At 54.6% G+C, this 57,671-nt stretch carries 50 protein-coding genes, 1 other RNA gene and 1 other annotated feature (1 of these 52 cut by a window edge); of the genes, 17 read left to right on the forward strand and 34 right to left on the reverse strand.

Annotated features, from left to right (window positions below; translation table 11 throughout):
• Window positions 1-1,630, reverse strand: the 5' portion of a protein-coding gene (gene ushA, locus IMQ33_RS22960) for a bifunctional UDP-sugar hydrolase/5'-nucleotidase UshA (protein WP_024528414.1). It extends 23 nt beyond the left edge of the window; 1,630 of the gene's 1,653 nt are visible here — the first part of the coding sequence; the start codon lies at window positions 1,628-1,630; its stop codon lies off the left edge, out of view.
• 251 nt (window positions 1,631-1,881) lie between these two features.
• Between ushA and IMQ33_RS22965 the strand changes: the two genes are divergently transcribed.
• Entirely contained in the window at window positions 1,882-3,102 is a 1,221-nt protein-coding gene (locus IMQ33_RS22965; protein ID WP_186579548.1) for an MFS transporter, read from the forward strand.
• A 225-nt stretch (window positions 3,103-3,327) separates the two neighbouring features.
• Window positions 3,328-5,019, forward strand: a complete 1,692-nt coding sequence (ybaL, locus tag IMQ33_RS22970) for a YbaL family putative K(+) efflux transporter (protein ID WP_098928392.1) — start codon at window positions 3,328-3,330, stop codon at window positions 5,017-5,019.
• A gap of 50 nt (window positions 5,020-5,069) precedes the next feature.
• Here the strand turns inward: ybaL and IMQ33_RS22975 are convergent, their stop codons facing one another.
• The 12 genes from IMQ33_RS22975 to IMQ33_RS23030 form a co-directional block, all read right to left on the reverse strand.
• Window positions 5,070-6,374 carry an inosine/guanosine kinase gene (locus tag IMQ33_RS22975; protein ID WP_024528411.1) on the reverse strand — a complete coding sequence of 435 codons (1,305 nt, stop codon included), beginning with the start codon at window positions 6,372-6,374 and terminating at the stop codon, window positions 5,070-5,072.
• Window positions 6,375-6,485: 111 nt separating this feature from the next.
• Window positions 6,486-7,448 carry a ferrochelatase gene (hemH, locus tag IMQ33_RS22980; RefSeq protein ID WP_065686292.1) on the reverse strand — a complete coding sequence of 321 codons (963 nt, stop codon included), beginning with the start codon at window positions 7,446-7,448 and terminating at the stop codon, window positions 6,486-6,488.
• A gap of 127 nt (window positions 7,449-7,575) precedes the next feature.
• Entirely contained in the window at window positions 7,576-8,724 is a 1,149-nt protein-coding gene (locus tag IMQ33_RS22985) for a glycerate kinase (RefSeq protein WP_098928394.1), read from the reverse strand.
• Between the two features lie 135 nt (window positions 8,725-8,859).
• Complete coding sequence (locus tag IMQ33_RS22990) at window positions 8,860-9,993, reverse strand: sugar diacid recognition domain-containing protein (RefSeq protein WP_024528408.1); 1,134 nt, start codon at window positions 9,991-9,993, stop codon at window positions 8,860-8,862.
• A 112-nt stretch (window positions 9,994-10,105) separates the two neighbouring features.
• Window positions 10,106-10,750, reverse strand: a complete 645-nt coding sequence (gene adk / locus IMQ33_RS22995) for an adenylate kinase (protein WP_024528407.1) — start codon at window positions 10,748-10,750, stop codon at window positions 10,106-10,108.
• A gap of 247 nt (window positions 10,751-10,997) precedes the next feature.
• Window positions 10,998-12,863, reverse strand: a complete 1,866-nt coding sequence (gene htpG, locus IMQ33_RS23000; RefSeq protein ID WP_173410227.1) for a molecular chaperone HtpG — start codon at window positions 12,861-12,863, stop codon at window positions 10,998-11,000.
• A gap of 143 nt (window positions 12,864-13,006) precedes the next feature.
• On the reverse strand, window positions 13,007-13,612 hold the full coding sequence (recR, locus tag IMQ33_RS23005) for a recombination mediator RecR (RefSeq protein ID WP_024484410.1): 606 nt from the start codon (window positions 13,610-13,612) through the stop codon (window positions 13,007-13,009).
• Entirely contained in the window at window positions 13,612-13,941 is a 330-nt protein-coding gene (locus tag IMQ33_RS23010; RefSeq protein ID WP_021180123.1) for a YbaB/EbfC family nucleoid-associated protein, read from the reverse strand. Before IMQ33_RS23010 ends, recR begins: the two co-directional genes overlap by 1 nt.
• A gap of 40 nt (window positions 13,942-13,981) precedes the next feature.
• Window positions 13,982-15,934, reverse strand: a complete 1,953-nt coding sequence (dnaX, locus tag IMQ33_RS23015) for a DNA polymerase III subunit gamma/tau (protein ID WP_196062914.1) — start codon at window positions 15,932-15,934, stop codon at window positions 13,982-13,984.
• Window positions 14,585-14,649, reverse strand: a sequence feature (DnaX frameshifting element). It overlaps the preceding gene by 65 nt.
• Window positions 15,935-16,354: 420 nt before the next feature.
• Window positions 16,355-17,293 (reverse strand): Rpn family recombination-promoting nuclease/putative transposase, encoded by a 939-nt coding sequence (locus tag IMQ33_RS23020; protein ID WP_370573146.1) that lies wholly within the window; start codon window positions 17,291-17,293, stop codon window positions 16,355-16,357.
• A gap of 190 nt (window positions 17,294-17,483) precedes the next feature.
• Window positions 17,484-18,035 carry an adenine phosphoribosyltransferase gene (gene apt, locus IMQ33_RS23025; RefSeq protein WP_021180126.1) on the reverse strand — a complete coding sequence of 184 codons (552 nt, stop codon included), beginning with the start codon at window positions 18,033-18,035 and terminating at the stop codon, window positions 17,484-17,486.
• 147 nt (window positions 18,036-18,182) lie between these two features.
• Window positions 18,183-18,563 (reverse strand): DUF454 family protein, encoded by a 381-nt coding sequence (locus IMQ33_RS23030; RefSeq protein ID WP_021805456.1) that lies wholly within the window; start codon window positions 18,561-18,563, stop codon window positions 18,183-18,185.
• Between the two features lie 147 nt (window positions 18,564-18,710).
• On the opposite strand from IMQ33_RS23030, the gene priC reads away from it, so the two are divergent.
• Together priC and rsmS are read left to right on the forward strand one after the other, a co-directional pair.
• Entirely contained in the window at window positions 18,711-19,247 is a 537-nt protein-coding gene (gene priC, locus IMQ33_RS23035) for a primosomal replication protein PriC (RefSeq protein ID WP_024484404.1), read from the forward strand.
• Window positions 19,248-19,379: 132 nt separating this feature from the next.
• Complete coding sequence (gene rsmS, locus IMQ33_RS23040; RefSeq protein ID WP_021180129.1) at window positions 19,380-19,559, forward strand: pleiotropic regulatory protein RsmS; 180 nt, start codon at window positions 19,380-19,382, stop codon at window positions 19,557-19,559.
• Window positions 19,560-19,589: 30 nt separating this feature from the next.
• Here the strand turns inward: rsmS and mscK are convergent, their stop codons facing one another.
• The 3 genes from mscK to acrR all read right to left on the reverse strand — a co-directional run bounded on the left by mscK (window position 19,590) and on the right by acrR (window position 24,226).
• Window positions 19,590-22,982 (reverse strand): mechanosensitive channel MscK, encoded by a 3,393-nt coding sequence (gene mscK, locus IMQ33_RS23045; RefSeq protein WP_196062915.1) that lies wholly within the window; start codon window positions 22,980-22,982, stop codon window positions 19,590-19,592.
• 221 nt (window positions 22,983-23,203) lie between these two features.
• Window positions 23,204-23,557 carry a DsrE/DsrF/TusD sulfur relay family protein gene (locus IMQ33_RS23050; RefSeq protein ID WP_024484402.1) on the reverse strand — a complete coding sequence of 118 codons (354 nt, stop codon included), beginning with the start codon at window positions 23,555-23,557 and terminating at the stop codon, window positions 23,204-23,206.
• Window positions 23,558-23,578: 21 nt separating this feature from the next.
• On the reverse strand, window positions 23,579-24,226 hold the full coding sequence (acrR, locus tag IMQ33_RS23055) for a multidrug efflux transporter transcriptional repressor AcrR (RefSeq protein WP_065686286.1): 648 nt from the start codon (window positions 24,224-24,226) through the stop codon (window positions 23,579-23,581).
• A 142-nt stretch (window positions 24,227-24,368) separates the two neighbouring features.
• Between acrR and sdeX the strand changes: the two genes are divergently transcribed.
• The 4 genes from sdeX to ykgO all read left to right on the forward strand — a co-directional run bounded on the left by sdeX (window position 24,369) and on the right by ykgO (window position 29,283).
• Window positions 24,369-25,550 (forward strand): multidrug efflux RND transporter periplasmic adaptor subunit SdeX, encoded by a 1,182-nt coding sequence (sdeX, locus tag IMQ33_RS23060; protein WP_065686285.1) that lies wholly within the window; start codon window positions 24,369-24,371, stop codon window positions 25,548-25,550.
• 17 nt (window positions 25,551-25,567) lie between these two features.
• Window positions 25,568-28,714 carry a multidrug efflux RND transporter permease subunit AcrB gene (gene acrB / locus IMQ33_RS23065; RefSeq protein ID WP_065686284.1) on the forward strand — a complete coding sequence of 1,049 codons (3,147 nt, stop codon included), beginning with the start codon at window positions 25,568-25,570 and terminating at the stop codon, window positions 28,712-28,714.
• 158 nt (window positions 28,715-28,872) lie between these two features.
• A complete protein-coding gene (locus IMQ33_RS23070) occupies window positions 28,873-29,130 on the forward strand; it encodes a type B 50S ribosomal protein L31 (protein ID WP_024528397.1) in 258 nt (85 codons plus the stop codon).
• 12 nt (window positions 29,131-29,142) lie between these two features.
• Window positions 29,143-29,283, forward strand: a complete 141-nt coding sequence (ykgO, locus tag IMQ33_RS23075; RefSeq protein ID WP_021805462.1) for a type B 50S ribosomal protein L36 — start codon at window positions 29,143-29,145, stop codon at window positions 29,281-29,283.
• A 107-nt stretch (window positions 29,284-29,390) separates the two neighbouring features.
• Here the strand turns inward: ykgO and IMQ33_RS23080 are convergent, their stop codons facing one another.
• Genes IMQ33_RS23080 through IMQ33_RS23090 form a run of 3 tightly spaced genes read right to left on the reverse strand, consistent with a single transcriptional unit; the run spans window position 29,391 to window position 31,843 of the window.
• Window positions 29,391-30,269: a metal ABC transporter substrate-binding protein gene (locus tag IMQ33_RS23080; protein ID WP_186579552.1), complete on the reverse strand. Its 879-nt coding sequence runs from the start codon at window positions 30,267-30,269 to the stop codon at window positions 29,391-29,393.
• 24 nt (window positions 30,270-30,293) lie between these two features.
• Window positions 30,294-31,151 carry a metal ABC transporter permease gene (locus IMQ33_RS23085; protein ID WP_065686281.1) on the reverse strand — a complete coding sequence of 286 codons (858 nt, stop codon included), beginning with the start codon at window positions 31,149-31,151 and terminating at the stop codon, window positions 30,294-30,296.
• Window positions 31,151-31,843: a metal ABC transporter ATP-binding protein gene (locus IMQ33_RS23090; protein WP_196062916.1), complete on the reverse strand. Its 693-nt coding sequence runs from the start codon at window positions 31,841-31,843 to the stop codon at window positions 31,151-31,153. Before IMQ33_RS23090 ends, IMQ33_RS23085 begins: the two co-directional genes overlap by 1 nt.
• Window positions 31,844-32,222: 379 nt before the next feature.
• On the opposite strand from IMQ33_RS23090, the gene IMQ33_RS23095 reads away from it, so the two are divergent.
• The 3 genes from IMQ33_RS23095 to IMQ33_RS23105 all read left to right on the forward strand — a co-directional run bounded on the left by IMQ33_RS23095 (window position 32,223) and on the right by IMQ33_RS23105 (window position 33,356).
• A complete protein-coding gene (locus IMQ33_RS23095; protein WP_065686474.1) occupies window positions 32,223-32,576 on the forward strand; it encodes a hypothetical protein in 354 nt (117 codons plus the stop codon).
• Between the two features lie 157 nt (window positions 32,577-32,733).
• Window positions 32,734-33,102, forward strand: a complete 369-nt coding sequence (tomB, locus tag IMQ33_RS23100; RefSeq protein WP_021180141.1) for an Hha toxicity modulator TomB — start codon at window positions 32,734-32,736, stop codon at window positions 33,100-33,102.
• A 50-nt stretch (window positions 33,103-33,152) separates the two neighbouring features.
• Window positions 33,153-33,356: an HHA domain-containing protein gene (locus IMQ33_RS23105; RefSeq protein ID WP_021180142.1), complete on the forward strand. Its 204-nt coding sequence runs from the start codon at window positions 33,153-33,155 to the stop codon at window positions 33,354-33,356.
• 82 nt (window positions 33,357-33,438) lie between these two features.
• On the opposite strand, the gene IMQ33_RS23110 is transcribed toward IMQ33_RS23105, so the two are convergent.
• Entirely contained in the window at window positions 33,439-34,365 is a 927-nt protein-coding gene (locus tag IMQ33_RS23110) for a LysR family transcriptional regulator (RefSeq protein WP_024484393.1), read from the reverse strand.
• A 136-nt stretch (window positions 34,366-34,501) separates the two neighbouring features.
• Here IMQ33_RS23110 and IMQ33_RS23115 point away from each other — a divergent pair, with 136 nt between their 5' ends.
• The gene (locus IMQ33_RS23115) at window positions 34,502-36,289 is read left to right on the forward strand and encodes an adenine deaminase (RefSeq protein ID WP_196062917.1); all 1,788 of its coding nucleotides are present in this window, start codon (window positions 34,502-34,504) and stop codon (window positions 36,287-36,289) included.
• Between the two features lie 75 nt (window positions 36,290-36,364).
• Here the strand turns inward: IMQ33_RS23115 and ffs are convergent.
• Window positions 36,365-36,461: signal recognition particle sRNA small type (gene ffs, locus IMQ33_RS23120), an RNA gene on the reverse strand.
• Window positions 36,462-36,668: 207 nt separating this feature from the next.
• Here ffs and IMQ33_RS23125 point away from each other — a divergent pair.
• The gene (locus IMQ33_RS23125) at window positions 36,669-36,983 is read left to right on the forward strand and encodes an MGMT family protein (protein WP_065686270.1); all 315 of its coding nucleotides are present in this window, start codon (window positions 36,669-36,671) and stop codon (window positions 36,981-36,983) included.
• Window positions 36,984-37,036: 53 nt separating this feature from the next.
• On the opposite strand, the gene IMQ33_RS23130 is transcribed toward IMQ33_RS23125, so the two are convergent.
• Window positions 37,037-37,525, reverse strand: a complete 489-nt coding sequence (locus IMQ33_RS23130) for a YbaY family lipoprotein (protein ID WP_024484390.1) — start codon at window positions 37,523-37,525, stop codon at window positions 37,037-37,039.
• 234 nt (window positions 37,526-37,759) lie between these two features.
• Between IMQ33_RS23130 and tesB the strand changes: the two genes are divergently transcribed.
• Window positions 37,760-38,623, forward strand: coding sequence for an acyl-CoA thioesterase II (gene tesB / locus IMQ33_RS23135; RefSeq protein ID WP_024484389.1), 864 nt, complete (start codon window positions 37,760-37,762; stop codon window positions 38,621-38,623).
• 53 nt (window positions 38,624-38,676) lie between these two features.
• On the opposite strand, the gene amtB is transcribed toward tesB, so the two are convergent.
• The 5 genes from amtB to IMQ33_RS23160 form a co-directional block, all read right to left on the reverse strand.
• Window positions 38,677-39,963, reverse strand: a complete 1,287-nt coding sequence (amtB, locus tag IMQ33_RS23140) for an ammonium transporter AmtB (protein ID WP_138106246.1) — start codon at window positions 39,961-39,963, stop codon at window positions 38,677-38,679.
• Window positions 39,964-40,000: 37 nt separating this feature from the next.
• Window positions 40,001-40,339: a P-II family nitrogen regulator gene (gene glnK / locus IMQ33_RS23145; protein ID WP_004949337.1), complete on the reverse strand. Its 339-nt coding sequence runs from the start codon at window positions 40,337-40,339 to the stop codon at window positions 40,001-40,003.
• 272 nt (window positions 40,340-40,611) lie between these two features.
• A complete protein-coding gene (locus tag IMQ33_RS23150) occupies window positions 40,612-42,390 on the reverse strand; it encodes a SmdB family multidrug efflux ABC transporter permease/ATP-binding protein (protein ID WP_065686268.1) in 1,779 nt (592 codons plus the stop codon).
• On the reverse strand, window positions 42,383-44,158 hold the full coding sequence (locus IMQ33_RS23155; protein WP_098928413.1) for a SmdA family multidrug ABC transporter permease/ATP-binding protein: 1,776 nt from the start codon (window positions 44,156-44,158) through the stop codon (window positions 42,383-42,385). The genes IMQ33_RS23150 and IMQ33_RS23155 overlap by 8 nt, the downstream gene beginning before the upstream one ends.
• An 80-nt stretch (window positions 44,159-44,238) precedes the next feature.
• On the reverse strand, window positions 44,239-44,700 hold the full coding sequence (locus IMQ33_RS23160; RefSeq protein WP_021180156.1) for an Lrp/AsnC family transcriptional regulator: 462 nt from the start codon (window positions 44,698-44,700) through the stop codon (window positions 44,239-44,241).
• 122 nt (window positions 44,701-44,822) lie between these two features.
• On the opposite strand from IMQ33_RS23160, the gene IMQ33_RS23165 reads away from it, so the two are divergent.
• A complete protein-coding gene (locus IMQ33_RS23165; RefSeq protein WP_024528386.1) occupies window positions 44,823-45,872 on the forward strand; it encodes a PLP-dependent cysteine synthase family protein in 1,050 nt (349 codons plus the stop codon).
• Between the two features lie 87 nt (window positions 45,873-45,959).
• Here IMQ33_RS23165 and cof read toward each other — a convergent pair whose 3' ends face one another.
• Window positions 45,960-46,781, reverse strand: a complete 822-nt coding sequence (gene cof / locus IMQ33_RS23170) for an HMP-PP phosphatase (protein ID WP_196062918.1) — start codon at window positions 46,779-46,781, stop codon at window positions 45,960-45,962.
• 132 nt (window positions 46,782-46,913) lie between these two features.
• Here cof and IMQ33_RS23175 point away from each other — a divergent pair, with 132 nt between their 5' ends.
• Complete coding sequence (locus tag IMQ33_RS23175) at window positions 46,914-48,620, forward strand: SgrR family transcriptional regulator (protein ID WP_196062919.1); 1,707 nt, start codon at window positions 46,914-46,916, stop codon at window positions 48,618-48,620.
• Between the two features lie 164 nt (window positions 48,621-48,784).
• A complete protein-coding gene (gene queC / locus IMQ33_RS23180; protein ID WP_196062920.1) occupies window positions 48,785-49,483 on the forward strand; it encodes a 7-cyano-7-deazaguanine synthase QueC in 699 nt (232 codons plus the stop codon).
• A 389-nt stretch (window positions 49,484-49,872) separates the two neighbouring features.
• Here the strand turns inward: queC and IMQ33_RS23185 are convergent, their stop codons facing one another.
• The 6 genes from IMQ33_RS23185 to clpX form a co-directional block, all read right to left on the reverse strand.
• Complete coding sequence (locus IMQ33_RS23185) at window positions 49,873-50,286, reverse strand: thioesterase family protein (RefSeq protein WP_024483947.1); 414 nt, start codon at window positions 50,284-50,286, stop codon at window positions 49,873-49,875.
• 196 nt (window positions 50,287-50,482) lie between these two features.
• Entirely contained in the window at window positions 50,483-50,860 is a 378-nt protein-coding gene (locus tag IMQ33_RS23190; protein WP_065683929.1) for a ComEA family DNA-binding protein, read from the reverse strand.
• A 258-nt stretch (window positions 50,861-51,118) separates the two neighbouring features.
• A complete protein-coding gene (ppiD, locus tag IMQ33_RS23195; protein WP_065683928.1) occupies window positions 51,119-52,999 on the reverse strand; it encodes a peptidylprolyl isomerase in 1,881 nt (626 codons plus the stop codon).
• 170 nt (window positions 53,000-53,169) lie between these two features.
• On the reverse strand, window positions 53,170-53,442 hold the full coding sequence (gene hupB / locus IMQ33_RS23200) for a nucleoid-associated protein HU-beta (protein ID WP_004954599.1): 273 nt from the start codon (window positions 53,440-53,442) through the stop codon (window positions 53,170-53,172).
• A 217-nt stretch (window positions 53,443-53,659) separates the two neighbouring features.
• Window positions 53,660-56,014, reverse strand: coding sequence for an endopeptidase La (lon, locus tag IMQ33_RS23205; protein ID WP_021805482.1), 2,355 nt, complete (start codon window positions 56,012-56,014; stop codon window positions 53,660-53,662).
• Window positions 56,015-56,207: 193 nt separating this feature from the next.
• Complete coding sequence (clpX, locus tag IMQ33_RS23210; RefSeq protein WP_021180166.1) at window positions 56,208-57,479, reverse strand: ATP-dependent protease ATP-binding subunit ClpX; 1,272 nt, start codon at window positions 57,477-57,479, stop codon at window positions 56,208-56,210.
• Window positions 57,480-57,671 lie beyond the last annotated feature (192 nt).

Genomic DNA, 57,671 nt, shown 5'->3' on the forward strand with positions numbered 1-57,671 from the left:
TAGGCTCGTACGCCGCCGCATCCAGCGGTGAGTGCTTCTCGATATACTGCTTGAGCACTTCCGCATCGATAAAGCCGGTATTGACGTAGCTTGGCAGGGTATCGATCTTCGGATAACCGTCGCCGCCCAGGGCGTTGAAGTTCAGCGTCGCCATACGATAGGTCTTGTCTGCCTGTAAAGGTTCACCCTTGATCTTGACGTCGCTAACGCCTTTGCCGTCCGCCACCAAGCTGACGTTGGCGAACTGCGCATAGGCACCGGAATCCACCTTCATATTGGCTACCGCTGCCAGATACGGCTCAACCTCGCTGCCTTTCATATCGACATACACCAGCGTGTTGCCAAACGGCTGCACCTTGAGCACGTTTTTATAGGTGATATCACCAGCCTCGATCGAGTCACGCACGCCACCACCGCTCATCACGGCGAAGTCTGCGTTGGCGCGTTCCATCTGCGCGGCTAGCAGCACGCGCGAAAGGTTGGTCTGCACGAAGCGGACTTTACTGCGATCCCCTTCCAGTTTGCCGTTGACGCTGCCCACTTTCACTTCCAACTGGGCCTTGCCCTTGTCCTGGAAAGGCGTCAGCAGCTTCATCATCGACGGATCTTCCTGGATCTGCTGGGTGTAATAGACCCGCTCGCTGGTGCCGTCGGCTTTCTCTACCTTTTTCTTCAGGTTGATCGGGATCAGCTGGTAATGCATCAATTTCAGTTCGCCGTTGCGGAACTGGAAGTCGGCACGACCAACGTATTTACCCCATTCGTGAGCCTGGACGATCCAGGTCCCGTTTTGGCGATCTGGCGAGCAAGGCGTGCCCGGGACATAATCCACCTGTTTGTGGTTTTCACTCGCCATACAGACCGGATCTTGCGAATGCCCACCGACAATCATATCCAGATAGCCCGCAGGCAGGCTACGTGCCATCTCTACGTCCCCCGGCGCGTTGGAGCCATGGTTACCATCGTCGTAGTGGCCCATGTGGGTGGCAGCGATAATCACGTCCGGCTTTTCATCTTTGCGCAGCTGCTCCACCACCTGCTTGGCTTCTTGCGCCGGGACACGGAATTCGATATCGGTAAAGTATTCCGGGTTGCCGATTTTTGCGGTGTCATCGGTGGTCAGGCCGATCACCGCAATCTTCACCCCTTGCTTTTCAAAAAGGGCATAAGGCTTGAACAGGCGTTGCTGGGTGCTTTTTTGATAAATGTTGGCGGACAATAGCGGGAAAGAAGCCCACTTCTCCTGCTGGCGCAACACGCTGAGCGGGTTGTCGAATTCGTGGTTGCCGATCGCCATCGCGTCGTAGCCGATCAGCGTCATGCCACGGAAATCGGGTTCTGCATCCTGCAAATCCGACTCTGGCACGCCGGTGTTGATGTCCCCACCGGACAGCAGCAGCACGCTGCCGCCTTTCGCCGCCACTTCCTGACGGATACTGTCCACCAGCGTCTTTTGCGCCCCTAGGCCGTACTCACCATGATCGTTCTGCCAGAAATGGCCGTGATGATCGTTGGTGTGCAGGATGGTGATATCGTAGGTTTTATCCTTTTCCCAGGCACTGACCGTTCCTGAAAACAACGTCAGGGAAACAGCCAACGCACATGCGGTGGTGTGAAGCGAAAAGCGCATGGCAGATCTCCATTGTTAATAATGGGTATTTTTTGATGAGGACGAAATTGTAACGCGAATCGGCTGCAACTAATTTCAAATTTTTGCGACATACGTCAAATTATGTCGGAAAGGCACGACTGGTCATAATTTGATCGGCGCTCCCGATAGCACATAATGATCGAGAGAGAATCAGCTACCCCGTTGTCGGACGAAAGATGAACGTTATAAGATGTCGGCTCTCTCCTCTCACTTACCAGGCTAATAATAATATGACTGACCGTAGTGAAACGGATATTCCACCGGTAACCAGCAGCGCGGCCAAAGGCACAGCGTTCTCTATTCTCGGTGCTATCAGCGTTTCTCACCTGCTCAACGATATGATGCAATCGCTGATCGTGGCGATTTACCCGATTTTGCAAGCCGATTTTAGCCTCAGCTTTGTGCAGATCGGGATGATCACCCTAACCTATCAGCTCACCGCATCGCTGCTACAACCGCTGATTGGTTATTACACTGACAAGCACCCGCAGCCTTATTCGCTACCCATCGGCATGGGATTCACCCTGTCGGGCTTACTGCTGCTTTCGGTGGCCAACACCTTCCCTCTGGTGCTGCTGGCGGCCGCGTTGGTGGGCACCGGTTCCTCGGTATTCCATCCTGAGTCATCCCGCGTTGCTCGCATGGCATCCGGTGGACGGCACGGTTTGGCCCAGTCGCTGTTCCAGGTGGGGGGCAACTTCGGCAGTTCACTCGGCCCGCTGTTGGCCGCGCTGATTATCGCCCCCTACGGCAAGGGAAATATCGCCTGGTTCTCACTGGCTGCGCTGCTGGCCATTGTGGTCCTGTTGCAAGTCAGTAAATGGTATCAGCAGCAACATCGGGCGGCCCAAGGCAAGCCAAAAACCGCTTCCCTGGTCAAACCGCTGCCAAAACGTACCGTCGTGTTCTCCTTAAGCATCCTGCTGGTGCTGATATTCTCCAAATACTTCTACTTGGCGAGTATTAGCAGCTATTACACCTTTTATCTCATACATAAGTTCGGCGTTTCGATACAGAATGCCCAATTCCATTTGTTTGCCTTCCTGTTTGCCGTGGCAGCAGGAACCATCATTGGCGGGCCTTTGGGAGATAAGTTCGGGCGTAAATATGTGATTTGGGGTTCTATCCTCGGTGCTGCACCATTTACCCTGGCTTTACCCCATGCTTCTCTCTACTGGACCGGGATTTTGACGGTGATCATCGGGGTTATTCTGGCCTCGGCCTTCTCGGCCATTCTGGTGTATGCGCAAGAGCTGATCCCCGGCAAAGTGGGGATGGTTTCCGGGCTATTCTTCGGTTTTGCTTTCGGTATGGGCGGGTTAGGCGCGGCAGTTCTTGGTTATGTCGCCGATTTGACCAGTATCGAGCTGGTTTATCAAATCTGTGCATTCCTGCCGCTTATCGGCATTATCACCGCATTGCTACCAAATATGGATCATAACCAGCATTAACCCTGACATCACCCCGGTTTAGCGCAGAAGTTAAACCGGGTTATCTACTCCGAAACCCCATTTAATCCGGTCAATTACACCATAATTCCCCTTCCTTCTGCCATAATAGACGAATAGTCTGGTTTTTTACACAAAACCCTAAATTAGCTAAGCAATGAAAGCACAAATGCAATAAACTAAATGTATCCTTTCGTAACATCCGTGAGCACAACCAGAGGAGTATGGATGCATAATTCAACACCCTTGATCACCACTATTGTTGGAGGGTTAGTACTCGCCTTCCTCTTCGGAATGCTGGCAAACCGCCTGCGCATCTCCCCATTGGTAGGGTATCTGGCCGCAGGCGTACTTGCCGGCCCGTTTACCCCCGGTTTCGTCGCTGATACCTCGTTGGCGCCGGAACTCGCGGAGATTGGGGTGATCCTGCTGATGTTCGGTGTTGGTCTCCATTTCTCGCTTAAAGATCTCCTCGCAGTAAAAAATATCGCTATCCCAGGGGCCATTGCCCAAATCGCCGTCGCGACGGTGTTGGGGATGGGGCTGTCCAAACTGATGGGCTGGGATTTGGTTTCCGGCCTGGTGTTCGGCCTGTGTCTGTCCACCGCCAGTACCGTGGTACTGCTGCGCGCCCTGGAAGAACGGCAACTGATCGACAGCCAACGTGGGCAGATCGCCATCGGCTGGCTGATTGTCGAAGATTTGGCCATGGTGTTGGCCCTGGTGCTGCTGCCGGCGTTTGCCAATATGCTCAACAGCGATACCGCCAGCACCACGCAACTGCTCACCGAGTTGGCCATCACCATTGGCAAGGTTATCGCCTTTATCGCGCTGATGATTATCGTCGGCCGCCGTGTGGTGCCATGGATCCTGGCAAAAACCGCCAGTACCGGCTCGCGCGAGCTGTTTACGCTGGCGGTATTGGCACTGGCGCTGGGTATTGCCTACGGCGCTGTCGGCCTGTTTGACGTCTCATTTGCCCTGGGTGCCTTCTTTGCCGGTATGGTGCTGAACGAATCGGAACTGAGCCACCGCGCAGCGCACGATACGCTGCCGCTGCGTGACGCCTTTGCGGTGCTGTTCTTTGTCTCGGTCGGTATGCTGTTCGACCCGATGATCCTGATCAACCAACCGCTGGCGGTGTTGGCAACGCTGGCGATTATCCTGTTTGGTAAATCGGTGGCAGCCTTCGCACTGGTCAAAATGTTCGGTCACTCCAAGCGTACCGCGCTGACCATTTCCGCCAGCCTGGCGCAGATTGGTGAGTTCGCCTTTATCCTGGCCGGATTGGGGGTCACGCTGGGCATGATGGATCAGCATGGCCGCAATCTGGTGCTGGCCGGAGCGATCCTGTCAATCATGCTCAACCCGCTGCTGTTTACCTTGCTGGAGCGCTATCTGGCCAAGACGGAAACAATCGAGGATCAGATCCTGGAAGAGGCGGTGGAGGAAGAGAAGCAGATCCCGGTCGATATCTGCAATCACGCCGTCGTCGTGGGTTATGGTCGGGTTGGTAGCCTGCTTGGGGCCAAGCTGAGCGAAGAAGGCGTCTCGATGGTGGTGATAGAAAACTCTCGCCCTCGGGTTGAAGCGCTGCGCGCTCAAGGGATCAAAGCGGTGTTAGGCAATGCAGCCAATCCTGAGATCATGGAACTGGCGCGGCTCGACTGCGCACGCTGGTTGCTGCTGACCATTCCCAACGGTTATGAAGCCGGTGAGATCGTGGCCTCGGCCCGCACCAAGCGCCCTACTCTGGAGATTATCGCCCGCGCTCATTACGACGACGAGGTTTCGTATATTTCCGACCGGGGTGCCGATCAGGTGGTGATGGGTGAACGTGAGATCGCCAACAGCATGTTGAATATCCTCAAGCTGGATACGCTGTCGGAAGAAGAGAAGCTGGCCGCCTGCCCAATCTGAAGCCATTAAGCCGGTAAGAGCGCTAAAACCGCGCTCTTACCGGTTGTTGGTTACCGTTCCCAGTAAGACTCTTCCAGACTGTCTTCCCGCTCCGGCAGCCCACGGGTCAAACGTGGCGAGTGCTGGTTAAGCACCTGATAGCTAACGCGGTTGGCATATTTGCAGACCTGCGCCAATGAAGAATAGGTCAGGTAGCTACGTACATGCTTGCTGGAGTTTGGCACGTTGTTACGGTGATAGCCGTTAGCGGCGATATCATGCAGCAGCGCAGACAACGCACCGTCGCCCGCACCGTTGGTATTCATGATCTTTTCCGGGCCGCCCATATACGGGGCGATATGCGAATAGACCTTGAGCGCGTTTTCGCAGCTTGCACGGCGCATCGCACGGCTGAATTCGAAGCGGTTAAACTCGGCGATATGGCCCGGCAACAGCGGATGCTGAGTTTCACGCTTGTTGGCCTCTTCGGTGTAGCCTGCCATGTACAGACCGTTTGGCCCAGCGGTACACAGCACCAAATCTACCCAGTCCAATGCCATCTCTGAGGCCATCAGCGGATCGCTCAACCCAGTGAGTTCCAGCGCCTCATCTTCATTCATCGCCAGAATGGAAACATGTTCCCTGAGAAAATCACGCCACCACACCGGGTTATCCGCAATGACATACTTGGTGCCCAGCGTCAGCACCACCGGTACATCATGCTTTTTGGCAAACGCGATCGCCTGCATGGTGGCTTCCGGCATTGGCTCACCGGGTTTGCAACGCACCAGGTAGGAGGTCAGTACCAACGCGGCAGCCCCTGCGATCACTTCTTCCGGAATGCTTTCCGGGCGTAGCTGGTTCATCTGCCCCGGGCTGATGGCAAAGGTGCGCTCGCCGCTCTCGCTAATCAGCGTAAAGCAGCGGCCAATGGCCCCATCAACCGCTTGCAAGTAGTTGAGATCGGTACGACTGGAGGTGTTGCACAGATAGCGATAGGCATAGCTGCCAATTTTGACGTTGCTGCACATCACGCCGAGCAGCACGGAACGATCGTCCGCCAGTACCGAGTAGTTGTGCAGGGTGTTACCGATGGTGCCACCGGCAAATTGATGAGTGATCAGGTTGTTGTCGCTCAGTTCCTGATACAGCGCCTCGGCAACGTCGTCTTCAATGACCAGCGAATGGCCCAGGCTAAGGCCGTAGCGTTCAACAAACGCATCATCCACTTTAGCTTCGATATCTACCAGCGTCTGATCGATACCGACGACATAAGAGGTACTGACTTCATTTTCAGGCTGTGTCTGCTGCAATAACGGATCGCGAGCGTTGACCGGAAAATAATGTTTGGATTTACGTTTACCAGGAAATTTCATGTGATTGGCGGTGAGTTGCGGTGAACAGGCAGGAATGTTAGCACATTCCCGCCTGATTGCTGCGCTTTCACGTGAGCATTTTGCTAGCCGAGCGGTGAAAAGCCGGCTTGATTACAGCCGTTGACCCACCAGCTGTTGCATCATATCGATATGGGCGGCGTCATCATTAAGTGCCGGGATGTATTCAAACTTCTCGCCCCCCGCCTCAAGGAAGATTTCGCGGTTCTGCTCTTTGATCTCCTCCAGCGTTTCCAGGCAATCTGCAGAAAAACCGGGGCAGATCAGTTGGATATGCTTCACCCCTTGCGCTGGCAGGCTCTTCAGGGTTTCGTCGGTGTACGGCGTCAGCCAAGGCTCCCGGCCAAAACGCGATTGATAGGTCATCATCACCCGATCTGGGGACAGAGGTATGGCCGCCGCCAACGCGCGGTAGGTATCTTCGCAACGTTGCGGGTAATCATCACCCAGAGTGGCGTAGCGTTTGGGAATACCGTGGAACGACATCACCAGGCGATCGGGCTTACCGTGTTCAGCGAACGACCGCTCAACGCTTTGCTGCAAAGCCAGGATATACGCTGGGTGCTCGGCATAGTCACGGATAAAGCCAATCGATGGCAGGCGGCGATAGCCTTTCAGCACCCGCGCCACACCATCCCAGACTGCGGCGCTGGTCGAACACGAGTATTGCGGATACAACGGCAACACCACCAGATTGGTCACGCCCTGCGCCAATAGGCTGTCGATAGCCTGTGCCAGGCTGGGTGAACCGTAGCTCATGCCCAGTTCTACCGGGGTATTTGGCATACGCGCCGCCAGCTCCCGCTGTTGGCGGCGGCTATAGACCAGCAACGGTGAGCCTTCTTCCATCCAGACGGATTGATAAAGCTTTGCCACACGCGGTGAACGGATCGGCAGAATGATGCCGTTAAGAATTGGCCACCAGATCAGCGGGGCAGTATCGACCACCCGGTTGTCACTGAGAAATTCTTTCAGATAGCGTTTTACCGCCTGCGGGGTAGGTGCCTCTGGCGTACCCAGATTCACCAGCAATACCCCGTGTTTCTCTTGTTTCATTCCGATCCCCTTGTCCTTCCCGGCAAATACCCTGTTATTTCTCAGCGTATTAACAGCCACTCATGCGGCCTATTGTAACGGAAAAGCGCCGGACCGGAACCTATATCAATAACAGGTAGAACGGGGGTTATTTTTGCGCCAGTTGCCAGACGGCGGCTACGTTACGCGCCGTGACTTCCAGGTTATGGGCCGCGTCCGCCAGCGCCTCTGGCAGCGTCACGATGCGGTCGATCACCGAGAAAGCGGCGTCGATGCCGTGTTGATGCACCACCTGATAGTCTTTTGACAGGCTACCGGCAATGGCAATCACCGGTAATTGGTGGCGCTTGGCTACCCGCGCAACGCCGATCGGGGTTTTGCCGTGGATCGACTGGCTGTCGAGCCGCCCTTCACCCGTGATCACCAGGTCAGCATTACGTACCGCATCTTCCAGATGCAGCGTTTCGATCACGATTTCGATGCCTGGCCGCAGTTCAGCGGCCAGAAAACCGATCAATGCCGCCCCCATGCCCCCTGCCGCGCCCGAGCCGGGCACCTGCAATACCTTGCGCCCGGTGCTCTGCTCCAGGAGCGTGCCGTAATGATGCAGCGCCTTGTCCAGTTGCTGCACCTTCTCCGGCGTAGCCCCTTTCTGTGGGCCGAAGATTGCTGAAGCCCCGTGATCGCCACACAGCGGGTTATCCACATCACAGGCTACCGTAATCTTCACCTGCTGCAGGCGGGGATCCAATTGACTGAGATCGATATGCGCCAGTTGCGCCAACGCCGCGCCACCGGGCCTTAATTCTTGATTATGATGGTCGAGTAGCTTAGCGCCCAGCGCCTGCATCATGCCCGCCCCACCATCGTTGGTTGCGCTACCGCCGATCCCCAAAATGATCGAGTCTACACCTTGTTGCAGTGCCGCCAGGATCAGCTCACCGGTGCCAAAGCTGGTGGTCACCAACGGATCGCGTTCGTCACCCGCCACCAGATGCAGCCCGGACGCGGCCGCCATTTCGATAACGGCGGTTTTCCCTTCCCCCAACAGACCATAAAATGCTGCAGTAGGTTTGCCCTGCGGCCCGCTCACCTGCACATTGATGATTTCCCCACCGGTGGCGGCCACCATCGCATCGACGGTGCCCTCGCCTCCGTCCGCCATGGGCAGCAACACATAGTGCGCCTGCGGATAGATTTGCCGGAAACCACGCTCGATCGCTTCTGCGACACCCTGAGCACTCAGGCTCTCTTTAAAGGAGTCGGGGGCAATTACCACTTTCTGTAGGGTGTTCATCGACAGTGCCTTAATCTTCAGAGGATGCCACTGCATCGGTTAGTGAATACCATACCCTGCCGACAACGGAAATTCTTTAGCGATAGACACAAACAAAAGGGTAAAAAATAACGTTATTTTGTGCATTCACACAATTCAATCCTGCATCAACATACCGATATACAGTTGCAAGACGTCCGCCAATTGATTGATCTTCAGGCCAGTCGTTTTTTCTACGCGCTGTAGGCGGTAACGCAGGGTGTTAACGTGAATATGCAGCTGTGCCGCAGTCTTGGTTTGGTCACAATTCTGATTGAAATAGTGGCGCAGCGTGTTTCTCAGCATCCCTTTCTCATCCTGGGCGCTCAATTGCTGCCAGGGCCGGGATAGCTCCTGCGCTCGCCAATCCTCCCCCAAATCACACAACAGAGAGGGCAGCGGGTAGTCATCATAAAATAGCGTATGCTGGGGCAACTTAAGGCGGTGCGCCATGGTTTGCACTGCACGCGCGGTCTGAATGGAGCGGTAGACGCCCTCGTCACCACTGTAAAAGCCCCCGACGATCAACCGCAGGCCAAAGCGTTGCTGGATCTCATGCTGGAGTTGCTGGGCCAGCTTGCGCTCCTGCTGCACGTCCCACACGCCCTGTCTCATACAGGCCGGGCGCAAGAGCACCAGTTCATTAAAGCTGGTCATGGTGATAAGCGCCTCACGCTGGGTGATCTCCAGCTCTGCCAGCAAGCCTCTCAGTGCCTGCGGCTGCGGCTCATACAGCTCAAGCAGCCAGACAATGCGTGGCTGTTGCAGATCCAGTTCTAAATAGGCCGCCATCGCCTCGCGCGAACCGGGTTCACTGTGCCCTTGCAGCAGTTGGTTGGCCAGCTCTTCCCGGTAACGCTTCTCCCACTGATGTTGATCGAGCATCGCGGCCTGTTCCACCATCAGCTCCGCCGCCATTTTCACCAGTTCACCATAGGCTCGCACCTGAGCCGGATCGCCGGAAACCCCTATCGCGCCGACCAGTTGATTGCGGAAACTGAATGGCAGATTGATACCGGGTTGCACCCCCTTCAGATGCTGTGCCGTGGCCTCATCAATCTCCACCACCCGGTTTTCGGTCAGAGCCAATACCGCCCCTTCGTGGCGCTGATACAGACGCGAGGCGTTGCCGGAAGCAATAATGACGCCGTTGCTGTCCATCACGTTGACCGAATGGTGAATGATGCTCATCGCGCGTTGCACGATCTGGCGCGCGGTCGCTTCTTGCAAAAAATTTGTCTGCCTGGGCATGCGGCTTTTCCTGTCGGGCGAAACGGTAGCACTGATAACCTAGCATGAAGCGGCAAAAAAAAACGCCGGGCAGCAACAGCAAGCCCAGCGTTTTCTACAGCCTTGACACCGATTAGCCCAGAATGGTCGCCAGCTCAGCGCTCACTTCCGTCACCTTACGGGTGCCATCGATCTTGTGGTAGGACGTATTGCCCGCCTCGGCTTCTTTATGGTAGTAAGACACCAGCGGTGCGGTCATCTGATGGTATTCCACCAGGCGCTTACGCACGGTCTCTTCCTGATCGTCTTTACGGGTGGTCAGCTCTTCGCCAGTGGCGTCATCTTTCCCTTCCACCTTCGGCGGATTGAATTTGATGTGGTACACGCGGCCAGATGGCGCATGCACGCGGCGGCCAACGATACGATCGACGATCAGTTCGTCCGGCACGTCGAACTCCAGCACGTAATCCACTTTAATGCCGGCTTCTTTCATCGCATCGGCCTGTGGAATGGTGCGTGGGAAACCGTCCAGCAGGAAACCGTTACGGCAGTCTTCCTGGGTAATACGCTCTTTGACCAGCGCAATAACCAGCTCATCGGTCACCAGCTTGCCGGCGTCCATGATTTCTTTCGCCTTTTTGCCCAGCTCAGAACCGGCCTTAACGGCTGCGCGCAACATATCGCCCGTGGAGATTTGCGGAATGCCGTATTTCTCCATGATGAATTGAGCCTGAGTGCCTTTACCAGCGCCTGGAGCGCCCAGCAGAATGATACGCATTGCGTAAATCCCCTTGCTATGTATTTCCCTTCATTCTTCGGGCCGCGGCCGGAAGTCTATCGGGTTTGAGTTTTTATTAAATTTCGAAAACACTCAACCTTACCATTTCTGAGGGGGGTGGCTCAAGGTAGCGAGAGGAAATCGGTTGCGGAAAGATCGGGCTGAAACGAGGCAAGCAGCGAGAAAATTTAACCGGAATAGAAGTGATTACGCCCCAAACTCTAAGGTCTGGGGCGTATTTTGCTGATTAAGCGGACAACAGCTTATTCATGCGGCGGATAAACTGGTTTGGATCTTCCAGCGTCCCACGCTCGGCCAGCAGGGCCTGATCCAACAGCAGATCGATCCATTCGGCAAATTGTTCGTTATCGCCCACATCGGATGCGCGTTTGACCAACGCATGCTCTGGGTTCAGCTCGAAGATATACTTCACTTCCGGCGCAGCTTGCCCCGCAGCGGCAAACAGTTTGGCCATCTGGGTGCTCATCTCGTCGGCATCGGTGGTGACGATGGCCGGGGTATCAGTCAGACGATGCGTCAGACGCACGTCCTTCACGCGCTCACCCAACAGCGTCTTGACCCGCTCGATAAACGGCTCCAGCTGCTTCTCGGCTTCTTTCTGCTCTTCGGTTTCATCCGCCAGTTTATCCAGCGCTTCATCCGCTTTGCTGACCGACTGGAACACCTTACCGTCAAACTCGGTCAGGTAGCTCATCATCCACTCATCGATACGGTCAGACAGCAGCAGGACTTCGATGCCTTTCTTGCGGAACAGCTCCAGGTGCGGGCTGCTCTTGGCGGCGGCATAACTGTCTGCGGTGATGTAGTAAATCTTGTCCTGGCCTTCGGTCATGCGGCTGACGTACTCTTCCAGCGAGACGGTTTGCGCCGAACTGTCATTGTGCGTAGAAGCAAAGCGCAGCAGTTTGGCGATGGCCTCTTTGTTGCCGCCGTCCTCCGCTGGCCCTTCTTTCAGTACCATACCGAACTGCTGCCAGAACTTCTGGTAGGCTTCCGCATCGTCTTTCGCCAGCTTGTCCAGCATCTGCAACACACGTTTGGTCAGCGCGCCACGCAGGTTCTGGGTAACACGGCTGTCCTGCAGGATTTCACGCGAAACGTTCAGCGGCAGATCGTTGGAATCGATCAGGCCACGCACAAAGCGCAGGTAGTTCGGCATGAACTGCTCAGCGTCATCCATGATAAACACGCGCTGAACGTACAGCTTCAGGCCGTGTTTGTGATCGCGATTCCACATATCCCACGGCGCCTGGGCCGGGATGTACAGCAGGCTGGTGTACTCCTGCTTACCTTCCACCCGGTTGTGGCTCCAGCTCAGCGGATCGGTAAAGTCATGGGCAATATGCTTGTAGAACTCTTTGTACTCTTCTTCGGTCACGTCGGCTTTGCTGCGAGTCCACAACGCTTGCGCCTTGTTGATTTTCTCCCAGGTGACGGTGCCGTCTTCTTCATTCTTGGTTTCGATCTCTACCGGCAGCGCAATGTGATCGGAATATTTGCCAATCACCGAGCGCAGACGCCAGCCGTCGAGGTATTCGTCTTCGCCTTCACGCAGGTGCAGGGTAATTTCGCTGCCGCGATCGGCCTTGTTGATATCGGCGATGGTGTAATCACCTTCACCGGCAGACTCCCAGTACACCCCTTGATCTTCCGCTGCACCAGCCGCGCGGGTACGTACGGTGACTTTGTCCGCCACGATGAACGCTGAGTAGAAGCCCACGCCGAACTGACCGATCAGTTGGCTGTCCTTAGCCTGGTCTGAGCCGATAGACTCCAGGAAGGCCTTGGTACCAGATTTGGCAATCGTCCCCAGGTTTTCGATCACTTCTTCGCGGCTCATACCGATGCCGTTATCGGCAATCGTCAGGGTGCGCTTCTCTTTGTCGAAAGACAGACGCACGCGTAGTTCACCATCACCTTCATACAGCTCAGGCTTGGAAAGCGCGCGGAAACGCAGCTTGTCTGCCGCATCGGAGGCGTTGGAGATCAGCTCACGCAGGAAGATTTCTTTATTGGAGTACAGCGAATGGATCATCAAATGAAGCAGTTGTTTGACTTCAGACTGGAACCCACGGGTTTCTTGACCTTTCATACTCATTGATTACCTCAAAGACAGTAGTGACCAAATCATGCAATGAGGATCAGATGGGGTTAACTCTGTGGTTTTTCAAGCGGCTGGCGGGGAAATTTTTGTCAACTGAATTACGGGGCAGAGGGCTGCCCCGTACAGAATCATCAGAATTTGATCGCGTGGCGTCCGGCCAGGGAGTGCGACAACGTGGTGCCGTCCACCATTTCCAGTTCACCACCTACCGGAACTCCGTGGGCAATGCGGCTGGCAAGTACGCCATATTGGCCACACATCTCGGCGATGTAGTTGGCCGTAGCATCCCCTTCCACCGTCGGGTTGGTGGCCAGGATCACTTCGGTGATGGTTTCCTTCTCCAGCCGTTGCTCCAGCCGATCCAGGCCGATATCGCCAGGGCCAATGCCGTCTAACGGTGACAGATGGCCCATCAGCACAAAGTAGCGCCCGGCAAACTGGCCGGTCTGCTCGATGGCGTGAATATCCGCCGGGCTCTCCACTACGCAAATCTGGCCGTTTTGCTGGCGGCGCACATTATTGCAGATGGTGCAGGTATCCTGCTCGGTGAAGGTACGGCAATCGGCACAGTGGCCGATCTCCGACATGGCACGGGTCAGCGCCTGTGCCAGCCGCATCCCGCCGCTGCGATCGCGCTGCAGCAGTTGGAACGCCATACGCTGCGCCGACTTCGGGCCAACGCCCGGCAGGCAGCGCAGTGCCTCCATCAATGATTCAAGGAGCGGGCTGGTTTGCATCAGAACGGCATCTTAAAGCCTGGCGGCAACTGCATCCCGCTGGAAACCGACGCCATCTTCTCTTTCTGGGTTTCTTCGATGCGACGTGCTGCGTCATTGAAAGCAGCAGCGATCAGATCTTCCAGCATCTCTTTGTCGTCTTCCATCAGGCTTGGGTCGATTTCAACCCGGCGGCAGTTATGCGCCCCGTTGATGGTCACTTTCACCAGGCCTGCGCCGGATTCACCAGTCACTTCCAATTTGGCAATTTCTTCCTGCATCTGCTGCATCTTTTCCTGCATTTGCTGGGCTTGCTTCATCAGGTTACCCATACCGCCTTTACCAAACATAGTCGTCTCTCATTGCATTGGCCGCGCACTGTGCGCCGCGTTAAATAGGGCGAATACTCTCTTCATCCAGATCTGCATCGAAGAACCGACGCAGGGTCTGGATATTGGTATCCGCAACGATGGACTGGCGAGCCTGTGCCAGTTTTTCTTCATAAATGGCTTGCCGCCACTCCAGCGGAGTCCGCTCCGCCGGATTATCGTCTTCCACCACGCTGAGTTCAACCGTGCGGCCATGTAACTCACTGAGTGCCTGTGCAAGCGTCTTCTGCGCCGAAAGCGAATTCAGATGACGCTGCGAAGACCGCAGGTGGAGACAAATACTGTCTGGTGCCAGTTGCTGCTTAAAGGCATTTAGCGCCAGTTGCTGCACCAGTTTCGGTATTTTTAGCTGGTCGATCTCTGCCGCCCAAGGATCTCGTTCGATGGACTCAACCACCAGTTTAGCCGACAGCTCAGGCGTTTTTTCATGTTCGAGCGCCGTACGCAACGCTTTTGGCGTGGCCAGCGGTTCCGGCACGGCTTCTGGTTCGGTAAGCGCGCGCCAGCGATAAGCCTCCGGCTTGGCCGGTTTCTCCGTAACGATCTTTTCGGCCTGACGCTTCTGGCTGCGTTCGGTTACCGAGGCTAAACGCTCTAGTGCCGAGTTAGCCGGCCGCGCTATTCCTGGCGCCGCCGGCTCATTCTTTTTTGCGGTGGATGCCCCCTGTTGCCGCAGCAACTGGGTTCGCGCTTTAAGTAGCTGCGCGGTAGCATCCGGTAAATTTGTTGGTTGAGTATTCTGCGGCGGCGCAGCCTGCCCTAAGGGGGGCGGGGTATCTGGATAGGCAGAAGGTGGCGCAACAGCCATATTCCCCTGCGGCTGCGCCGGCGCGATCTGCACCATGGCCACCGGCTCTGGGATCACCGCTTTTGGGTGAAACGCCAGCGCGCGCAGCAGGGTCATCTCAACGCCCATACGGCGATCCGGGGCATAGGCCAGCTCTTTGCGGCCAACCAGCAAGGTTTGGTAGTAAAGCTGTACGTCCGTTGGCGGCAGGGTGCGCGCCAGCTCACGTAACCGCTGCTCAATCGCAGCGTAATGGTTATCCAGCACTGCAGGCAGCAGTTGCACCATCGCAATGCGGTGCAGCAGCGCCAGTGTTTCCACCAGCAGGTTTTCCCAATCCACACCGCGTGACGCTGCCTGGGCGACCTGCGCCATCACTTTTTCGCCGTCGGCACTCACCAGGGCTTCCAGGATGGCCAGCGGCTGCTCATCATCCAACGTCCCTAGCATCTGGCTGACGGTGTCGGTCGTCACCTGCCCTTGCCCCATGGCAATCGCCTGGTCGGTCAGGCTGAGGGCATCACGCATACTGCCATCGGCGGCGCGCGCCAACAGTTGCAACGCGCGGGCATCGCTGGTGATGTGCTCTGCCAGCAAGACGGTTTCCAACTGCGTGCGGATCTGTTCCACGTCCATCGCTTTAAGATGGAATTGCAGGCAGCGGGAAAGAATAGTGACCGGCAGCTTCTGCGGATCGGTGGTTGCCAATAGGAACTTGACGTGCGCAGGCGGCTCTTCCAGCGTTTTCAGCAACGCATTGAAGCTGTGGCGCGAGAGCATGTGGACTTCATCGATCAGGTAGACCTTGAAACGGCCACGCGCCGGGGCGTATTGCACGTTATCGAGCAGATCGCGAGTATCTTCCACTTTGGTTCTGGAGGCGGCATCGATCTCGATCAGATCGACAAAGCGCCCCTGCTCGATCTCACGGCAGTTATCACACTGGCCGCAGGGCGTCGCGGTGATGCCTGTTTCGCAGTTCAAACCTTTGGCCAGCAGCCGTGCAATGGTGGTTTTACCCACGCCGCGCGTGCCGGAGAACAGATAGGCGTGATGGATCCGCCCCAGAGAGAGGCCATTAGCCAGCGCCGTCAGGACATGCTCTTGTCCGACAACCTCTGCAAACGTTTGGGGGCGCCACTTACGGGCAAGAACCTGATAGCTCATTAAGACTTCATCACTGATTTATGGAGTAATTTCAACCCAAGTAGTACATCACAACGTCAAGGACATTGCCATGTGGGCGGCCTGCTGGGTACCGAGGTTGAACCGATACCCTTTATCGTCCGATGGCCACGCACACTTTAGTGTAACAGTACGCCCGCCGTCATTCCTATAACTTTGCATCATGCCTGTCAGGTGCGAGCCTGGTGGCCAGTCAATGACAGGGAAACACCTTGGCGAGGGTTAACCACCTGAAAGAATTTATACTGTGTTTGACAGTGAAGAGCTACCTATGGGGCTTTATCGGCCGTCTGAAACTGGCTTTTTGCAGTTTTAGCTAACCAGGCAGTAACCGGCTGCCTCTGAAAATAAGGCCATCACGATACAAGGTGGAACGGCCAACGAACGCCAGCCGTTAAAGCTTTAGTGGCGGATCTGGGCCAGCTCGTCTTCGGTCAAACCCGTTGCCTCAAGCACGGCCTCACGAGCCATGCCCATTTTGAGCAGGCTACGGGCTACGTCCAGCTTACCCAGCAGAACGCCTTCTTCGCGGCCTTCTTCAAGCCCAGCAATTCGGCCCTCTTCTCGACCTGCAATTCTGCCTTTCTGCTCCAGCTGTTTTGCAATAGTCATTAGTTCGTCTCCGTGTTCGGGCACTCGTTGTGCCAGCTCGCGTACAAAGGCTTCTGCGTCGGCGGTTTCGCCAGCCTGTACTAAATAGTGTACCAACGATATCACCTGTTGCGAAGAAAGATATCCCGCCATCAGGATGGTCGCTAACCGGTCAGTCAGCTCTGTGATGTCGCGTTGGTGGATATGTTTCTGTAACAGCGTCAGTGCGGCCATGCTGCGGTGATTCATAATTTCATCATCGGGAATGACAGTGACATCCACCACAGGAAAATCGGCACCGTAGATTTTTTTCGCCAGCTCAGGAGCGTCAAACTCCTGCAGCCAGTTGGTTGAATACGGGTACGGGCTACGTTTGCCAGTGTAGAACAGTATAGGAATAACCAGGGGTAGCTTTTTGTGCCCGGCCGCAAGATGACGCTGCATGGCGGCAATGGCGTAACGCAGCAGCCTGAAGGCCATATGTTGATCTGGCGTTGACTGATGTTCGATAAGCACATGAATGTACCCATCGCCCGCCGCGGTTTTCAGGCTATAGAGAACATCACTAAAATACTGGCGTAGATCGTCCTCAACAAAAGAGCCGGATTCAAGTTTCAGAGTGCTGAGGTCACAAATCTTGCGTAGTTCTCCTGGCAGATGGATTTCGAGGAAATCCTGTGCTGTCCCTGGGTGCATTAGAAACTGTTTGAATACCGCATCGTGTAAATTGAGTTTGCTGTTTTTTTTCACAATCGATCACTTTTCAACCACGCCTGAATGGACTTTATCATATGAGGCCGTGGGTTAAAATGTTGCCGCGAGCCAGAACCTTGGCGTTTTCAGCAAGAAATTGATGAGGATAGAATACAGCGGAGAAAACGGGGAAGTCGTGGTTATACGTCAACCCCGCAGCGAACCACGGGGTTGTCTATCGAAGGTATCAATGCCCAGCGAAGTCGAGCAGGCAGTAGCAATTAATACCCAGATTATTCAGGCGCGTTTCGCCCCCTAGGTCCGGCAGGTTGATGATAAATGCCGCGTCTGTCACTTCCCCCCCCAAACGGCGGATCAGCGTGGCGGTGGCTTCAATCGTGCCACCGGTGGCCAGCAGATCGTCAACGACCAGCACTTTGTCGCCAGCAACGATGGCATCGGTGTGAATTTCCAGCTTGTCGGTGCCGTATTCCAGCTCATAGCTTTCGCTCAGCGTCGCACGCGGCAATTTGCCCGGTTTGCGTACCGGCACAAAGCCAACGCCCAGCGCCAACGCCACCGGTGCGCCGAACAGGAAACCACGCGCTTCAGTACCCACCACCTTGGTGACGCCCGTATCGCGGTAACGTTCGACCAGCAGTTCAATACTGGAAGCATACGCCAGCGGGTTTTCCAACAGGCTGGTCACATCACGGAACAGAATACCCGGCTTCGGGTAGTCGGGAATGGTTTTGATACTGTCTCTAATATACTGAAGCTGTTGCGCAGTCGCGGTCATAGTTATTGCCTGATAAAACTACCTGATAACTTCCACACAGGCCTTCAACCACCACGCTTTGAACAAAAAAACGTCGGGAGGAAACCTGCGCACGAAAACGCCCAAATCTATGCAAAAAGGCGGATAAATGCAACTGACGCCGCACGATCAGCGCTGTTTTTGTTGCGGCAGGTCAATAACTGGCAGCCGGAGCATAAAGGTCAGCAAAATAACCAGGATCGCCAGCAGTACACCTCGCACCCACCAAAGGTTCACCAACCATAGGGAAGCAGCAAACGTCACGACAATGACCAGCACCGCTTTCCACTTGGCTCCAGGCGGTAACGCCTTATGCTGTTGCCAATGACGCAAATAAGAACCGAACCAGGAGCGATACAGCAACCAATGATGAAAACGCGGTGAAGAACGTGCAAAGCACCAGGCAGCCAGTAACAGAAATGGGGTCGTTGGCAGCAGTGGCAGCACCACGCCCAACGTTGCCAGCACCACGGCTAACCAACCCAGTATAATCAACAACCAACGAGTCATGCCTGTCCTTACCTATCATGATGGCCCGTTAACTGTAGCATCCTTGGCCATAATGCTGCCAGTTGGCGGCTTTATCCATCCGAAGCTTGTCTCATCTCTCTTTCACGGGCAAGCTTAGACACTTACTGCCTTATCGAAGGATCTCACGTGACTACGCACCGCTTATTACAGGCGCTTGAACAACAGATCGCCGCCCTGGCCAGCGAAATCCAACCGCGAGGTGATACCCCTATCTCGCAGGCGCGGTTTGACGTTGCCCTGTTCTCCAACCACGGCACGCGGTTACGAGATTATCTGGCCGAGATACAAAAGAACTTTGCCCAGCTACAAACGGCGGTAAAAGACAACCGTACCGCTCACGTCGCCTTTCTGGCGGAAAAGCTGGTTGCACAGCTCACCGCGTTACAGCGCGAAATGGCGACCCAGACAATACGGCGTAAAAATCAGCCGAAGGAAGTGGCTGTGGTCGATTTGTACCATAAGCTCGCCGAACATCAGGATTATGAACGCCGCTTGATCGCCATGATCCAGGACCGCGAAAGTCTGTTAGGGCAACAAACCACCTTCGCCGCGCAGAAGAAATTACAACAGGAACTGGCCGCATTTGAGGGCAGATTAGTGCGTTGTCGGCAAGCGTTGGCGCGCATAGAGCGCAGTATCGAGCGAAAAGAAAACGGTTTTTGAATATTTGTCACATTATTTTAATGATTATTCCCCTCCCCGCGCCAGGTTCACTATACTCAGCCCAAGCACAATCTCGTCTCTCCTGCGTTTAAAACACGGGAAGATCCCTTTACTCACACAAACGTTGGACTTATGTCGCTAGAGAATGCCTCCCCAGAATTACAACTGGCGGTAGACTTGATTTACCTGCTGGAATGCAACGAGATCGATCCGGCAACGGCGCTGGCCGCGCTGGACATTGTCAGAAAAGACTATCAGGAAAAGATGCAGCGTGCGGGCATCACCTCACCGTATTTGCCCGCGGGCCAATGATCATGGCCCGCTAGCGTTATCGTCAGGTTCCTACACCGCAGGTTGATCACCGATGCCTGGAACCTGCGTCCGCTTGACCTCCTGCACTTCGTTGCCCTGCTGGTTATGCAGGTACACTTCCAACTGGTTAAAGGCGATATTAATGTCGTTCTCACGGCATAGGCGGTCAATCGCCCGATTCAATTCATCCACGGTATAGCTGCGATCGCGCAGCTCACGCACGTACAACCGCAGCTCATGATCCAGCGTGCTGGCGCCAAAGTTGAGGAAAAAGACCATCGGCTCAGGATCCGTCATCACGCGCGGGTTTTCATGCGCAGCTTGCAACAGCAACGCCTTGACCTTGTCCAGATCAGAGCCATAGGCCACCCCCACTTTAATCAGCACGCGGGTAATGGTGTCTGACAGTGACCAGTTAATCAGCCGCTCAGTGACAAACGCTTTGTTAGGAATGATCACTTCTTTACGGTCAAAGTCCGTAATGGTGGTGGCGCGAATACGGATCTTGCTGACCGTCCCGGAGTACGTGCCGATGGTGATGGTATCGCCGATCCGCACCGGGCGTTCAAACAGAATGATCAGGCCGGAAACGAAGTTGGCAAAAATTTCCTGCAAACCGAAGCCCAAACCTACCGACAGCGCCGCCACCAGCCACTGAAGTTTGTCCCAAGAGACGCCCAGCGATCCTAACGCAGTGATGGTCCCCACCGCCGTGATCAGATAGGTCAGAATGGTGGTGATGGCGTAAGAAGCCCCCTGCCGCAGCTGCAGGCGGGATAACACCAGCACTTCCAGCAAACCCGGCAGGTTACGCGTCATGACGTAAGCGACGATCACCGCCAGGACGGCCACCATCATATTGCCCAGCGTTACCGCCTGCGGTATCACACTGCCCGCCACGCTGCTGGAGTAATGCCATAGGGTAACGCTGTCGAGGTAGGAGATCACCGTTACCAGATCCGACCATATCGCATAAAACGCACTGGCGAAGATCAGAAACAGCACCATGGTGGTCAAACGCAGCGACTGCTGGTTGATTTGATCCAGCGCCAGTGGGGGTTCCTCTACCGGCTCGTTGCCTTCGGCCCCCTCTTTCTCTTTGGCCTGGTTTTGGCGGCGCGCCAGGGCACGGCGATAGGCCAACCGACGAGCAGCGACGCTCAGGCCACGGATCGCTGCCAGGTAAACGATATTCCACAGGAAGTACAGATACAGGCTATCGATCCAACGACCAGCCAAACGTAACGTGGTATAGAAATAACCGGCAAACATCAGCCCTAACAGGATCACCGGTGTGGCAGCCAGCGCGGTGACCATCAGCAACCGCACTTTATGGGAGTCTTTTTCTCGCCAATGGTCGCGGCAGATGGGAAACACCAGTACCGCTAATAGCGCCAACGTCAGGATCACCACCACCTGGCCAATAACATCTTCGACCAATCTCAGCGGAGCTTTTTCACCCAGTACTGACCAGAAGATCAGCGGTAACAGGGCCAGCCCCAATCTGAGGGTCTGGCGGCGATAGTGCGCACAACGATCGGCCGGGATAGTAAAATGCCGCTGCGAAATACCACCAGGGGCCAGCATGCGGAAAGTGAAGCCAAATACCAACCAGAACAGCGCCAGCTGTTGTGACAAGGCCCAGATAAAGTCGCTGATGCTGAAATCAGCCCGATAGAACCAGAACCCGGCACCGAGCAGCAGTAAAGAACCCGGTAACACCTTTAATAAGGTGAGCAGAATGGCTTTCGGCGTATGCAGCTGGCTATCGCGCTTTAGCTGGCCGACATCATTGGCAAGCTTTTGCAAATGCCTGTCAATCAGGCGGTAGCGCCAGCGAAGTAGGCCAATCACTACCAGCAATGGGATCAGGAACACCAGGGCATGCAGCCCGCCCAACAGCAACTGCCCGGGTTCGAATTTAAAATCCAGCCCGGCCAACTGCTCTTTCACCGCGCCAGGCAACCCCTTGAGCCAAGCGAAATCGATCGGTTTGTTGCTGTTAACCCAGAAAATCTGCTGGGTCAGCGTGTCCTGTACCGAGCTATAGACGCTGGTCAGTTGCTGCTGATTAATCTGCAGGTTGATAGCCAACGACAGTTGGTTATTGAGCTGTTTATTCAGTTGATCGAGCAGCTCACGGCGCATATCGACAATTTCATTCAACGCATCAAGCACGTCACCGCTGGCCTTTTCCTTACTGTCCGCCACCAGTTTGTTGATGAAGTCATCACCTTTGAACAACTCATCGCGCTGCTGGTTGATCTCAAACTGCTCCAGCCGTAAGTCCGCAATATGGGTACTCATATCCGCTACCAGTGTACCCGGCGGCAGGTTTTGCTGCTGCTGATAAAGAATGCGCGACAGCACCAGACTCCCCTTCAGCACCTGGATCTGCTCTTTCAGGTTTTGTTCTGATTGCAGGCCGCGATCGAGCCAGTTTTTCACCTGAATATTTTGCTGGAACAGGGTATTACTCTCTTGCGTGGCGGTGATCAGCCGCTGGCTGATTTGCCGGTTGATGTTCAGCTCTTTGCTCACCAGTTTGTCGCTCTGGATATCGCTGGCATCCTCCGGGTTCTGCGCCTCTTTCGCCGTTTTTTCCGACAGCGTCAGCCGTTTGCTGTTTACCACATCCTGTAATACCTGCACCCGACGATCCAGGGCGTCGATGTTCATAGTGGTGTAATCGCGCTGTTTCTGGAGTAGATCTTGTAGCGTGGTATTGGCCTCTAGCCTTCTGCGCTGCAGGTCTATCTCGTCATTCAGCAACACCTGCTCCGTATTGAGCATGACCTGTTGGGTGTTGCGTAACACCTCTTGCCCAGGCGCACGATCGCTAAGGAGGTTACGGATTTCCTGCAGGCGCTGGGATGCAGTGTACATACTGCTTTGCACACGTTCGGGCTGGGTCTGTAGTGAGATGAGCTGGCTGTTGTAGGTCGAGAGGCTTTCCTGGGTGTCCTGCAGTTCGTCCAACGTTTGGTACAGGCGGCTTTCCAACTGACGCAGGGAAAGCGGCAACAGTTCGGCTCGCGTTACCGCTTCATCAGCCGGGTTCTTCAGCGATTCCAGATCTCGCGTGACCTGCTGTAATTTGGCCGGTGCCTGCTGAACCTGCTGTTTAAGCTGATTGAGCTCTTGCTTGGTGCGATCGAGGCCGTCAAGCAACTCCATCGTACGGGTTAAATCCTGCAGGGATTGTTTTTCGACCGGCGTCAGGTTTTTTTGCTTGTTCAGCGCCTCTATCTGGCTCTGAATGTCGCTGCGCGCAGGAAGATCGCCGCTCTGTGCCGCGAACGCGCCCAAAGGCAGAACCAGCGCCGCCAACAACAAAAACCATAGCGTAATAATGCGGAATTGGCCCGCAGCGTAAGACAGGGAAACAGTTTGGACTACGGGGAGAATACGCCTGCGACTCATGATTTAGCGTCGGTTTAACAATGAAGCGTCAAGGTTATCACGATCGCAGGTTGGCGATGAATAATAAAAGCGTTGCAGATGATGAACCGCAAATCCCCGTCGTCTTTTAAGCTACAGCGTTGTTACCTGTGAGCGTTAACCCCAGCCACTTACAATAGTAACGCCTAGCTGTAGCTCGAAATCCATAGGGCATATGTAGATATGTAGCGTACCGTTGTGAATTAGAAAGTCAGCACCTTCTCCGCCGCCAGCGTCCACTGGGCCAATTCCACCAGTGTGCCAATTTCTACGCCATCGGCCAGCTTCAGTTGGCTGACGCCCCGGGCATCGGCACAGGTTTTACACAGTTTGACCGGCACCTGCTGCGCCGTCAGAATTTCCAGCATCTGCTGCAAATGATAGCCTTCACGCGGCTGCTGCCCGGCAATGCCCGCCACGACAGCATCGGACATCAAAAACAGTTTCAACTGCAGCTCGGGCTGCTGTTCTTTCAGGGTGATCGCCAGACGTAGCGCATTGAACAACGATTCCTGGCCATAAGCCGCACCGTTGGCAATCAGTAACAGAGATGACATTGGGATTCTCCTTATCGAGGTCTAGCGGGCTGGCGCGTTCACGCGTAAAGAAGGGCTAAGCTGCGCCATTTCGAGGAAGCTGTCGACCAAGATACTCGCCTCGGCTTTGAGATCAAAGCTTTCCGGCATAAACAGCCAGTTCTCCATCAGACCGGTGATGTAAGCACGCAGGATGATTGCGGCCCGGCGAGTATGCAGATCGGCAGGGAGTTGCCCCTGCTCCATACTATTGCGTAAAACGCGTTCGATACGATCATAGCCTTCAAGATAAAGCACCTTGCGAGCGTCATGTAACGGCATCATTTCACCGATAAATTCGCATTTATGGAACACGATCTCCATCAATGCCCGGCGCCGACAGTCATCGACCGTAGCGGTCAGAATATAAATCAGAATTTCTCTTAAAATACGCAGTGGATTATCGGGATACTTTGCCTGATACTCTATCTCCAGGTCGCCTATTTTCGACTCTGATAGCTCCCAAACTTCATTAAACAGGTCTACCTTGTTCTTGAAGTGCCAGTAAATTGCACCACGTGTCACCCCTGCAGCGGTGGCGATATCTGTCAGTGAGGTTGCTGATACGCCACGTTCAGAGAATTCCCTCACCGCAGCGTCAAGGATCTGCTGTCGTGTTTCTTGCGCCTGCTGTTTGGTTTTTCGTGCCATGCTGTTGTTTTTTACAGGGAGTGTGATTTACATACATTCGCGAATGTATGTACCATAGCACGCAGATAAAATTAACGCAGCAATGGGTTTTAAAGCTTGTGATCCATTGATCAATTTGAAATCGGACACTTGAGGTTTTTCTATGAACAAAAACAGAGGGTTAACGCCTCTGGCGGCAGTTCTGATGCTTTCAGGCAGCTTAGTGCTTACAGGATGTAATGATAAAGAAACCCAGCAACAGGCCCAACACCAGGCTCCTGCCGTGGGTGTGGTGACGCTGAAGGCTGAACCTCTCAATATTACTACCGATCTTCCTGGTCGTACCGCAGCATACCGCATCGCCGAAGTTCGCCCTCAGGTTAGTGGCATCATCCTGAAACGCAACTTTACTGAAGGCAGCGACATCAAGGCGGGTGTTTCACTGTATCAAATCGATCCAGCGACCTATCAAGCCGCTTATGACAGTGCCAAAGGCGATCTGGCCAAAGCCCAGGCCGCGGCAGAAATCGCGCGTCTGACGGTCAACCGTTACAAGCCTTTACTGGGTACCAGCTACATCAGTAAGCAAGATTTCGATAACGCCAACTCCACTCTGCTGCAGGCTAACGCGTCCGTGATCGCTGCCAAGGCCGCAGTGGAAACCGCACGTATCAACCTGGCTTACACCAAAGTGACTTCCCCAATCTCTGGTCGTATCGGCCTTTCATCGGTAACCGAAGGTGCACTGGTGACTTCCGGTCAGGCCAATGCGCTGGCTACCGTGCAACAACTGGATCCGATGTATGTCGACGTGACCCAGTCAAGCAACGACTATCTGCGCCTGAAGCAGGAATTGGCTAATGGCACCCTGAAACAGGAAAACGGCAAGGCTAAAGTGAAGCTGCTGCTGGAAAACGGCCAGGAATATGCGCAAGAAGGTTCGTTGGAATTCTCCGACGTGACCGTTGATGAAACCACCGGTTCCATCACTATTCGTGCCATTTTCCCTAACCCGAACGATGCCTTGCTGCCAGGTATGTTCGTGCGCGCCCGTCTGGACGAAGGCGTGCGTACCGATGCCTTGCTGGTTCCGCAACAGGGCGTCACCCGTAACCCGCGTGGCGAAGCTACCGCGATGGTTGTAGGTGCGGACGATAAAGTGGAAGTGCGTACGCTGACCGCCGCGCAGGCAATTGGCGACAAGTGGTTGGTGACGGCTGGTTTGAAACCGGGCGATCGCGTCATTGTTTCTGGCCTGCAGAAAATCAGACCTGGCGTTCAGGTGAAAGCGCAAGAAGTTGATAGCAAGCCACAGACTGCGTCTGAACCCGAGAAGAAGTCATAAAAAGGAGCCGGTAATACATGGCTAAGTTCTTTATAGATCGCCCCATATTTGCATGGGTAATCGCCATCATCATTATGTTGGCGGGCATCTTGTCGATCATGAAGCTGCCTATCGCGCAATATCCGACCATTGCGCCACCAGCAGTCACGATCTCCGCCAACTACCCGGGCGCTGACGCCAAAACGGTGCAGGATACCGTGACGCAGGTTATCGAACAGAATATGAACGGTATCGATAACCTGCTGTACATGTCCTCCAACAGTGACTCGTCCGGTAACGTCCAGATTACGTTGACCTTCAACTCTGGTACTGACCCTGATATCGCTCAGGTACAGGTACAGAACAAGCTGCAGCTGGCAATGCCGCTGCTGCCACAAGAAGTACAGCAACAAGGCGTCAGCGTTGAGAAATCAAGCAGCAGCTTCCTGATGGTCGCGGGCTTTATTTCCGAAGACGGTAGCATGACGCAAGAGGATATCGCGGACTATGTAGGTTCCAACATCAAGGATCCTATCAGCCGTACCTCTGGTGTGGGTGACGTTCAACTGTTCGGTGCCCAGTACGCGATGCGTATCTGGCTTGATCCCAACAAACTGAACAACTACCAACTGACCCCGGGCGATGTTATCGCAGCGATCAAGGTTCAGAACAACCAGGTTGCTGCAGGCCAGCTCGGTGGGACTCCACCGGTGAAAGGCCAACAGCTGAACGCCTCGATCATCGCGCAAACCCGCCTGACCTCGCCGGAAGAATTCAGCAAGATCCAGCTGAAAGTCAACCCGGACGGCTCGCAGGTACGCCTGAGTGATGTGGCCAAAGTTGAACTGGGCGGTGAGAGCTACAACGTTATTGCCCGTTATAACGGTAAGCCTGCTGCCGGTATCGGTATCAAGCTGGCAACCGGTGCCAACGCCCTGAACACGGCGGCAGAAGTCAAGGCAGAGCTGGCCAAACTGGAACCGTTCTTCCCTGCAAGTCTGAAAGTTGTTTACCCTTATGACACCACGCCGTTCGTTAAGATTTCTATTAACGAAGTGGTAAAAACCCTGATTGAAGCGATCATCCTGGTGTTCCTGGTGATGTATCTGTTCCTGCAGAACTTCCGCGCTACGCTGATCCCAACGATCGCCGTGCCGGTAGTATTGCTGGGGACATTTGCCATCCTGGCAATGTTTGGCTTCTCGATAAACACCCTGACGATGTTCGGCATGGTGCTGGCGATAGGCCTGCTGGTGGATGACGCCATCGTGGTGGTAGAAAACGTTGAGCGTGTCATGGCTGAAGAAGGCCTGCCGCCAAAAGAAGCCACCAAGAAATCGATGGAACAGATCCAGGGCGCATTGGTGGGTATCGCCATGGTGCTGTCAGCGGTATTTATCCCGATGGCCTTCTTCGGTGGGTCAACCGGGGCAATCTATCGCCAGTTCTCGATTACCATCGTTTCCGCCATGGTGCTGTCGGTATTGGTGGCGTTGATCCTGACGCCTGCGCTGTGTGCCACCATGCTCAAACCAATCCCGAAAGGCGATCACGGCATCAAGACCGGCTTCTTCGGCTGGTTCAACCGCCTGTTTGAGAAGAGCACCCACCACTATACCGATAGCGTAGCGAACATTCTGCGTAGCACTGGGCGTTATCTGGTGATCTACCTGCTGATCGTGGTTGGTATGGCGGTGCTGTTCATGCGCTTACCTTCCTCGTTCCTGCCGGACGAAGACCAGGGCATCCTGCTGACCATGGTACAAATGCCAGCGGGTGCCACTCAGGAACGCACTCAGAAAGTCCTGGACGAAGTTAACCGCTACTACCACGAGAAGGAAGGCGACAACATTAACTCGGTGTTCACCGTTAATGGTTTCGGCTTTAGCGGCCAGGGTCAGAACACCGGTTTGGCGTTTGTCAGCCTGAAAGACTGGTCTGAGCGTAAAGGTGAAGAGAACAAGGTGCCGGCAATTGCTGCCCGTGCAATGGGAGCTTTCTCGCAGATTAAAGACGGCTTGGTATTTGCCTTTAACCTGCCAGCGATTGTGGAACTGGGGACGGCGACCGGCTTCGACTTCCAGTTGATCGATCAGGCTAACCTGGGTCATGAAAAACTGACAGCAGCACGTAACCAACTGTTAGGCATGGCGGCAGAACATCCTGATTTACTGGTCGGCGTACGCCCGAACGGCTTGGAAGACACGCCTCAGTTCAAACTGATTGTCGATCAGGAGAAAGCACAGACGCTGGGCGTTTCCCTGAGCGATATTAATACCACTCTCGGCACGGCACTGGGCGGCTCGTATGTGAACGACTTTATCGACCGCGGTCGTGTGAAGAAAGTTTACGTGCAGGCTGACGCTCCGTTCCGTATGCTGCCTGATGATATTAATAACTGGTATGTGCGGGGTAGCACCGGGCAGATGGTTCCGTTCGCCGCCTTCGCCACGGCAAAATGGGAGTACGGTTCACCGCGTCTGGAACGTTACAACGGTCTGCCATCAATGGAAATCCTTGGCCAGGCTGCACCGGGTAAGAGTACCGGTGAAGCGATGGACATGATGGAAGAGTTGGCGGCGAAACTGCCAAACGGCGTCGGCTATGATTGGACCGGTATGTCCTATCAGGAACGTCTGTCCGGTAACCAGGCTCCGTCACTGTACGCCATCTCACTGATCGTGGTGTTCCTGTGTCTGGCTGCTCTGTATGAGAGTTGGTCGATTCCGTTCTCCGTTATGTTGGTTGTGCCACTGGGCGTCATCGGTGCCCTGTTGGCCGCGACCATGCGCGGGCTGGAAAATGACGTTTACTTCCAGGTAGGCCTGTTGACAACCATTGGGTTGTCGGCGAAGAACGCGATATTAATCGTGGAATTCGCCAAGGACCTGATGGATAAAGAAGGTAAAGGGCTGATCGAATCAACGTTGGAAGCGGTGCGTATGCGTCTGCGTCCAATCCTGATGACATCACTGGCCTTTATCCTCGGGGTTATGCCGCTGGTTATCAGCAGTGGCGCAGGCTCCGGCGCTCAGAACGCGGTAGGTACCGGCGTAATGGGCGGGATGGTGACAGCTACCGTCTTGGCTATCTTCTTTGTACCGGTGTTCTTCGTGGTGGTTCGCCGCCGCTTCAGCAAAAAGACTGATGATCTGGAACACACCCATCCGGTTAAGCATCACTGATGCTTTCCTGCTGACAATCAAGGCCGCGCAAGCGGCCTTTTTTATGTCTGTCAGTTAGCCAATAGTCCCAACGCTGATTAACGTTATTTTGGGGTTGATCCCGCTCCCAGAGAGGTGCATAATTATTGTTATAGTATAACATAACAATTGAGAGCATCATGAAAACAGGCATCCATCCAGACTACCGCACCGTGGTATTTCACGATCTCAGCGCCGATACCTTCTTCAAGGTGGGATCGACCATCAAAACCGATCGCACTATCGAGCTTGAGGGTAAAAGCTGGCCCTACGTCACCATAGATGTCTCTTCCGCTTCGCATCCGTACTACACCGGCAAGCAGAAAGAGTTCTCAAAAGAAGGTAGCACCGCGCGCTTCCAGCAGCGGTTTGGCCATTTGGTTAACACCAGAAAATAATCGGGGTTGATGATGCAAGTATTGAGTTCACTGCGTTCGGCGAAGGGTCGCCATCCGGATTGCAAAGTTGTGCGCCGTCATGGCCGCGTCTTTGTGATTTGTAAGTCCAACCCGCGTTATAAAGCGGTACAGGGACGTAAGAAGAAGCGTTAAGCCAAAGTGTCATTGGTAGCCAAAGCCCCGTTGCTGCTCAACGGGGCTTTTTTATTGCCGAATGCCACTGCAAAGAGAAAACCCACCGTACGCGGTGGGGATAAAACTTACTTCATGCTGCCAACAATGGCCTCTACGTTGTGTTTAAACGCCTGCACATAGCTGGCCGCCGGGCCTTGCGGTTTGGATAGTGCTTCAGGATACAACTCACCTCCCGCTTTCGCCCCCGTTGCTGCCGCGATCTGCTGCACCAAGCGCGGATCCGTTTGGTTCTCAATAAAATAGGCTTGGACTTTTTCCTGCCTGATCTGCTTGATCAACCCGGCGACATCGCTGGCGCTGGCTTCTGCCTCGGTAGAAAAACCGACCGGGGCAAGGAAGGTGACGCCGTATTCTTGGCCAAAATAACCGAAAGCATCATGGCTGGTCAGCACCTTGCGTTTTTGCTGTGGCACCGCTGCGAACTGTGCTTTGGCCCAATTATCGAGCTGCTGAAGCTGTTGAATATATTCACCACCACGTTGGCGGAAATAGGCGGCATCTTCAGGATCCGCAGCAATCAGCGCATTCATCACGTTGGTCGCATACTGCACGCCATTATTCATGCTATTCCAGGCGTGTGGATCGGTGACCTGTTTGCCCTCTTCTTCCATGCTGCGCGACTCGATCCCTTTGGATGCGGTGATCACCGGCCCCTGATAACCAGAAGCCTTCACCAACCGATCGATCCAACCTTCGAGCCCCAATCCGCTGACAAACACCACATCGGCCTGTGCCAGCTGCTTGCTGTCTTGCGGCGATGGCTCAAAACTGTGCGGATCGCCATCAGGGCCAACCAACGTGCTGACCTTCACATGTTCACCTCCCACCTGTTTGACGATATCGCCAAGAATAGAAAAGCTGGCCACGGCCTCAACGGTTTTCGCCTGCGCTAACGGGCTGGCGAGCAGAGCAGCTGCCACCAGCGTTATGGGTAAAGATTTCATATTTTCTCCTTGCAGATGCACTTCTCAATGACGCGCACGGCGCAACATCCCGCCACGCGTCCCAAACAAAATCGACATTAAAAACATCGCGCTGGCGCTGAGGACAATCGCCGGGCCTGCGGGCAATGAAGCGTAGTAGGACCACTCCAGACCAACCAGGCTGGCGAGCAGCCCAATTCCAATAGCCACGGCTAATGTCTGCGGCAAATCTCGTGCCCAGAACCGGGCGCAGGTCGCCGGTAGCATCATTAGCCCCACCGACATCAGGGTGCCAAGGATTTGAAAACCGGCCACCAGATTAATCACCACCAAGGCGAGAAAAAGCCCGTGGATCCACGCCAGTGAGCCTGGCGCACTGACGCGTAAAAAAGTGCTGTCAAAGGATTCAATCACCAGAGCCCGATACAGCACTGCCAGCATCATCAGCGAAATACTGGCGATAATGCCAACCATAACCAGCGCCTGCGCATCCACCGCCAGGATCGAGCCAAACAGTACGTGCAGCAGATCAACGCTCGAGCCGCGTAAAGAGACCAGCGTGACACCCAACGCCAGCGACCCCAGATAGAAACCCGCAAAGCTGGCGTCCTCTTTTAACGGGGTTTTACGGCTCACCAGCCCGGACAGCATGGCTACAGCCAACCCGGCAATAAATCCCCCTACGCCCATGGCTACCAGCGACATGCCTGAAATCAGATAGCCGATTGCTGCTCCAGGTAATACCGCATGGGAAAGCGCATCCCCCACTAGGCTCATACGGCGCAGCAATAAAAACACCCCTAGTGGTGCAGCGCTCAGCGATATTGCCAAGCAGGCAACCAATGCCCGGCGCATAAAACCGAAAGAGACAAAAGGATCGAGCAGCAGATGGAGTAGCGTCATTACGCGGCCCCCCTCTGATTAGCCGCCGTCGAATAATGCGCCAATACTAGTTCGGCGTTATCCCAATGGCAGCGTTCGGGGGTGAGCAACAGCGCTTCGGGGAAATGGTTGGCTACGGTAGACATATCGTGCAATACGGCAATCACCGTTCTACCCTGCCGGTGTAACTGCGCAATGACCTGCAGCAAAAGTTGAGTGGTTGCCGCATCGATGCCGGTGAAGGGCTCATCCAGTAAAATCAGTGGCGCTTGCTGGACCAGTAAACGGGCAAGTAATACGCGTTGTAACTGCCCACCGGATAGCTCCCCCACCGCCTCACGCGCCATTGAACTCATGCCTACGGTGTCTAACGCATCTGCAATTTGCTGCATAGAGCGTTTATTCACACCGCCAAACAGGCCGCTTTGCGGCCAGCAGCCCATAGCGACCAAATCCTGAACCAGAATAGGAAATTGACGATCCAACTCCGCCAGTTGTGGCAAATAGGCCATCGCCGTAGCCTTCCCTCCCGCAAAATGTAGCTTCCCGCCCAGCAGCGGATGCAAACCGGCCAACGACTTCAATAGCGTAGATTTACCGGCACCGTTAACGCCAATCACCGCCGTTAATGAACCGGCGGCAAAGCGACCGCATAACGGTGGAAACAGAGGGGTGTGGTCATAACCCACGATGGCATTTTGCAGCGTTATCATGGCAGCACAACCGCCCACGCAATGGCTAGCCATAGTAAGGTCAGCAATACGCTAACGGCTCCGCAGCGCAAAACTGCGGCTGAGGAAAACAGGGTAACGGGAAGGAAAGACAGCATGGTTATCGCCAAAAAGAGTACATTAATGTAATAATATAACATCACACAAACTAGAGATCCTCAAGTCGTTCAAGTGCGAATAATGCAACGGAACGTAACATTTCCAGGCTATCGAGCCGATGCTGCTGGGTGAGTGGCAGAACTATCGAACGGTAAAAATCTCAAAGCTGGGTAAAAAAGCGTTATTGAGTGAAAAGTTTGCCCATCAAGGCTGGAAAAGGAGTAAGATAGAGGCATAGAATGTGATACAACCAGATATCCAAATGCTAGTGACGCTAAGCCGTTGTTCCGAAGTAGACACACTTTCTGTGAAACAATTAAGAAAAGTGGTCGGTAATCAATTATCTGACTTGGTACCAGCGCTCACTAGTGGGCTGAGCTTTTACTCCGAGAATGCACGCTATGTGGAAGGCTCATTAGAAATCATTGAGATTAACTGCATAAGTAATAGCGAGTATTCAATGAGTTACCGCTATCAGTGGTCGATTTTTAACGCATGCCTGGATATCCGTGGTGACGAATACATAAATGATTCTGTCACTTTTACCGTGGCGGAAAAGGGTTTGGTGTTTGAGATTATCGACAACTCACGGCCATCAACCGCTGACGAATTGTAAGTTTCGGTAATAGTAACAAGCTAGATGGCAAAAAATGATTTATATTTAATATGCTGAAAGTTTATTAAGCCTGAGCTAAGCTTTACAGCATATGATGTTAAGTCAATGTACTCACAGAGTGTTATCAACACCGAAATTAAGACTGACGGGGGATGATATGGATGAGTATTCGCCTAAAAGGCACGATATTGCTCAACTCAAATTCTTATGTGAAAATTTGTACGACGAAGGCATCGCTACCTTGGGTGACAGCCACCACGGCTGGGTTAACGATCCAACGTCCGCCGTCAATCTGCAGCTTAATGAGCTGATCGAACATATTGCTTCGTTTGTAATGAGTTTTAAAATTAAATACATGGACGAAGGTGATTTATCGGAACTGGTCGAAGAGTACCTCGACGATACCTACACCCTGTTTAGCAGCTACGGTATTAATGACTCCGATTTGCGTCGCTGGCAAAAAACCAAGGCGCGCACATTCAGATTGTTCTCAGGAGAGGGCGTCTGTACCACGATGAAAACTTAGGGGATAATTATCCTCAAATAATTTTATGGTTAATAAGACTAAAGGTTATCATGACAAAAATTGACTATCTGATGCGTTTGCGTAAATGCACCACGATTGAAACCCTTGAGCGCGTGATTGAGAAAAATAAGTACGAACTCTCTGACGATGAGCTAGAGCTGTTCTACTCTGCTGCCGATCATCGCCTGGCCGAACTGACCATGAACAAGCTGTACGATAAAATTCCGGTCGCCGTTTGGAAATTTGTAAGATAATCAAAAGTAGCCTTGCGTTGGGCCGATAATATTATCGGCTTCAATGGTCGCTCAGATTAAGCATTATCTTAAAAACTCAAGTTTACTTGCCTCTGAGCTGGAAATCGTGCAGTAGCAACTGGAAACAGTTTTCAATTAAAGGCGAGTGATTTTGTTTTGCGCTGCGCATAAGTGCCACAGTGCGGCTAAGTAATGGCTGTTGTAATTGAATAACGGTTAATTCTTCATCGTTTAAATGCGTCGTATAAAGCTGAGGCAAAATAGCCACCGCTAATTGTGACCGCACCAAACCATACAACGTTTCCAGAAAATCAACCTGATAACGCGCCGTTAAGTTCAGACGATGGCTTTCCGCCAGTGCCGACACCAATCGACTGCTATTCCCTTTCGAAAATACCGCAATATCTCTGTTAGCCAATTGCCGCCAGGGCAGATGATGTGGATCCGCCAAGGGATCGTCCCGGCGCATCACCGCCACAAACGGATCTTCCTGCAACGGATAAATCTCAAGCCGATCCGGCACCGAGCTGTCCAAAGCCCCAATGCCGAAATCTATCTGCCCATTTTCCAACTGTAGTAGCAGGGAATCATTGGTTTGATCGTGGAATTCTACGCGTAAACGCGGGAAATGTTGCGCCAGCAATCGCGGTACCGCAGGAAACAGCAGGTTGCTTACCGAAGGCACCAGACCGATACGTAACGTGCCATCCCCTCCGGCCAACATGACGCGCTGCATATCATCAAAGGTAGCGTGAGCCACATTCAGCAGCCGTTGCGCATGCGGCAGGATCGCCGTGCCTAGTTCCGTCAGGGTCACCGCAGAGGCGGTTCGATTGACCAACTTCCCGCCAAGCACGGTTTCGACTTGCCGCAGCGCACTGCTTAACGCGGGCTGGCTGATGGCCAGACGGCTGGCGGTATCGGTGAAATGTCGTAGCTGCGCCAGGGTCACAAAGTACTGAATTTGCTTGAGGGAAAGCGCGGGTAACCGTCGCCATGGCTCGGACATAGCCTAACCTGCCAGGAAAAGAGGTAAACGTTTGCCACAGCATAAACGTTTCTTATCACACAATAAATTAAATCATCTGTGCAAAGCTTACGCCCCCGCCTACAGTAACTCCCTTACTCTTATTCCGGGGATTATCATGACCACCTTTTCTGTCAGTAACGGTGAACGCCAACGTGCCGTACAGGCTGCGCTGGGTAATACGCCATTTGATCTCTTGCTGACCAATGCCAACCTGATCGACATGGTTACCGGGGAAATCCGCCTGGTTGATATTGGCATTGTCGGCCCGCTGATCGCCAGCGTTCATCCTTGTGGCTCCTTGCCAACGGCACATCGGACACAAGACCTGGCGGGAGCCTACCTCAGCCCAGGTCTGATCGATACCCATGTGCACGTTGAGAGCTCCCATCTGCTGCCAGAACGCTATGCCGAGATCGTCGTCGCACAGGGCACCACCACCATTTTCTGGGATCCTCATGAATTGGCGAACGTGCTTGGCGTTGCGGGAGTACGCTACGCGGTAGATGCCAGCCGCAACCTGCCTCTACGGATGATCTGCGCTGCACCTTCCAGCGTGCCTTCGACCCCTGGGCTGGAAATGTCCGGTGCCGACTTTGGCGGTAATGAGATGGATACCATGCTAGCCTGGCCCGAGGTGGGCGGCGTGGCGGAAGTGATGGATATGCACGGCGTGCTGCACGGCAGCGAACGGATGCAGGAGATCCTCAACGCCGGGCTTAACAGCGGAAAATTGATTGAAGGCCATGCGCGCGGTTTGAACGGCCCGCAGCTGCAAGCCTATCTGGCTGCAGGCGTGACCTCCGATCATGAGCTGACCTCTGCTGCCGATGCTCTGGAGAAACTACGCTCTGGGCTGACGCTGGAGATCCGGGGCTCTCATCCTTATCTGTTGCCTGAAATTGTTGCGGCATTAAAATCTCTGCCGCACTTCTCCTCCCAAATCACCCTCTGCACTGATGATGTGCCACCCGATATGCTGCTGGAGAAAGGCGGCGTTATCGCCCTGCTCAATCTGCTGATTGAACATGGATTACCGGCCACCGATGCACTACGGATGGCTACGCTCAATGCCGCCATACGCTTGCAACGTAACGATCTGGGCCTGATTGCCGCAGGAAGGATCGCCGATCTGGTCGTCTTTGACTCCCTGGAACACCTTCAGGCACGGCGGGTTTACGTTGCTGGCCAGTGTCTGGCAGAGCAGGGCAAAATGCTGGCTCCAGTACAAGCCACACCAGGCGTATCCGCACCGCGTGACACACTCCATCTTTCACCATTGGTCGCAGATGACTTCATCATGCGGATTGCGGCCATTCGTCACGGCCAGGCCACGTTGCGCCATATCAAAGGGGCACGTTTCACCCAATGGAATGAAACCACGGTAGAAGTCCGCGACGGCAAAGTACAGCTCCCGCCGGGGTTCAGTCTGATTTGGGTACAGCATCGCCACGCGCGGCACCCAGCCAAGCCTCAGTTGGCATTGCTGGAAGGTTGGGGCGAATTACGGGGGGCGATTGCCACCAGCTACTCTCATGATTCGCATAACCTGGTGGTGCTAGGCCGCGATCCTCATGACATGGCGCTGGCCGCCAACGCGCTGATCGCCACCGGCGGCGGCATGGCTCTCAGCCAGAACGGTGAAATATTGGCGCAGGTAGCCATGCCGATCGCAGGAATGCTTTCCGATCTCCCCGCCGCACAGCTGGCGCAGCAGTTTAAAAACCTGCGCGATCTGAGTGCCAAGGTTGCAGACTGGGAACCACCCTACCGGGTGTTCAAAGCGATTGAGGGCACCTGCCTGGCATGCAATGCCGGACCGCACCTGACGGATTTGGGCCTGACCGACGGCACAACGCGCCAGATCGTCGATCCGCTGGTGGCCTGCTGGGAAACCCAGGCATAAACATCATATAGGTAAGGCATCGGCGGCTTGTCGGTGCTTTTTTTTGGGGGGGGGAGAGCTAGAAATTGGTGGAGGCCCTGCCAGCTACATCCCGGCACACACGTCACTCGCTACGGCTGCTTCCTTCCGGATCTGACCGAGTTCACCAGTTAGTGTTGCGGGAGAACCAACAGGGCCCCCATTGACGGCTTCTTGAATTGCGAAGCGGTGGGCATTATCGGTGATGGCCAAGCAAATAGCAAGCCAACCGGGAGCAACCGCTGTTTTCTTACCCATCTCCCCAATCGCACACTCGTTTAGATTGGTTACCGAGTAGCAATGTTGCTAAATTGTCAGGAACAAATATTCGCCGCCCAACCCATCACGCAGGAAGAGAGTCATGCAACCAGAAGACGCTACCTTCAGCCAACGCGTATTCCATATCGTGGCCGCCATTCCTCCTGGCAAGGTCACTACCTACGGTGAAGTTGCGCGGCTGGCAGGCTCACCCCGTGCGGCACGCCAGGTTGGCGGCGTATTACGGCGTTTACCAGAGGGCAGCGCCCTGCCCTGGCACCGGGTCATTAACCGCCACGGGCAGATCTCACAGCAGGGTGAAGATTTTCAGCGCCAACGGCAGGCGTTACTGGCAGAAGGGATTATTTTTGGCCCGCAAAGCACGGTTGATTTTGAACGGTATGGCTGGCACTGGTAAAAAAACAGCCCTTGGCCAAAGGCACAAAGGCTGTCAGAAGCAGGCATTGCTGCTTACGGAGCTGGGGTCGGTGCGACCTGAACCGGAACGTTTTGTACCGGTACCAACAGCAGATCGGCCTGAGTCCCGTTACGGTTGATCACTTCCTGAATGGTGTCGGTGATAAACATCAACTGGCCATTCACCGTAATTGCCGCGCTCAGGATGATACGCGCATTAGGCTGAATGTCCGCTGGATTGTACGGTAGCGTAAAGCGGAACGGGCTCTGCAGACCTTCGGTACGCATCGCCTGCTGTGAAATCACTCGTGAAGGGGCGTCAGCAAGTGATGCATCGGACAGGGTCACTGTCAGTACCGCATCCGGTGGCAGCGCGATACGCTGGCGAATATTAACTGAGCCCTGCACCACCGGGCCTTGGATCTGCGTTTGCGAGGCCGCAGCGTTAGCCGTCTGCGTTGGCACATCCGCATTCTTGTGGGCACAGCCTGCCAGTGTGATCGTCAATGCGGCTGCTCCCCCTACCATTTGCCAGAGTTTCATGGGTCGGTCTCCTTTATTATTAGTCACATGTTGGTGGCTTAAACCACTACACTGATTAAACCTAGCACAAAATACTAACAACTGCCTATCGGACTAGGCCTAAATAGCCCTAAGGCCTCATGACGCAGCCCCTGACTGCGGCAGCTTCCCCCGCAGAAATAACGCAATATATTGACGTCCTGCCATCATATTCAGCACACTGCGCAACATGATGACTAAAAGGATCGCCACTTTATGAGCCAGGCACTGCACAACCTCCTCGAACTGCTGGATTTGGAAAAAATTGAAGAAGGTTTATTTCGTGGCCAAAGCGAAGATCTGGGGCTACGCCAGGTCTTTGGCGGTCAGGTGGTCGGCCAGGCGCTGTATGCCGCCAAGCAAACCGTTCCTGCGGAGCGTATCGTTCACTCCTTCCACAGCTATTTCCTGCGCCCTGGGGATAGCAGTAAACCGATTGTTTATGACGTAGAAACCCTGCGCGACGGCAATAGCTTCAGCGCGCGCCGCGTTAGCGCCATTCAAAATGGCAAACCCATTTTCTACATGACGGCCTCTTTCCAAAGCCCCGAGCAAGGTTTTGAACATCAAAACACCATGCCGGATGTCCCGCCGCCGGAAGGATTGATGTCGGAGTCAGAAATAGCGCAAAAGCTGTCGCATATGCTGCCGGAAAAAGTGCGCGACAAGTTCATTGGCCCGAAGCCGATTGAAATGCGCCCGGTGAAATTCCACAACCCGTTGAAGGGCAGCGTGGAAGAGCCTTATCGCCATGTCTGGTTCCGCGCCAATGGCACCATGCCAGACGACCTGCGGATCCATCAGTATCTGCTTGGCTACGCCTCTGACTTCCACTTCCTGCTGACGGCACTACAGCCACATGGCGTCGGTTTCCTCGAGCCGGGCATGCAGGTTGCTACCATTGACCACTCAATGTGGTTCCACCGTCCGTTCCGAATGGACGACTGGCTGCTGTATGCGGTAGAAAGCACCTCAGCCTCCGGTGCCCGTGGCTTTGTGCGCGGCCAGTTCTACACCCGCGACGGTGTGCTGGTAGCCACGACGGTGCAAGAAGGCGTGATCCGCAAGCGCGATGTTTAAATGAAAAAGGGGCGATGTATCCATCGCCCCCTCGGTGTTTCATTCAACGTATTTTACTGGTTGTAAGCATTCTCGCCGTGGCTGTTCACATCCAGGCCTTCACGTTCCTGCTCTTCCGGTACGCGCAGCCCCACCACGGCCCCGGCTACCTTAAAGGCGATAAACGCGGCCACGCTTGACCACACCAGCGTCACAATAACGCTCAGCAACTGGACCCACACCTGGTGCCCCATGGTGACGCCAGCGGCGTAGCCCGTTCCGCCCAGTGATGAGGCGGTGAAGACGCCGGTCAACAGACAGCCAACGATACCGCACACCCCGTGCACACCAAACACATCGCAGGTGTCGTCCACTTTCAGCCATTTCTTCAGCGTTACCACGCCCCACAAGCCAGCGACACCGCCTATCAGGCCAATAATCAGCGCACCACCTACCCCCACGGTACCCGCTGCTGGCGTAATCGCAACCAGACCCGCGATACAGCCCGAGCAGGCTCCCAGCAGAGATGGTTTACCGCGTACGACCCACTCGGCGAAGGTCCAGGAGAGGATTGCACCGGCAGTGGCTATTACCGTGTTGAGGAACGCCAGCGCCGCAATACCGTTGGCCGCACTGGCCGAACCGGCGTTGAAGCCAAACCAGCCGATATACAGGATCGAGGCTCCGGTAAATACCATCGGCAGGTTGTGTGGCTTAAAGGCCTCTTTGCCATAACCAGCACGTTTACCCAACAGATAGGCCCCTACCAGACCAGCACTGGCGGCGTTGATATGCACCACAGTACCGCCCGCAAAGTCCAACGCGCCGTCGGCTGCCAGGAAGCCCCCACCCCAAACCATATGCGCAATCGGCAGGTAGGAAATCGTGAACCAGATGGCGGCAAAAATAACCACCGCAGAGAAGCGGATGCGTTCGGCAAAGCCGCCCACCACCAACGCCACGGTAATACAGGCGAAGGAGCACTGGAACGCCACGTGGATCATCTGGCTAAAGGTGCCGGTCAGGCTGTCTATACCGATCCCTTTGAGCATCACCGTCTGGAAGCCACCAAAGAAGGCGTTACCTTCGCTGAACGCCAGGCTGTAGCCGTAAATGACCCACAGCACGCACACCAGGGCAAAGGTGACGGTCACCTGAGTCAACATGGAGAGGACGTTCTTCGAGCGCAGCAGGCCGCCGTAAAACAGCGCCACGCCCGGTAAGGTCATAAACAGCACCAGCGCGGTGCAAATCATCATAAAGGCGTTGTCCGCCTTGTCTGCCACCGCCGGAGCGGCCAGAGCCAAAGAAGGAACCAGGGTTACCAAACTCAGGCCCAACGTGGATAACAGTCTTTTCATTATCAATCCATCCCCATTCAGTTGACTGAGCCTGCGATCACAGAGCCGCTTCGTCGGTTTCGCCGGTACGAATTCGAATCACACGTTGCAATTCGGCAACGAAAATTTTGCCGTCACCGATCTTGCCGGTGTAGGCCGCCTTGCTAATCACATCAACCACTTCATCCAGTTGGTCATCGGCAATAGCGATATCAATTTTGACCTTAGGTAAGAAATTGACGCTGTACTCTGCCCCGCGATAGAGCTCGGCATGACCCTTCTGGCGGCCAAAGCCTTTGACTTCCGTTACGGTCAGTCCCTGAATACCTACAGAGGATAAGGCTTCACGCACGTCCTCTAACTTGAATGGTTTGATCACCACGGTAACCAGCTTCATATTGCCTCTCCACGATTAAGCCCAAAAACTTACCCCCGGTACGAGTCATATAAAGCAAAGGCTGTGCCACAAATTATTTTGTGTTTAAATTCAATTAATTATATAGAGCACCCGCATTCAGAGGTCAGCTCTGGACGAAAGCAGAGATCGCCACCTGGAGATTTCGCACCTTTTTGGTGCATTACGCGTTGGGAAAGTGCAGTAGGGGGGAGTTGAAAAGTGCTTTTGCCTGTTGGTGGTGCGGGCTCCTGGAGCGGAGCCCTTGCTTAAAGTTATGCAGGCTGAGTTTCGTCGCGAGCTGTGGCAGCCAACTCTTCGCCCACCAGTTGTAACTGATACATCTGGTAGTAGCGGCCCTGCTGTGCCAACAACTGCTGATGGTTCCCCTGCTCCACGGCATGACCGCGATGCAGTACCAGAATAGAGTCGGCATCCACAATGGTTGAAAGGCGATGGGCGATCACCACCAGCGTCGTCTGCTCGCGGATCAACCGTAAGGCACGCTGGATCGCCTGCTCGGTGCCAGAGTCGATGTTTGCGGTCGCTTCATCCAGGATCAGGATCTGCGGTGCCTGGACCAGCACGCGCGCCAAGGCCAACAACTGCTTCTGTCCTACGGACAGGTTATTCCCCTGCTCCCCCAGGCGCGTATGGATGCCCTGTGGGAAGCTACGTACCAGTTCCCCCAGTTGCACCGTTTCCAGCGCCTGCCAGACCGCCTCTTCACCGATAGAGCGACCAAGCGTGACGTTCGCCAGCACCGATTCCGCCATCACCACCGGATCTTGCTGCACCATAGCAATACCTTGGCGCAGGGTACGATGTGAAAGGCTGGACAACGGACGACCATCCAGACGAATCTCCCCTTCGCTCAGCGGGTAATAGCCCATCAACAGGTTAGCCAGGGTGCTCTTTCCGCTGCCGGTATGGCCCACCAGGGCAACAAAACCCCGTGACGGCACCTGCAAAGAGATATGTTGCAGCACTTTTTTGTCGCTGCGGTAGGCAAAGCTCAGGTCGCTGATATCGATACGGCCACTCGCCAGCGGGCGATCGTCACTGCCATAGCTCTGCTGGCTGCGATCCATCAGTTCGAAAATACGCTCACCGGCCACCACGGCCTGCTGCAATATCGATTGCTGTGCGGTCAGTTCAATCAACGGTTCGTTCAAACGGCCAAGATAGTTGATGAAGGCATACAGCACCCCCACGCCAATCGCGCCTTCGCCGCTGAAGCCAAACAGCATCAACAAGCCGCATAGCACCAAGGCAGAGAACAGGCTAAGCAGCGGCCGCAACAGGAAACCATCCAGCCGCAGCGTCTGCATCCGGGCGGTATAATGCGAGCGGCTGGCCGCGCTCATGCGCTCACCAAAGCGGATCTGCTGGCGGAACTGCTGGATCACCCCCATGCCGCTGATCACTTCGTTGAAGCCGTCGTTGATATCCGCCAGGTAGCTACGCATCCGCCGCACGATCGGCGTGCTGTAGTATTGATAGATCCCCATCACCACCAGCACCGCCGGGAAGATGCAGATCGCCACCAGCGCCATGCGCCAGTCCAGGCTGAACATCGCCACCAGCATTGCCCCGATCAGCGCCGCACTTTTCAGTACCGTGGACACTACCATCACATACAGATCTTTGATCACTTCGGTATCGTTGGTTACCCGCGAGATCAATTGCCCGACAGGCTGGGTATCAAAGGCGCTCAGCGGTTGGCGCAGGGCTGCGTCCATCACATCGGTGCGCAACCGTTGTACCACCCCAACCGCCACCCGATTAAACAGGATGGCCTGGAAATAGTGTAACGCCGCAGCGAGCAGTTCCAGCAGGATATAAGCCACCGCCAGGGAGCTGACGATCACCAGCGGCAGCTGCCCTTTGGCAACATAGTTATCAATAAAGTAGCCAATCAGGATCGGTCCGGCGACTTCCGCCGCCGCAGCTACCCATAACATCAATACCGCCAACCCCAGGGGTTTACGATAAGGCGAGCCATAGGCCAGCAAACGTTTCAGCGTTGGCCATATAGTTTGGATTTTACTCATCGGCCAAAACCTCCTCGGTGCTATCAGGAGCCTCATCCAACGCCGCTTCCAATTGCTGATAACGATACATGTCGCGATACCAGCCAGGCTCGCTAGCCAATTGCCCATGCTGCCCGCGCTGTACCACCGTGCCGTGTTGCATCACCAGGATTTCGCTGGCCTCCGTCAGGGCCGAAAGGCGGTGCGCACTGATGATCACCGTGCGGTTTTGCCCCCAACTGCGCAGGTTATGCAGGATCTGGTGTTCGGTGCGCCCATCCACCGCCGAGAGAGCATCGTCGAGGATCAGAATTTCCGCCTCCAGCAGTAGCGCCCGCGCGATGGAAATACGCTGCTTCTGGCCACCAGAAAGCATCACGCCGCGTTCACCCACCTCGGTCTCGTAACCTTGAGGCAAACGCAAAATATCTTCATGCACGCTGGCCAGGCGCGCTGCCTGTTCAATCTGTTCCTGAGTGGCCGCCGGGTTGCCCAAGGCAATATTATTGGCCACGCTATCGGAGAACAGGAACGGCGTCTGGCTAACGACCGACAAGCGTGAACGCCACTCGTCGAGCTTGATCTGGGTAAGTGGCAAGCCGTGATAGCTGATATGGCCGTCATCAATATCGAATTGGCGCTGGATCAACGAAAGCAACGTCGATTTACCCGAGCCGGTAGGCCCACACAACCCCAACATTTGCCCCGGCTGCAGCTGCAACGCCACGTCATGCAGCGCTGGTTTGTTGGTTTGCGGATAATGGAAGGCGTTGATTTCGACACTCAGGTTGCCGCGCCCGGCGGGCAAATCGAGTTCACCATCCTTCACGGCCGGAGCCTCTTCCAGCAGGCTGCGGATACGGCTATAGGCGGCACTGCCGCGCTCGACGATGTTGAACATCCAGGCCAGTGCCAACATCGGCCAAATCATCAGGCCAAGGTACATGACAAAGCTGGTCAGTTGACCCAGCGTGAGGGAACCGTTAACCACCATCCAGCTACCACCACCGATCGCCAGCAGGTTGGCCGCACCGATAGCGATGTAAATCGTTGGATCAAAGCGCGCATCAACTCGCGCCACGTGCATATTCTTCGCGCCGGTTTGCGCTGCCACTTCGGCAAACTGGTTAGACTGATGATCCTCCAGGCCAAAAGCCTTGATCATACGGATGCTGGTCATGCTCTCCTGTGCCTGATCGTTGAGGCTGGAGAACGCAGCCTGCGCCGACTTGAAACGCTGGTGCAGCTGATCGCCATAGTATTTGATGACGATCGCCATGATCGGCATCGGGATCAGGGAAAGCAGGGTCAATTGCCAGCTGATCTGGGTGCTCATCACGATCAACACCGCCAGCCCCATAACCAGAGAGTCCACCAGCGTCAGCACGCCTTCACCGGCGGCAAACACCACACGGTCCACGTCATTGGTCGCTCTGGCCATCAAATCGCCGGTACGGTGGCGCAGATAGAAGGCCGGGTTCTGACGGCTGAGTTGGCGATAGAAGTTTTCCCGCAGTTCGACGGCCAACTGGTAGGAAGCTCCAAACAGCAGCACTCGCCACACGTAGCGCAACAGATAAACCACAATGGCGGTACCAATCATCAACCCCAGCCAGGCCATCAGTACCTTGTTGGACATCTGATCCTTGGTGACGCCATCAACAATGATACCAACCAGCTTAGGCGGCAGTAGTTGCAATATGGCAATGGCAATCAGTAGCACCACGGCCCCGAGGTAGCGGCGCCACTCGCGGCGGAAATACCAGCCGATTTGAGCAAAGAGTCTCACGCAGTTTTATTCCAGACAATATCCGACAAATTACCGGCTGCAGCCCTGCAACCTTAACATTCAACAGTAGAGTGACGATTTCACTCTGGCACGGGTAGCGCCGTGGTGTATTTGATTTTTTCCATCGCGAAGCTGGAAGTAACATCAATCAGCCCCGGCACGCCGGTCACCAGGCGCTTATAGAAATTGTCATAGCTTTTCATGTCCGCCACCTCGACCTGCATCAGGTAATCATACTCCCCCGCCATACGGTAAAACGCCAACACTTCCGGCATCTGCGCGGTGAGATCGACAAATTTCTGATACCACTCGCTGCTGTGCTGCTGGGTTTTTATCAGCACAAACGCCGTCAGGCCAAGCCCGAGCTTTTCATTATCCAGCAGCGCGACGCGCGCGCGAATGTAACCTTCATCTTCCAGCCTTTTTAGCCGTTTCCAGCAGGGCGTTGAGGTCAGATTCACCGCTTCGGCCAGCACTTGCAGCGATTGCGTACAGTCCTGTTGCAGCATGCACAGCAGTTTTCGGTCAGTTTTATCCAACATAAGGTGATTTCATAGAAAATATTTCTCCCATTAGGCGATTAAACAGGAAAAATGGCAATCCTTTTTTCTCGCTGAACCGCTATGCTACTGCATAAATTAAGACCCTATTTTGAGGCCAGATCATGACAAACGCTTGGGTAAAATATGCTATTGGTGAAATAGAAGCGGATTTCCAACGCTCCGCCGATACGCACTTGATCCGCTTGAACCTGCCGGAATTTCCCGGCATCTATCTTTACCTGAAAGATGAAAGCACCCACCCCACCGGCAGTCTGAAACACCGCCTGGCGCGTTCGCTGTTCCTTTATGGGCTCTGTAACGGTTGGATCAACCAGAACACGCCGATTATTGAAGCCTCTTCGGGCAGCACGGCGGTATCGGAAGCCTATTTTGCCCGCCTGCTCGGCCTGCCGTTTATCGCGGTGATGCCTTCCTGCACCGCTAAACGTAAGGTGGAGCAAATCGCCTTTTACGGTGGCCGCAGCCATTTTGTCGATCATGCGGCCCAGATTTATGCGGTGTCAGAGGAGTTGGCCAAAGAGCTGAACGGCCATTATATGGATCAGTTCACCTTTGCCGAACGCGCCACCGACTGGCGTGGTAACAACAACATCGCCGACAGCATTTTCCGCCAGATGGAGCGCGAACCGCACCCGGTTCCGAAACACATCGTGATGAGTGCTGGCACTGGCGGCACCTCAGCAACGCTGGGGCGCTATATTCGCTATCAAGGTCATGACACTCAACTCACCGTGGTCGATCCAGAAAACTCGGTGTTCTACGACTGCTTCCATCATGGCGATCGCACCATCATCGGCAGCTGTGGCAGCCGCATCGAAGGGATTGGCCGCCCACGCGCCGAACCGTCGTTTATCCCTTCGGTGATCGACAACATGCTGCGCGTGCCAGATGCCGCCAGTATCGCCACCATTTATTGGCTGGAAAATATTCTTGGTCGCAAGGTTGGCGCTTCAACCGGCACCAACGTATGGGGAGCACTGCAACTGGCCAAGCAGATGCGGGATAAAGGCGAGCAAGGTGCCATCGTCACCCTGCTATGCGACAGCGGCGAGCGCTATCTGGATACCTATTACAACAGCGACTGGGTCAGCAACCATATCGGCGATTTGACGCCATATAGCGCTCAGTTGGCTAACTTGTCAGGTAAATAACTTATTAGGTTGCCAACTCATTAAGACGAAGTTCAGGGGATAAAAAAAGCCGGGTAGTCATACCCGGCCGGCTGTAATGCTAATACCTCAGAATTCGGGGGAATAGGTGAGGTGTGGTGAACGCAGCCAATGTTGTAAATAGTGAGCCACCGCCTGCTGTTCGCAGTGGCCAATAACCTGTAGTTGGGGCAGTAACGATTTCAACTGTGGCAGGGCATTGCCCATCACCACGCCGTGCCCTACTCCCGCGAGCATTTCCTTATCATTCATCGCATCGCCAAAGGCCATACAATCAGCCAACGTCAGCCCCAGATGGCGGCTCAGCCTATCCAATGCTGCCCCCTTGTTGCAGCCCTTTGGCAGCACTTCGAGGCAATCATAGGCCGAGAAGCACAGATCGGCACGGGTGCCAAAATGCTCACTCAACTGTGCCTGCAGTTTGACCAGTTCTTCATGGGGGGCACAGAAACAGACCTTGCTGTTGCCAAGCGCAGGCAGACGGCGCAACTCGGCGAGTTGGAAATGAAAGCCGCTGAGATGATGTGCAGCCAGCATTTCCGGCACCGCAGTTTCGGTCAACCAACCTTCATCACGAAACACGTGCATGCTGGCAGAGGTACGCCAGTGGGTGTGCAACACTTCTTCGGCAATCTCCGCCGGTAAGTCGGTAGCATGCAGTTGCTGCCCTTGCTGGTCATAGACGCGAGTGCCATTACCGGTGATCAGATAACCTTGTAAACCCAGTTGCGCCATGATCGGCTGAGCATCAAGGTAATGCCGCCCAGTGGCAAAGGTCACCACCATCTCCCTGTCGATAAGCTGCCTTAACGCACTCAGCGTTTCCGGCCCGACACGGTGATCGGGAGTCAGCAGGGTGCCGTCCATATCGAAAGCGGCCAGGCGATACATAGGAACCTCGTAAATGTGAGCACAATGGCAATCACCGCAGTATGGGGTGGTATTTGCGGAAGTAATAGTGAACAATTTGCCTAAACACTTCCTGATTTATCTTTCATCGCTTGCAACATTTAGGATACCGCTATGCGCCTGGTTCATCGCCTCGGTCAGTATCAACGTTTGTACCACCAGCTCGGCAGCGCGCCGGTGGCGATCACGATCGGTGAATTAGCTGCGATCTTCTATTGCAGCGAGCGGCATGCACGCACTCTGGTGCAGCAGTTGCAGCAACAAGGTTGGTTAAGTTGGCAATCACAGGCCGGGAGGGGGAAACGCGCGCAGTTGCAGTGCCTGAAAACCCCCGATGAACTGCGGACTGCGCATCTCCAACGTTTACTGCAACTGGGCGATCATCAGGGAGCCTTGGAAATGGCGCAGTTGGCGCCACAGCATCTGCAAGAATTGCTGAGCCCACACCTCGGTGGCCAATGGCAGGAAGGCAGCCCTACGCTGCGTATCCCTTATTATCGCACGTTGGAAAAGCTAGATCCGTTGACGCTAAGCGGCCGTGCGGAACAGCATCTGGTCGCGACCGTTTATGCCGGTTTGACGCGCTTCAATACCGGTTGCCCCGAGCCGCAGCCCGATCTGGCCCATCACTGGCAGATTAGCGAAGACGGCCTGCGCTGGCAGTTCTTTCTGCGCAGCCAGCTGCGATGGCATAACGGCGAGGCCTTGACGGGCCAACAGCTATTGCAAACCCTCAACGCCCTGCAACACCATCCGCGCAGTCAGCCATTATTGAGCAGCGTGGCAGCAATCAGCCTGCCGCATGCGCTCTGCGTCCAGTTCGATCTGCAAATGCCCGATTATTGGCTGGCGCACCGGCTGGCAGAACTGCCCTGCCTGATGACGCATCCGGAGTTACCGACCCTCGGCGCAGGTCCCTTTAAGCTGGCACTAAACGAGCCGCATATGGTGCGGCTGGAACAGCATCCTTACTACCATCTGCAACATCCTTATCTGGAAAGCATCGAATATTGGATCACGCCCGAGTTACCAACCCGCAGTACCGATACCAGCTGCCAGCACCCGGTACGTATCACCATCGGCAAGCAGGAAGAACTGGCACAGGCGCGGCCGGTACAACGCAGTATGAGCCAAGGGTGGTGCTATCTGGCGATTAACCAGCGCCGTGGCGTACTGAGTGAGGCCCAAGGGCAAAAGCTGCTGATGCTGATCCAGCGTTCCGGCCTGCTGGCCAGTTTACCCATCCAGCAGGGCGTGATCATGCCAAGCCATGAAATGCTGCCGGGCTGGGCGATCCCTGAGCATGACGTACTGCAGGACGTTGAACTGCCACCTCAGTTGACGCTGTTGTACCATCCACCGATCGAACTAGAGAGCGTAACTCAGGCTTTGCAACAATTGCTGGCGGAACATGGCTGCCAATTAGAGATCCGCTATTATTCCGGCAAACGTTGGCAAAGTACCGAGCAGATAACCCAAGCCGATCTGTTGCTGGCCGATAACCTGATTGGTGAAGCTCCGGAAGCGACGTTGGAAAGCTGGCTACGTCGCGATTTGCTGTGGCAAGGAATTTTGCGAGAAGAGGATTGGCAGCACCAACAGCGGACCCTGCAACAGATCCAGCAATGCCCTGCACCGCAGCAGCGCTTCAGCCAGCTAAAAGCGTATTATCAACAGTTGATGGGGGCCGCGATCCTCACCCCCCTATTCAACTATCAGTATCAGGTCAGTGCCCCTCCCCGCATACATGGTGTGATGCTCACCGCCTACGGCTGGTTTGATTTTTGCCAGGCTTGGCTTCCACCGCCGCTGGATGATTAGGTTACCCTACGCTGTGGCGAACATTTCTGATAGCATCCCCGCATGTGTGTTATGAAGCCCAATAGTGCCAGGCTCTGGCCAGTCAAGCTGTAGCCTGGCAGCAAAGGGCATAAACCGGCCGCCCGAATGTGCATCGGGAATGGCCATAGCCAGAAGGTAGATTTATGAAACGCGCAGTCGTCGTTTTTAGCGGTGGACAAGACTCCACGACCTGCTTGATCCAGGCATTGCAACAGTATGATGAAGTTCACTGCATCACGTTCGATTACGGCCAGCGTCATCGCGCCGAAATCGAGGTGGCCCAGGCCTTATGCCAAACTCTGGGAGCCAAGGCGCACAAGGTTTTGGACGTTGGATTGCTCAATGAGCTGGCCATCAGCAGCCTGACTCGCGATAACATTCCAGTCCCCGCCTACGACAGCTCACAGACCGATGCCTTGCCAAGCACCTTTGTGCCGGGGCGCAACATCCTGTTCCTCACCCTGGCGGCGATTTATGCCTACCAGGTGGAAGCCGAAGCCGTGATCACCGGCGTGTGCGAGACCGATTTCTCGGGCTATCCGGATTGCCGCGACGAGTTTGTCAAAGCCTTGAATCAGGCCATCGTACTGGGGATTGCCCGTGATATTCGCTTTGAAACCCCGCTGATGTGGCTCAACAAGGCTGAAACCTGGGCGCTGGCGGACTATTACCAGCAGTTGGAACGCATCCGCCATGAGACGCTCACCTGTTATAACGGCGTTCAAGGCGACGGCTGCGGTGAATGTGCGGCCTGCCACCTGCGCGCCAACGGGTTGCAGCAGTATCAACAGGACAAGGTCGGCGTGATGGCCAGCCTGAAGCGGAAAACCGGCTTGGCTTAAGCCAATTCATAGGCGGCTGCAATGCCGCTCAATAAGTCAGATTAAGCCATCGTTGAGTCCCCTCACCCCAACCCTCTCCCACAGGGAGAGGGAGCTGGTACGCCGTTGTCATCCAGGCAAGAGTCATCCCTTCCATGAGTTGATACGATGTTGTCATCCAGGCAAGAGCCATCCCTTCCATGAGTCGATACGGTGTTGCCATCCAGGCAAGAGTCATCCCTTATATGAGTTGATACGGTGTTGTCATCAGGTACTGAGATATACCTGTAGCACCGACCCTTTCATTTACCGATGGGCAGGTCGTGAAAGAAATAACCACTGGCACGTTCGGTCCCCTCTCCTTGTGGGAGAGGGCTAGGGTGAGGGGCCATGACGAGCACGATGCTTAATCAGGCCTCAGCATCTTTCTGCTGTAGTGCCACCAGGTGTTCACGCAATGCGCCTTCAATCGGCAGTGCCCGCTGGGTTTTCAAATCAATACAGACAAAGGTCAGCGTCGCGTCGGCGACCACGGTCCCCTCAGGCTCCAGCAATACCTGCTGGCTCAGCACGCCGCTCTTGCCATTGAGTTGCAACATCTGGCTATCGATACGCAGCTTATCCCCTAATACGGCAGGCTTACGATAATTGATATTGATGTTCACCACGATAAACGCGATGTTGTTTTGCGTCATCCAGTGGAAAGCATCCAGATCCTCCAGCCACTCCCAGCGCGCTTCCTCCAGGAATTCCAGATATCGAGCATTATTAACGTGTTGATAGACATCAAGATGATAGCCACGAACTTTGATATAAGTCTGCATAGTGAAACAACCGCTCCTGCTCTGGTGATAACGAATTAATACCGGCATACCCGTTCAGTGATATCCCTCCTTGCTGGCCGCAGGCTTTTCCGCAGGGCTTGGGCAAAGAGTTTGCGATGGATGACTGGTATGACCTGTAAAATGTAGCAGAGCAGCGCGGCTGCGAGGCCACTTTGCCACGCAGCCGCGAGCGGGATCACATTTTCAGTCGATCACGATTTCTTTCCACCAAGGAGGGGCCGATACCCGGCACCTCCTGTAGCTGGTCTATTTCGCTGAACGGCCCGTTCTGTTCGCGGTAGCGCACTATGGCCTCTGCCTTTTTCAGCCCCACGCCGTTCAACACGGTGGCTAGCGCCTCTGCATCTGCCTGGTTAATACTGACCTTGGCTTCCCCCTCGCTTTGCGCTTCAGAGCTGACCTTAGGCGATACCGCAGCGGCCTGTGGTTGCCCCTGAGAGGGTTTCTCTGCGGCAATGGCCGAGCTCCCTATCAGGCCAAACAGCGCCGCCGCCAAGAGTAGCTGGCGGATAACGGTAAAACGGACAATGGCTTTATTTTCGCTAAGTTGCATGCTGTATCCTCCTTGTGTTTGACAGCTTGGTTACCTTGCAGCAGCGGCGGAAGATCGGCAATTGGCAGAGTTTAAATGTGGAAAAGGCCGCGAAAGCGGCCTTTGAGTCTTTCAAGCTGTTGCAAAAAAATGCGGTGCGAATCCCCGTCGTCTTTCAAGCTGCAGCGTTGTTACCTGCACTTGCCCACCCCAGTCACTGACGAAAAGTAAGCTCCTGGGGATGAACAAGCTTGTCACTTGAAATCCATAGGGGACAAGTTACGGCTGTTGCTGCTCAGCGGCACCCATTTTGATCTTGGCTTCTTTGCGCAGGTTAGTCAGCAAGGCATCGAAGGTCACGCTAGCGCTTCCTTTCTCCATGTTGCTGACGAAGGTTTTCATTTCGTCTGCTGGCAACGTACCTGGCTTAACGCTATCCAGGGCGATCAATACCACGTTCCCTTGAGCATCCTGTGACATACCGTAAACCACTTTACCGGCTTCCGGGTGCGGCAGTGCGAATACGGCTTCCACCAGTTGGCTGTCTTCCGGGGCGCGCGCCATTTTCTGTACGCTGCCGAAGCTCAGACCTGCGGCTTTCATCGCCTCATCGCCTTTGCCCTGCTTCAACTCAACCAGCAGTTTTTCACCCTGCAGTTTGGCTTCTTGCAGTGCCTTGTTGTGTTTGACCATCGCGGTTACGCGATCTTTCACCTTGTCGAAAGGTTCAATCCCTTCCGGCTGATGGGCCACAACGCGGATCACGAACGCGCGGTCACCGTCAACGGTGATGACGTCAGAGTTGCTGCCTGGTGCGCCGTTCTCGCCAATCAGCGAACCATCGAAGATGGCTTGCACAACCGGCTTGAAGTTCAACGCAGCAGGAACAGAGTCACGGGTAAACCATTCGGTGTTAGCCGCCTTGATACCCGCAGCTTCTTCCGCTGAGGCCAGGGACTCGTTATCGCTGGTCGCCGCTTCGCTGACTTTCTGCTGCAGCGCATAGTAGGCATCTACCGCTTTTTCCTGCTTGATCTGCTTGGCGATAGCATCATGCACTTCGCTCAATGGCTTCACCAGCGCAGGCTTGATATCGTCCAGACGCACGATCAGATAACCCACTGAAGACTTCACTACGCCAGAAAGTTGGCCTTTCTCGGTCAGGTTAGCCTGTTTCAGTTCGTCTGCCGTGGTATCTGGCTCCATCCAGTCCATTTCGCCACCGGTACGGCGCGAGATGATGTCAGTAGATTTCTCTTTCGCCAATGCAGCGAAATCACCACCGTTTTTCAGCTCTTCCAATACCGCTTTGGCATCCGCTTCGGTTTTCAGCTGGATCACGCTGAATTTTTTGCGTTCCGGCTGGCCAAAGCTGCTCTGGTGCCCATCGTAATAGGCGCTGATATCCGCTTCGGTAACGGTCACTTTATCCTGCAATGCCGCGGCATCCAGCGGGATAAAGCTCACTTTCACCTTCTCTGGTGCGATGAAGCTGTTTTTGTTCTGCTCGAAGAAGGTCTTCAGCTCTTCGTCGGTGACGGTTTGCTTGGCCATCATGGCATTGAGATCGATCGTCGCCAAGCGCACATCGCGCTCTTGCAGAACCAGGGCAACCATAGACTCTGCTTCGCTTGGTGGGACGATGTCGGAGCCGCCGAAGCCCTGGATCATCTGCTGGTTGATTAACCGCTGGCGCGTGTATTGCGCATATTGATCTGCGCTAAAGCCCGAACGGGTAATCAGGTCGAGATATTTGGCATTGTCGAACTTGCCGTCCGTCTGGAAATAGGCTTCTTGACGGATGGCCTCTTTCACCTGATCGTCACTGGCACTCAGGCCCAGCGTCTTCGCGTACTGGTCCAGCAGCGACTTGTCGATCAGTTGAGACAGCACCTGCTGGCGCATCTGCTGCATGTAACCTTCGTTGCCAGCCATGGCAGAGAAACGGTCACCCAGTTCCTGCTGCATACGGCTACGTTCACTCTGGAAAGCCTGTTCCAGCTGGGCGCGTTCGATCACCTGGCCATTTACTTTCGCAGCGTAATCGCCGGCACTTCCCTGATAGCTGACTACTCCAGTCAAAAGAAATGACAAGATAATCAGCCCCAGGATGATTTTTAGCACGACGTGATTAGCAGCCGCGCGTAAATTGTCCATCATAGTGTGACAACACTCCGCTGTGATGTGGATTAACAACCCTTGTGCAGGCGCGTTCCCTGCGACAAAAATAAAAAAAGCGCATCAACCTGATGCGCCTTATATCTTACCTTACCAATACCGCTGCGTCAGGTGATTGTTTACCGGCGACGCGATGCGATTAAACGCCGTAATCAGTTTACTGCGTCTTTCAGGGCTTTCCCTGCACGGAAAGCCGGAACTTTGGCTGCCGCGATTTTGATCTCTTTACCCGTTTGCGGGTTACGGCCGGTACGAGCTGAACGCTCACGCACGGTGAAAGAACCGAAACCAACCAGAGCCACGTCATCCCCTTCTTTCAAGGAATCGGTAACGGAAGCAATAATTGCGTCCAAAGCACGCCCTGCTGCCGCTTTAGAAATATCAGCACCCGCGGCAATTTTGTCGATCAGTTGTGACTTATTCACTCTATCATCCCCTCTAGAATTCAAAACGTCGCACCGAAAAAATCCCTACGGTTACGACAGCGCTGCTGTTATATCAATCCCGTCGTGCCTTGGCAAGCCACCAAACGGCGACGAAACGCGAGCCGACAGGGATCTAACTTAGCGGCACAAAAAAATACTGGCAAGTCCGAATTGGCTTGCCAGCATGAGTTTTATCAATGGTTTTTGCTATACGTCACTATTTTACCGCTACGGGCTGTGCGCCGAAGGCCGGATTGACCAGTGCAATGTTCAAAACTTCATCGATTCGCTGTACCGGGTGGATCTCCAGATCGGCAATGACGTTGTCCGGGATCTCTTCCAAATCGCGCTTGTTCTCGTAAGGGATCAGCACGGTTTTGATACCGCCACGGTGTGCCGCCAGCAGCTTCTCTTTCAGACCACCAATCGGCAACACATGACCACGCAAGGTGATCTCACCGGTCATTGCCACATCGGCACGCACCGGGTTGCCTGTCAGGCAGGAAACCAGCGCGGTACACATGGCGATACCGGCACTTGGGCCGTCTTTCGGCGTCGCCCCTTCCGGCACGTGGACGTGGATATCACGTTTTTCATAGAAATCGGCGTTGATGCCCAACTTCTCTGCACGTGCACGTACTACGGTCAGCGCGGCCTGGATCGACTCCTGCATCACTTCACCCAAAGAACCGGTGTAGGTCAGCTTGCCTTTGCCCGGTACGCAGGCGGTTTCAATGGTCAGCAGATCGCCGCCCACTTCCGTCCACGCCAGCCCGGTTACCTGGCCTACGCGGTTTTCGGTGTCTGCACGGCCGTAATCAACACGCTGAACGCCCAGATAGTCCTTGAGGTTCTCGCCGTTGATCTCGATGTGCTTGAGCTTCTTGTCCATCAGCAGCGACTTGACCGCTTTACGGCACAGCTTGGAAATTTCACGCTCCAGGCTACGCACCCCGGCTTCACGGGTGTAATAACGGATAATGCCGATAATGGCACTGTCATCCACCGTCAGTTCGCCTTTCTTCAACGCGTTGCGTTCAAGCTGCTTTGGCAACAGGTGCTGTTTGGCGATGTTCAGCTTTTCGTCTTCGGTGTAGCCGGAAAGACGGATCACTTCCATACGGTCCAGCAACGGTGCCGGGATGTTCATCGAGTTCGAGGTCGCCACGAACATCACGTCGGACAGATCGTAATCCACTTCCAGATAGTGATCGTTAAACGCCACGTTCTGTTCCGGATCCAGCACTTCCAGCAGGGCTGAAGCCGGATCGCCACGCATGTCGGATGACATCTTGTCGATCTCATCGAGCAAGAACAGCGGGTTTTTCACCCCAACCTTGGCCATTTTCTGGATCAGTTTACCCGGCATGGAGCCGATGTAAGTCCGGCGGTGCCCGCGAATCTCCGCTTCGTCACGTACGCCGCCCAGCGCCATACGGACATATTGGCGGCCGGTCGCACGAGCGATCGACTGCCCCAGCGAGGTTTTACCCACGCCAGGAGGCCCCACCAGGCACAGAATTGGGCCCTTGATTTTGCTGACGCGGCTCTGCACTGCAAGATACTCAAGGATGCGGTCTTTGACGCGTTCCAGGCCGTAGTGATCGGTATCGAGCACTTCCTGCGCCTTGAGCAGGTCTTTTTTCACCTTGCTACGCGCATTCCACGGCACCTGGATCATCCAATCGATATAGCCACGCACTACGGTTGCTTCCGCAGACATCGGCGACATCATTTTCAGCTTTTGCAGTTCCGCTTCGGTTTTCTCACGCGCTTCTTTCGGCATTTTGGCCGCTTCAATCTTGCGCTTCAACGCCTCGTGTTCATCCGGCGTGTCGTCCATCTCGCCCAGTTCTTTCTGAATCGCCTTCATCTGCTCATTCAGATAGTACTCGCGCTGGCTCTTTTCCATCTGTTTCTTGACGCGGTTACGGATGCGCTTCTCAACCTGCAGCAGGTCGATCTCCGACTCCATCATCGCCATCAGGTACTCAAGACGCTCGGTGATATCGAACATCTCCAGCACCGACTGCTTGTCGCTGAGCTTCAGCGGCATATGCGCGGCGATGGTGTCCGCCAGGCGTGCAGCGTCGTCGATGCTGTTCAACGAAGTCAGCACCTCCGGTGGAATTTTTTTGTTCAGTTTGATGTAGCCTTCAAACTGATTGATCGCCGTGCGCACCAGGACTTCCTGCTCACGCTCGTCGATAGCCGGTGATTCAAGATATTCAGCCTGGGCAGCGAAGTGTTCGCCGCTGTCGGAAAGCGTGGTAATACGCGCACGCTGCAAACCTTCGACCAGCACCTTGACCGTGCCGTCCGGCAGTTTCAGCATCTGTAAAATCGATGCAACGGTACCTACCGAGAACAGATCGTTAATGCCAGGTTCATCCGTCGAGGCCTCTTTCTGCGCCACCAGCATGATCTTTTTATCGTGATCCATTGCGGCTTCGAGGCACCGAATCGATTTTTCCCGGCCAACAAACAACGGGATCACCATGTGCGGATAAACCACCACGTCGCGCAATGGCAACACGGGGATTTCAATGCGTTCGGAACGCTCAGGGTTCATAGAGCTCTCTCTTAGTTTAATTTCCGCCAGGATTAGGGGGATCTCATGAGACGCAAGCATCAAACGTTTCACAAAATCTGGATTATGAGTATATGGGGATGAATCTCTGACATTCAACGGTAACAATGTCGAGAAAAAGAAAAGGGGGATAAAATCCCCCTTTTACGATTAACTTTCTGGTTTGACTGGCTAATTATTCGCCAGAAGCCTGCGCTTCCGGTTTGCCGTAAATCAATAACGGCTTGGATTGGCCAGCGATCACCGATTCGTCGATCACCACTTTATCTACGCTTTCAAGCGACGGCAGATCGTACATGGTGTCCAGCAGCGCGCCTTCTACAATCGAACGCAGGCCACGGGCACCGGTCTTACGCGTCATGGCCTTCTTGGCGATGGCATTCAGCGCTTCCTCACGGAATTCCAGATCTACCCCTTCCAGATTGAACAACGCCTGATACTGCTTGGTCAGGGCGTTTTTCGGCTCTTTCAGGATCTGGATCAGTGCTTCTTCACTCAGTTCGCTGAGGGTGGCAACCACCGGCAGACGACCGATGAACTCCGGGATCAGACCAAATTTGATCAAGTCTTCCGGCTCTGCCTGCAACAGCAGTTCGCCTTCGGTGGCTTTTTCAGATTCACCCTTCACCGTGGCACCAAAACCAATACCGGAACCGGTGTTAACGCGCTGGCCAATCACCTTATCCAGGCCGGCAAACGCACCGCCACAGATAAACAGGATCTTGGAGGTGTCCACCTGCAGGAATTCCTGCTGCGGATGTTTACGTCCACCCTGTGGTGGAACCGCCGCAATCGTGCCTTCGATCAGCTTCAGCAACGCCTGCTGCACGCCTTCGCCCGAAACGTCACGGGTGATGGACGGGTTGTCTGACTTACGTGAAATTTTATCAATTTCATCGATATAGACGATGCCGCGCTGGGCTTTTTGCACGTCGTAGTCGCATTTCTGCAACAGTTTCTGGATGATGTTTTCCACGTCCTCACCGACGTAACCGGCTTCGGTCAACGTTGTGGCATCGGCCATGGTGAACGGCACATCCAGGAAACGTGCCAGCGTTTCTGCCAGCAAGGTTTTGCCGCTACCGGTTGGGCCGATCAGCAAAATATTGCTTTTACCCAGTTCGATGCCATTGCTGGTATCGCCGTTACGCAGGCGTTTGTAGTGGTTATAGACCGCCACCGCCAGCACTTTTTTCGCCTGTTCCTGACCGATAACATAATCATCCAGGTGGTGACGAATTTCGTGCGGTGTCGGCAATGAATTACGCTCGCGATGCGGCGCAACCTCTTTAATCTCTTCGCGAATAATGTCGTTACACAGATCAACACATTCATCGCAGATATACACTGACGGACCGGCAATCAGCTTACGCACTTCATGCTGGCTTTTGCCGCAGAAAGAGCAGTACAGCAGCTTTCCTGAACCGTCTTTGCGCTTATCTGTCATGAGTCAAACCTCTTCTTTTGTCTTTGTCCCGCACCATTACGCGGCGACAATGCGCCCAAACTTTATACCGGGAACGCCGATAACGCTGTTTAAAGCGAGCCAGGCCCGCTCTGAATACTATAGCCTATCGGCCCGCAAGCCGCGCGCTACCCGTACCCCTTCAGGCTGCAGGTACGCACTACAGCTTGCGAC

It is taken from the genome of Serratia sp. Res13-Sevr-LER1-36-b, assembly GCF_015673035.1.
Taxonomy (GTDB): domain Bacteria; phylum Pseudomonadota; class Gammaproteobacteria; order Enterobacterales; family Enterobacteriaceae; genus Chania; species Chania fonticola_C.

Coding starts and splice junctions, on each gene's coding strand:
- IMQ33_RS22965 (WP_186579548.1), top strand. CDS start 1,882: ATGACTGACCGTAGTGAAACGGATATTCCACCGGTAACCAGCAGCGCG.
- ybaL (WP_098928392.1), top strand. CDS start 3,328: ATGCATAATTCAACACCCTTGATCACCACTATTGTTGGAGGGTTAGTA.
- IMQ33_RS22975 (WP_024528411.1), bottom strand. CDS start 6,374: ATGAAATTTCCTGGTAAACGTAAATCCAAACATTATTTTCCGGTCAAC.
- hemH (WP_065686292.1), bottom strand. CDS start 7,448: ATGAAACAAGAGAAACACGGGGTATTGCTGGTGAATCTGGGTACGCCA.
- IMQ33_RS22985 (WP_098928394.1), bottom strand. CDS start 8,724: ATGAACACCCTACAGAAAGTGGTAATTGCCCCCGACTCCTTTAAAGAG.
- IMQ33_RS22990 (WP_024528408.1), bottom strand. CDS start 9,993: ATGCCCAGGCAGACAAATTTTTTGCAAGAAGCGACCGCGCGCCAGATC.
- adk (WP_024528407.1), bottom strand. CDS start 10,750: ATGCGTATCATTCTGCTGGGCGCTCCAGGCGCTGGTAAAGGCACTCAG.
- htpG (WP_173410227.1), bottom strand. CDS start 12,863: ATGAAAGGTCAAGAAACCCGTGGGTTCCAGTCTGAAGTCAAACAACTG.
- recR (WP_024484410.1), bottom strand. CDS start 13,612: ATGCAAACCAGCCCGCTCCTTGAATCATTGATGGAGGCACTGCGCTGC.
- IMQ33_RS23010 (WP_021180123.1), bottom strand. CDS start 13,941: ATGTTTGGTAAAGGCGGTATGGGTAACCTGATGAAGCAAGCCCAGCAA.
- dnaX (WP_196062914.1), bottom strand. CDS start 15,934: ATGAGCTATCAGGTTCTTGCCCGTAAGTGGCGCCCCCAAACGTTTGCA.
- apt (WP_021180126.1), bottom strand. CDS start 18,035: ATGACCGCGACTGCGCAACAGCTTCAGTATATTAGAGACAGTATCAAA.
- IMQ33_RS23030 (WP_021805456.1), bottom strand. CDS start 18,563: ATGACTCGTTGGTTGTTGATTATACTGGGTTGGTTAGCCGTGGTGCTG.
- rsmS (WP_021180129.1), top strand. CDS start 19,380: ATGTCGCTAGAGAATGCCTCCCCAGAATTACAACTGGCGGTAGACTTG.
- mscK (WP_196062915.1), bottom strand. CDS start 22,982: ATGAGTCGCAGGCGTATTCTCCCCGTAGTCCAAACTGTTTCCCTGTCT.
- IMQ33_RS23050 (WP_024484402.1), bottom strand. CDS start 23,557: ATGTCATCTCTGTTACTGATTGCCAACGGTGCGGCTTATGGCCAGGAA.
- acrR (WP_065686286.1), bottom strand. CDS start 24,226: ATGGCACGAAAAACCAAACAGCAGGCGCAAGAAACACGACAGCAGATC.
- sdeX (WP_065686285.1), top strand. CDS start 24,369: ATGAACAAAAACAGAGGGTTAACGCCTCTGGCGGCAGTTCTGATGCTT.
- acrB (WP_065686284.1), top strand. CDS start 25,568: ATGGCTAAGTTCTTTATAGATCGCCCCATATTTGCATGGGTAATCGCC.
- IMQ33_RS23070 (WP_024528397.1), top strand. CDS start 28,873: ATGAAAACAGGCATCCATCCAGACTACCGCACCGTGGTATTTCACGAT.
- ykgO (WP_021805462.1), top strand. CDS start 29,143: ATGCAAGTATTGAGTTCACTGCGTTCGGCGAAGGGTCGCCATCCGGAT.
- IMQ33_RS23080 (WP_186579552.1), bottom strand. CDS start 30,269: ATGAAATCTTTACCCATAACGCTGGTGGCAGCTGCTCTGCTCGCCAGC.
- IMQ33_RS23085 (WP_065686281.1), bottom strand. CDS start 31,151: ATGACGCTACTCCATCTGCTGCTCGATCCTTTTGTCTCTTTCGGTTTT.
- IMQ33_RS23090 (WP_196062916.1), bottom strand. CDS start 31,843: ATGATAACGCTGCAAAATGCCATCGTGGGTTATGACCACACCCCTCTG.
- IMQ33_RS23095 (WP_065686474.1), top strand. CDS start 32,223: ATGCTAGTGACGCTAAGCCGTTGTTCCGAAGTAGACACACTTTCTGTG.
- tomB (WP_021180141.1), top strand. CDS start 32,734: ATGGATGAGTATTCGCCTAAAAGGCACGATATTGCTCAACTCAAATTC.
- IMQ33_RS23105 (WP_021180142.1), top strand. CDS start 33,153: ATGACAAAAATTGACTATCTGATGCGTTTGCGTAAATGCACCACGATT.
- IMQ33_RS23110 (WP_024484393.1), bottom strand. CDS start 34,365: ATGTCCGAGCCATGGCGACGGTTACCCGCGCTTTCCCTCAAGCAAATT.
- IMQ33_RS23115 (WP_196062917.1), top strand. CDS start 34,502: ATGACCACCTTTTCTGTCAGTAACGGTGAACGCCAACGTGCCGTACAG.
- IMQ33_RS23125 (WP_065686270.1), top strand. CDS start 36,669: ATGCAACCAGAAGACGCTACCTTCAGCCAACGCGTATTCCATATCGTG.
- IMQ33_RS23130 (WP_024484390.1), bottom strand. CDS start 37,525: ATGAAACTCTGGCAAATGGTAGGGGGAGCAGCCGCATTGACGATCACA.
- tesB (WP_024484389.1), top strand. CDS start 37,760: ATGAGCCAGGCACTGCACAACCTCCTCGAACTGCTGGATTTGGAAAAA.
- amtB (WP_138106246.1), bottom strand. CDS start 39,963: ATGAAAAGACTGTTATCCACGTTGGGCCTGAGTTTGGTAACCCTGGTT.
- glnK (WP_004949337.1), bottom strand. CDS start 40,339: ATGAAGCTGGTTACCGTGGTGATCAAACCATTCAAGTTAGAGGACGTG.
- IMQ33_RS23150 (WP_065686268.1), bottom strand. CDS start 42,390: ATGAGTAAAATCCAAACTATATGGCCAACGCTGAAACGTTTGCTGGCC.
- IMQ33_RS23160 (WP_021180156.1), bottom strand. CDS start 44,700: ATGTTGGATAAAACTGACCGAAAACTGCTGTGCATGCTGCAACAGGAC.
- IMQ33_RS23165 (WP_024528386.1), top strand. CDS start 44,823: ATGACAAACGCTTGGGTAAAATATGCTATTGGTGAAATAGAAGCGGAT.
- cof (WP_196062918.1), bottom strand. CDS start 46,781: ATGTATCGCCTGGCCGCTTTCGATATGGACGGCACCCTGCTGACTCCC.
- IMQ33_RS23175 (WP_196062919.1), top strand. CDS start 46,914: ATGCGCCTGGTTCATCGCCTCGGTCAGTATCAACGTTTGTACCACCAG.
- queC (WP_196062920.1), top strand. CDS start 48,785: ATGAAACGCGCAGTCGTCGTTTTTAGCGGTGGACAAGACTCCACGACC.
- IMQ33_RS23185 (WP_024483947.1), bottom strand. CDS start 50,286: ATGCAGACTTATATCAAAGTTCGTGGCTATCATCTTGATGTCTATCAA.
- IMQ33_RS23190 (WP_065683929.1), bottom strand. CDS start 50,860: ATGCAACTTAGCGAAAATAAAGCCATTGTCCGTTTTACCGTTATCCGC.
- ppiD (WP_065683928.1), bottom strand. CDS start 52,999: ATGATGGACAATTTACGCGCGGCTGCTAATCACGTCGTGCTAAAAATC.
- lon (WP_021805482.1), bottom strand. CDS start 56,014: ATGAACCCTGAGCGTTCCGAACGCATTGAAATCCCCGTGTTGCCATTG.
- clpX (WP_021180166.1), bottom strand. CDS start 57,479: ATGACAGATAAGCGCAAAGACGGTTCAGGAAAGCTGCTGTACTGCTCT.